The organism is Achromobacter sp. D10 (genome assembly GCF_035282245.1).
Classification (GTDB): Bacteria; Pseudomonadota; Gammaproteobacteria; order Burkholderiales; family Burkholderiaceae_B; genus Achromobacter; species Achromobacter insolitus.
Genome location: NZ_JAYJLE010000002.1, coordinates 228,663 through 285,401, shown reverse-complemented (window position 1 = coordinate 285,401; position 56,739 = coordinate 228,663). Strand labels below are relative to the sequence as shown.

Here is a 56,739-nt window from a genome sequence, read left to right as displayed (position 1 = left end):
TCCCGCGCGATTTCCTCTTTGAGCTGGGCGGAAGGCACAATGGCTGGGGACATGCCCTGGTCAGCCAGATAGCGCTGCATGTTTGGTTGTTCTACAGCCGTCCTGGCATCGGCCAGCAGCCGGTCGACGGCGGCCTGCGGCGTGCCGGCAGGCGCCAGCAGCGCGAACCACCCGGTGAATTCAAAACCCGGCACGCCGTCTTCCGCCGTCGTCGGCACATCGGGCAGCAGCGCCGAGCGTTCCTTGCCCGTGACCGAAAGCGCCCTCAGGCGCCCGCCCTTGAGCAAAGGGACGATGGCGTTGATGTTGCCCACGGCGACTTCAATGACGCCCGCCATCAAGTCCGTGTAGGCGGGGCCTTCTCCCTTGTATGGGACGTGCATGAGCTCGATCCCGGCCGCATCGCTAAAGGCCTCGCCCGCCATATGCGTCTGGCTGCCCACCCCCGCCGACGAAAAACTCAATTTTCCTGGCCGGGCCCGGGCGTACTCGATCAACTCCCGTGTGTTCTTGACAGGAAGATTGGCATTGACCGTGACGACCATGGGTCCGTTCGCCACCTTGCCGATGGGACTGAAATCCGCCAGTGAGTACGGCAGCTTGCTATAGATGAACTGGTTCACCGTAAACATGCTGCCCGACGCGAGCAACAGCGTATAGCCGTCGGCCGGCGAGCTGGCGACCGCCTGCGCGCCTACGCTGCCGCCGGCGCCTGCGCGGTTCTCGACGATCACGCTCTGCTTCAGGCCCTTGCCCAGTTCGGCCGCGAGCGCCCGGCCCAGCAGATCGGTGGCGCCGCCCGCGGAAAATGGCACGATCATCCGTATGACCTTGTCGGCAGGCCAGTCGGCTCGCGCCGGCATGGCCAGGAACGGCGATAGCGCCAGGCCACAGCCCAGCGCCTTGACGACGCGGCGGCGCGCATCATTGGGTCGAATTTCATCTTTCATGGCTTTGTCTCCTTCAGTTCGCGGGACGGCGGCGCCTGCCGGGTTTCGGCCGGCAGACGAATCGCCAGGCAGCAACTGTCCCTCGGGCCGATGGGCTCGATTTTTTGGGGCGTTGCGGTGTTTTTCTGCGGACTACTGGGCTGCTGAACTACGGCACTGCTGCACTGCGGACTACTGGCTGGCGCCGGCCTGTTCCGTCGTATCGCGCTGGCCGGCGCAGACTGATTTCAATGCGTCAAGCAACAACTGCGAAAGGTGGGCCCGTGGATTCTCCTTTGGAGCCAGGATGCCCAAGCGGCGAGTAACGGTCGGCGAACCGAACGGAATAACGCGGATACCGGCAGGAAACTCGTTGCGGCCACGCCTGGCTGGCACGACCGATGCGCCCAGGCCATTGGCCACCATGGCGATCACGCCTTCCAGGTTGTCGATCTCCATGGTCGAGCGCACGGTAATACGCCTGCGCACCATCTCTTCCTGCACCAGATGTCCTACACGCGCCGAGCGGTTGAAACGGACATAAGGCGTTTGTTCCAGGATCTCCTGGTCACTGTTGCCCTTCACCGAACGATGCGCGATGACGACCAGTTCTTCCTCCACGAACGGGAGGAAATCCAGGCCCGACCGCGGCGCGTCGGGTTCCGTCACGATCGCCACGTCCAGCTGACGGTGGTAGATGGCGCGCTCCAGGTCATGCGTGAGCCCCGTGGTGACATGGACTTCCAGGCCATGCCCCTGCTTTTGCAGGTGGCGCAGCGCAAGCGGCAGCACCCCCGAGACACAGGTGTGGACGCTGCCAAGCTTGAGCAGGCCCGATGAGGTTCCTTTCTTCAGGGCGGCGCTCATGCTCTCCCAGTGCGAGATCAGGTCGCGCGCCCGGTGCACCAACGCCAGCCCGGTATCCGTGAGGATCGGCGGACGCCGGCTGCGGTCGAAGATCGTGATGCCCAGCTCGTCCTCGAGCGCGCGCACCTGCATGCTCACCGCCGACAGCGACAGGCCGATGGTATTGCCGGCCTCGGCAAAGCTGCCATGGTCTGCAATCGCTATCAGCGTGTAGAGCGTACGGATGTCCATGCAAGACGATTCCCGGTGTAGAACAGCATTGAGTAAAGTAGGAGTATGCCGCGCTAGATGCCAAGCAGCCGCCGTGCGTTGCCTCCCATGACTTTGTTGAGATTATCTTCCCGGATCGGCAAAGTCTCGAACCATTCTTTGTACCCCTGCACCGGGCAGAACGGGAACGAGCTGGCGTAGAGCATCCGGTCCGCAAGAAAGCCGTCGGCCGCCTTCACGTATTCCTCCCAGCCGGGCATGCGGGAAAAGTACATATCGGGCGACAGCCACAGGTTGGGACGGCGGAATGCCAGGTGCAGGATTTCATTGACCCAGGGCCAACCGCCGTGCGCGACTACGACATTCAACGCGGGAAAATCCGCCAGCACCCGGTCGGTCCGGATCGGATCCGAATAGCTCAGGTCCGGGCCCGCCGTGCCGCCGACCATCATGATCACCGGAACCCCGACGTCCTCGCAATGGCCGTAGATCGGATAAAGGCGCCGGTCATCGGCATACATCGGCACCGGATAGGATCCAGGCTCGATGTTGATAAGTTTGAAGCCCTCCTTCACCGCCTGGCTGATGGTCTCGCATGCGCGCCGCCTGTCGGTAGGGTCTATGGAAGCCGCGCCGATGAACCGGTCAGGGTGCTCGGCCACGACGCCTCGCACGTCCTCATTGGACACGCTGCCCAGCACGCCGGCCAAGCGCCCCACCACCACGCCACGATCTATTTTTGCGGCGTCCATCTCCTTGAGCAGCAGTGTCATGGACTGCTGCTGCGCCGCGGCCGACGGTTCAAAGCCCACCGTCCTGGTGAAACCGTCGCGGCGCTCTCCCGCCGAATACATCAGCGTGCCCAGAAAGCCGCCCACTGGCGGCCGAAGCCGAAAGTCGATGATCATCGAAGTATCTCTGTCAGATGCGTGGTTGCGGGAAGCGGCGTGCTCGGCACCGCTACATCACTTCGTCCTTGCGGTCATCCGTCTCGCCATAGCGGTGCAATGCAGGCGGCTTCAACCCGGCATAGAGCTTCTCGATACCGGCATTGATGGTTTCCGCGTGCTGGGCGAACAGCGAATTCCCTTCAAGGTCGCTCTCGACGATGAAAGGCCCGAAGTTCTCGACCTCGAACAGCCACATCGCCTGCGCGATGCCCAGTTCGTCCAGCCAGTGCACTTCGCGCACCCGCTTGATCCCCCGGCCCAGCAAGGCGCCCGTGCCGTAGCCCACGGTCGTCAGGTAAATAGCGCCGCCCGGCGCCAGCACACGCTTGTAGTCGTCGGCGGGCATGCCACCCTTGCCGATCAGGATGCGGCAATCGGTTTCCTCCAGCCAGCGGGGAATCCACTTGGAAAACCGGAATGACGCAGTCGCGGTGACTGCTCCAACGTTGTAGCCACCGCGGCCGTCCGGCGCCGCGGCAGGCGAGCAATGAAAGTTGACGTTGCTGAGAGAGCGCAGGTCCACCGGCAGCGGCAGTCCCTCGTCCAGCACCTTCTTGTACACGCCTTCCCGGGCCGTGTAGACCACGCCATTCAGGTACACGGCGGAACCGAGTTCGAGCTTGGCGATGTCCTCCCGCCTGGCGGGCAGGTCCAGGTGAAAGACCTTGATGTCGTCGTCGTTGTTTACCATTCGACCGTCTCCCTGCGCATATAGGGCGTGAACCACTGGGGATCGGTGCGGTACTCGATATCCCCGTTGGCATGAATCCGCGCGGTGGCGCGGCGCGAAGACAGGCAGAAGGTATGCAGGCTGATGGGCATGCCGCCCGTGTGGGTGTAGCCGCACTCGATGTGGCAGTCGACCACCATGCCGGAGCCCACGAAACCCATCGCGCCCATGCCAATGGAATTTCCCAGCTGCATCAGCTCCAGTTCCAGTTCCGCCACCCTCGGATCGGGGTTGCGGTCGCCCACCGTCCGCAGACAGGCGGCCTGCTTTCCCAGCTGCATGCAGGTGTCCTTCGATCCGCCCAGCCCGATGCCGACGATGGCCGGCTGGCAAGCCAGCCCGCGCTTGCCGAATGCGATAAGCGTATCCAGCACGAAGCGCTTGATGCCGTCGATGCCGTCGCCGGGGAACAACATGCGGTAGTCGGTGCCGAACAGCCCGCCCTTGTGCACAGTGGTGATTTCTATCCAGTCGCGGTCGGGCTCGAAGGACCATTCGATCTCGGGCGCATTGATGCCGACATTGTTGTTGTGGTCGGTGCGCCAAAGCGGATGCACGCGGTTGGGCCGCAAGGGAATGCTGACCGTGCCCTCCGCCGTAGCGTGGCGCAATGCGCGCTCGACCGCGACGAAGCCCGCGTCGACCGAGGCGTTGTTGCCTACTTTGACGTAATAGCGTGGCAAGCCTGTGTCGGCGCACATGGGCCGCCGGTCCTGGTCGGCGGCCTCCCAGTTGTCGACCATTGCGTGGATAACGAAACGCGGCAGCTTGCCAGTCTCTTTCTTTTGCAGCTCCTGGATGCCTTGCTTGTAGTCGGCGGGAATCTCGATCGCCGCGCGGCGCATGATTTCCAGCGCCGCCTCTTCAACTTTCTGGACGGGAATGCTCATGGTTGGATGTGCCTCAGCTCTGGGGGATGCCCGCCTCGCCTTGGATAAGCGATTCGCCGGGTCTTACGATGTCAAAGGAAACCGGAACCATCTCCAGCGCTATCTCGCCGTCCTGCGCGCTCACGCGTGTATAGCTGCTGGTGTGCAGGTCGCCGGCCTCGGGAAAATCTTCGCGGTAATGCGCGCCGCGGCTGTTCTCCCTTGCAAGCGCTGCAAGCGTGATGACTTTCGAGATATCCACCAGGCTTTCCAGGTTGAGCCAGTCGTGCCAGGTGAGGTTGTAGCGGCGGTCGCCGTCGGCCACGCCGATGTCGCGCAAGGCGGCGTGGTGGCCGGCGATGGCTGACAACCCATGCTCCATTGCGTCGCGGCGGCGCAGCACGCCGACGTCGTCCCACATGGTCTGCGAGAGCGCATCGCGCAATTCGTGAATGCGGCCGGTGCGCCGGGAGAACGGGAACTCGGCGCGCTCGACGCCGCGCTCGATGATGCGCGTGTCGGGATCGCGCCATTGGCCGGACTTGGCCACATAGGCGGCCATCGAATCGCCTGCAATGCCGCCGAACACCGTGGAGTTGGCCACGCCGTTTCCGCCCAGGCGATTGGCGCCGTGCACGCCGCCGCAATCCTCGCCGGCCGCGTAGAGCCCCGGCGAGGCTGTCGAGCCGTCCACGTTGAACTCGACGCCGCCCATGAGGTAGTGGGCCGTCGGCACAACCTCTACCTTGCCGCCCGCCAGGTCGAAGCCGCAATCCTTGCACCGGTTGACCATGCCGGGGAATGTCTTGGCGACCTTGTCCGCACCCAGATGACTCATCTGGATATAGACGCCGCCCATCGGCCCGGTGCGCCCCGCCCGCATTTCCGCGTAAATGCCGCGGCTGACCACGTCACGGGTGGCCCGTTCGCCGCGCTTGTCGTAATTTGCCATGAAGCGCTCGCCGTCGCCATTCAACAGATACCCGCCAGCGCCCCGCAGCCCTTCCTCCAGCACCGTTCCGGTCATCCGGGTGTCGGGCCCGCCAAGCAGGCCGGTCGGATGGAACTGCACCATTTCCATGTCCCGCAGCTTCAAGCCATAGCGCAGCGCCATTGCCAGCCCATCGCAGGTCTTGTCGCCGGAGGGCGTGTGGTAGCGATACATCGTCGGGCCCGCGCCGGTCGCCAGAAGCACGGCCTTGGCCTGGATGAAGCGGTACGTGCCCGCCCGCATGTCGATGAACAGCACACCGGCGATGCCGGAGCCATCGGCAGCGGGAATCAGCTCGATGGCGCGATGCTCTTCCAGCTCGTCTATGTCCAGCGCCCGTACCTGCTCCATGAGACGGTTGATGATCTCGATGCCGGTCAGGTCCGCCTTGTGTACGGTCCGGTCGAAACTCTGGCCGGCGAATGCCTTGGAATGCAGCGTGCCATCGGGATTGCGGTCGAAGAAGCAGCCGATCTCGTTTTCCAGCTCGCGCACCCGTTCGACCGCGCCTTCGACCAGCCGCCACGCCAGATCCTGCCGCGGCAGCCATTTCCCGCCCTCGATGGTGTCCATGAAATGGCGCTCGACGGAATCGCCCGCCGCCAGCGCGACGTTGTAGCCTCCCTGGACCATGCGGGTACAGCCGCATTTGCCAAGCAGCCCTTTCACCGTCACGGTCACCCGCAAGGACGGGTTTGCCTTCTTGGCATGCAGCGCCGCAAACAGGCCCGCGCCGCCCGTGCCCAACACCAGAATGTCCGTCTTGTAATTGTCGATCCGCATCTCAGATCACTCCAGCAACGAAAACCAGGCCGGTCACCATCGACACCGCAAAGCCCCAGCCTATCCAGGCGACGCGCGCATCCCGCGGCGATCGCCAGGGCAGCAGCTCAAGCGCCAACAGGCGCAGGCCGAAGAACATGTGCAGGGTCAGCAACAGCACCAGCCCCCATTCGCCGAACTTCATTGCAGGCATCTCGGCAAGTTTCAGGAAGCCGTCCAGCCGCGCTTCATCCAATGCCATTGCCAACACATAAAAGTGGGCCGGCAGGAACAGGGCCAGCGCCAGGCCGGAAATGCGATGCCCCAGAAACGCCCAGTACGCCTGATGGTTGCGCGCGGATTTCATTGCATCAGCCCTCCCACAGCCGCCACGGCGCGCACGCCCAGGACAAGCAGTCCCGCCCCAAAGGCCAATCCGATGACGGATGCCGCACGCCGCCCAATTCGCAACCATTCGATCAGGATGTTGCGCACCCCGATGGGCACGTGGACTGATACGCTCAACACGAACAAGCCATAAAAGGCGATCCAGAACCAGTTCCCCTGGGTGCGCGACAAGATCTCGCCCGCGGTCAGACCGCCACGGACCGCATAAATGACCAAGCCCACATGCACCAGGACGAATGGCGCCATCACCATCGCCGTCAGGCGCTGGAGCGCGAAAAGCCAAGCTTCCATGTCAGCCCCCCTTGAGCAGGCTCAGGATGGCGCTGCGCTTGAGCCCCGCAATGCTGCCGGTGGGGCTGAGGCTGACCGGACAGTGCTTCATGCAACTGCCCTGGGTGTGGCAGGAATTGCAGCCGCTGCCGGAGGTTGCCTTGTGCAGCACCTCCTTGGGATGGGCATGCCGTTCGTCATTGAAGAGCGTCCACGCGCGGTTCAGGGCGGCCGGCCCCAGGTAATCCTTGTCCCAGGACACAACGTCACAGGCCGCGTAGCACACGCCGCAATTGATGCATTCGATGGCGGCGTCGGCCTGCTTGCGCTTTTTGCTCTGTGGCGATACCAGCGCCGGCGGATCATTGCGGGTAGCCGTGCCGACAAAGGTGTTGCCGGCGCGCGCCCACTTCTGGAAGAACTCGCTCATGTCGACAAGGAGATCCTTGATCCGCGGCATATTGCGCATCGGCTCGATCACGATCACACCGCCTTCCTCGACGCGGCTCACGTGAGTCCGACAGGTCCAGCGGGGCTTGCCGTTGACCGTCATCGCACAGGACCCGCATACGCCGACCCGGCAGGCGTAGCGGTACGAGAGACTGGGTTCCTGAGTCCGTTGCACTTCGGTCACCACGTCCAGTACCGTCTGGTTTTCACGCCAGGGGACTGAGTAGGTCGAATAACTTCCATCTTCGGTTCCCCGAGAGATGCGGACCGTGAGCTGTCTCTGATTCGTGGAGTTCTTCGTATCCATTTTCCGCCCTCGGACGACAGGTTGCGTCCATGAGAAGAATTCTGGATCTTGCGTACATTTGAATCAATATAGATTAGGTTGATATTTTTTGAAGTTAATTTCGGCCCGCCCATAGGGGGATGTTGACGATTTCGCGCCTTCCGCAGCGCCGCATGTTCAACGATTGACGATCACTGGCCGCCTCCGGACACCAGACGAGGCGGGAACCGGGCGCGCCCACACCCCGCGCGGACCTGAAAAGCGTCTTTTTAAAAATTAGGTATACTTCCGCCTCTCTTGCCGCAAGCCTGTTCCGGATCTCTCCGATCACGAATGGCGCCAGGCAGGAAATGCGGGAGTAGCTCAGTTGGTAGAGCGCAACCTTGCCAAGGTTGAGGTCGCGAGTTCGAGACTCGTCTCCCGCTCCAGATTTTGATTCAGGCTTTCTTCATCGGAAAACCTGAACTTCTTGAAAAAAGGGCCCGCGGGCCCTTTTTTCTTTCTGCGCACAGATGCCCGTCGCGACGGCGTGGCTCAAGGCTCGCAATGCAATTTGGCACGCTCATAGTTGAGCGCCTTGTTGCGTTCAGGCAGCGCATAAGAGGCGGAGCACTGCTGATTTCCCCAACGGATCCGCAACGTTCCCTGGTCCTCTTCAACCAGTGCCAGTGCCATGCCACTGGGGTCGGAAATCGCCAGCTGCTTGCCACCGGCATTTTCCACGGAAGCACCGAACGGAATCTTGCCGCCTTGATGGTCATACAGCTCGAACTGCACACGCCGGCCGGTCGTGCCGGTATAGCGGGCCAGCGTAATGGCGCCACGACGCGGCACAAGCTGCTGAGTCGCGTTGTCGATCTCGATGTCCGCGCCCAGTTCTCGCGTATCCAGGCTGATCCAGTTGACCCGATACGGCTGGGCGCTAGGAACGACCGCGTACCCGTTGTAGCCAGTGGCGACGCCGCTATAGCTGCTGATCTTGGCGCCTTGCACGCCAGGCACCTCGACCAGCGCAAAGGTCTCGCCCACGGTCTGCCCCATATTGACGCCCCCCGAATGCGCAACGACCGAACCCGCGACGTTCAGGCTCTGAGCGTTGTAGCCTTGGCCTTGGCTGTGGCCCGCGCTGATGTCCGCCACGGATGTACGCGTACTGATGGTGGCCGACGCCGACCGGTCTCCGCCACTGCGCGCTCCGCCCTGGATGGAATAGAAAGTGTTGGCCTCTTCGGTCAGATAGCCGTTGATACCGGCCTGAACGCTGCCTCCGCTCTTTTGCGAACTGGTGGTGACAAACGCGCGCGGCGCCCGCGAACGCCCGCCCAACGGGAATGAGATCGACAGGCTGACCATGGTATCGCCCGCAGCGCTTCGGCCACCAATATCCCTGCTGCGGCTCACGTTAAGGCTGTAGCTGACGTCCCCCCAGTTGTTGCTGTAGCCGGCCGAGATGCTTTGCAGTCCGCCGCGGTTCCAATAGCGCTGGTCACTGCCGCTTACGTACAGGCTGCCCCATTGCGCCTGCTCGCCCAGGCTCTGGTTGATGGTCAGGTCGGTCCGGGTCTTGGAGTAAGGCGTCCGGGAAAGCAGGCCGGCGCTTCGATCTTCGACGTGATTGGCAAGCGTGCGGTAGCCCTCGGTCGAATAACGATGGGCTGCCAGCGTGAATGTCGTTGCCGTGCCGGTAAAGGTCTTCGCGTACAGCGCGCGCAGGCTGTTACCCGACTTATCCTGGCCTTGGCCGTGGCCTTTGCTTGTGGAGTGCGTCCAGTCCAACGACATTGCGCCTATCGGGGTATTGGTTCCCACGCCAACAGCCAGCGCCCGGTATCCGTCGGTAGCCTGCAGCCCCACTATCCCCGTCAAATTGCTGCCGAGGCCATACGCAATGTTGCCGGTGATCAACTGAGGCGTTGCAACGCCCGCGCTGTTGCTGCGATAGCGGCCCACAGAGAAGCTGTATTTCAGCTGCCCTTCGCGCACCATGATGGGCAGGCTGGAAAAGGCCTGCTGGCTTACCCTGCGCCGCCCGTCGGACTCAATCACGGTTATCTCAAGATCGCCGTTGGATCCGCTAGGGTAGATATCGCTGATTTCGAACGGGCCCGGCGGCACGTTTGTGGAGTAAAGCAGATAGCCGTTCTGCCGGATTTCCACGGTGGCGTTGGTCTGCGCAACGCCACGGACGATCGGCGCATAGCCGCGTTCGCTGTCGGCGCGCATGCCATCATCGGACTCCAGTTTCAGACCGCGGTAGCGCACGCTGTCAAACAACTGCGCATCGCTGAAAACATCCCCTGCGCTGAACTGCCCTTTGAGCGCGGTCACGTCGTGCTGCAGGTAGCTGCGATTGCTCTGGAAAGTGCTAGGGCGCCCCGTCCCGTGGCTGAAGTTGGATTCGTTGCGAAAGCGCCAGCCTCCCAGGTTGATTCCGTTGCGCAGGCCCAGGTTGTTGTTGTAGCGCACGCCGCTGACGCCGCCATTGCGGTTCGCGCTCACCTGATAATTGATGAAGGCGGCGGGAACCCCGTTGTCCCATAAGTCGGGATCCACGTAGCCGCGTATGCCTCGTTGCATGGCGACCTGCGGCACGCTGACCAGCAAACGCATGCGGCCGGCATCAAAGCGTACCGTCGCCATATCGATCAGCCCGGCAAGGTCCATGCAGGACTGTTCCGCCTTGGGGTCGATCTTTCCTTGGGCTCGCAGCTTTTCCATGTCGATACCCAGTTGCGTCAGTACGTCAAGGGTAAGGCAGGGCTCGACGCGGCCATTGGCCGGATTGCGATTGAAGCTGATTTCACGCCGCCCAACCAGCACCTCGTTGCTATAAAGATCGACCCGATAATTGCCGGGAGGCACATTGGTGCCCGCCAACAGCAGTTGCAGGTCCACTGATGAGGGTGCGTCCTGAAAGAAGGCAGTATTGAAGGCAAGCAGTTGCGGATCCGCGACTTCTTGCTCCGAAGTCGCCGCATGCGCGCAGGCGCTCTGGATGGCCAGGGTCAGCGCCGCGAGCTTCAAGGTCGCGGGAAAGATGAGACGCGCACGCGCGCGCCTGCCCTGGGAGGACCAGACATCGAACATACAAGAAATCCCATTTAATCCATGAGGTACCGCAAGCACCTCGAAGACGCACACCGAAGCGGTACAAACGCCGGCAGCGTCAGGGCGTGGCAGTGGTCTCGATAACCTTGGCGGTGCGACCTTGATTCGGAGCAAGGCGAACGCGATACTCGTTCTGTGCGCCGTAGTCGTTAATACTGATGAAGGTCAGGCTCGCAGGTGCGCTAGCCGATACCTTGGCAAGATTGAAGGTTCGGGATTGCCCCGGTGCAATCGTTGCCAGCTCGGCGGCCACCGCCGAATGATTTCCAGCGTCGACCTTGAGGTCCGCCATGGACACGTGGTAGACGCTGGGATTGCGGACCGACAACACGGTCGAGCCGCTGTTCTGCGTCAACTGCCACACCAGTTCTTCAGGCGCCGTCAAGGCGCTGCCGGGCAACCCTGCCGGGCGGAAGAAGATCTTTATCCGCTGGCGCACAGCCAGTTGCAACGTGTTTGCCTGCTCGCTGGCCTTGGGAATTTCCTGGACGTTGAGCCACACCATGGATTCGCGGTCGGCAGGCATGCCGACGCCTTCGTACAGAATGCGCAGCAGCTGCTGCTCTTTGGCCATGACCCTGGCCAGCGGCGGCGTGACCGCGAACGGAACGCGTTGGCCCTGCCCTTCATCCGTGTCTATCCAGGACTGCACCAGCACATCCTGACCGCTGTTGCGCACCGTAAGGTTGGCCTCTTTGTGCGCGCCATCGAAGATCACGCGAGTGGCGCTCAATGAGATTCCACCCATGGCAGGCGCAGCCGCAAGCACGCCCAGCAAGCCCAGACATGCGGAAAGTCGTTGGAACAACATAAGCAAATCTCATCCCTATTCGATTGAAGCGGACGGCGAGGCTCGGCAGAGCCTCGCCGCTGACGACCCAAGGGGTGAGACTTACTGGTACTGCAGGATGAACGGGAGAGTGGCGTCGCCGCGGCCGGCCGTGGCAGAGCCTGCGGCGCCAGTCGTGACGTAGGCAGCGGAGAATCGCAGAGTGGCGTCGCCGCCGGCAGCGCCGCCGCGCATGTCGCTCTGGATCAGGGAGGTGGTCTTGGTGCTGAGATCGATCTTTGCGCCATTGCCGTCGATCAGCGCAATGCCGACGTTCTTGGCTGCATCGCTGCCCGGATCCAGGGCCAGCACGCCCTTGCCCGTCACGATGCCGGAACCACCGCCCGCGGCGGGGTCGAAGACCATGGTCACCTTGGTGCCTTGGTTGCAGTTGACGTTGAGGTTGAACTGCTTGCCCGTCACACGGCCGGACGCGGGCGATTCGGCAGTGCCCATGTCCTTGATGGAGACGCTGCCCATATCCACCGCGATCACGCGGTCGGAGTCGGTGCCGTCGACCGAGCAAGCATCATTGTTGATGACGCCGCTGAAGGTGATCTTGCCTTCACCGCCCTTCACAGGAGCCGGAGGATCGGCAGCGAAGGCCCCAGCGGAAAACACGAGCGCCGACAGGGCAACGGCAGCGACGGAGAGTTTATTCATAATGGATTCCTAGTTGATCAGTGAATGTCGTAGCAATCGGGCTACGAAATTCATTAAAGCAACGCGGCGCACCATCACGAATCAGACAATCCTTAGAAATCAAGCATTTCACTCAACTGAAGTAGCGATTTTCCATACAGTACGTCATCAGTTCCTGGTCACTATTGAGCTCAAGCTTGCGCATGGCGGACATCTTTTGGGTGCTGATGGTTTTGGGGCTGCGATTCAGGCTGCGCGCGATTTCTCCCACGGTCTTGCCCGTCACGAATAGCCGCAGAATCTCCCGCTCTTTGAAGGACAGGCTGGCGAAGCGGTGGTCCTCGTCAAGTGCCGACTCGCCGCCCGACTGCGCGTCCCACTGCGAGCCCCGGTATTGGCGGCGCAGAAAGATCGCGCCCAGCGCGCGCTCGATCTCCGTGTGCATGTGCCGCTTCTGAATCACCCCCACAACTCCCATGTCCAGCAGACGCGCATGGACCGTAGGCGTGGAAATCATCGTCAATACCAGCACCTGGATCTGCGGGAAGTTCCGGATCAGATAGTCGATCAGTTTCAGCCCATCCCCGTAGGATGAGTCGTCCGGCATGTTGTAGTCGGTAATGACCACGTGGACGGGCTGCTCCTGCAAAAGCTTGACCAGTGCGCTGGAGCTCATTGCTTCGCCTATGACACGAAAGCGCGCGTCTCCCTTGATCAGTTCTCGCAGACCGAACAGCACGATCGGATGGTCGTCCGCGATGATGACGTTTAGTGTTTCCATAGAACCTCCGCGAATGGAGTTTTGCATGCCACCGGCCTCTTGTGGGCGGCATGCATGATGTTTTTCTAGCCCAGCGCCTTGGTCAGCTTATCAATGTCGCTCAATAGTTGCCCCACTTCCTGGTGCAGCGATTCACTGAAGCCTTCGGTGGCGAGTTGGATCTCCGCCTGCGAACAGCGCCCTGACAGGGTCGCTGCCCTCACGGCCGCAAGCGCGCCCGAGATCCTGTGCAGGAACTGTCCAGCCTTCGCAAGATCCCCCTGATCCCAGGCGTCCCGGATGGCCAGGATATCCGCCTCCATGGTCTGGACGAATATGCCACGCATCGCGGGCGGCAGGCTGATCGGCGATTCCCCATCCTTGCCATCCCCATCCTCGCCATCCTCGGCCGCTACCGCCTCGGGGTGAGAATCCCGCACCGCGTCATGCGCGGAGCCCAATCCCAATTTAACCAACTCGGCGCGCAGGATCTTCAGCGTCAGGGGTTTGACGAGCCAGGCGTTCATCCCGACTTCCAGGCAGCGCGCGCCTTCCTCACGCATGGCGTTGGCGGTTACCCCGATTATGGGCAAGTCCGCGTCCTGCTCGCGCAACGCGCGGGCCAGCTCATAGCCATTCATGAACGGCATATTGACGTCGGTCAGCACCAGGTCGAACTCACCCGGTTGCCACAGCCGCAAGGCTTGCTGGCCATTGTCGGCAACGACGACGCGACAGCCCAGGGCTTCGAGCTGTTCCCGTACGATGCCCTGATTGATCGGGTTGTCTTCCGCGACCAACACATTCAAATGCAGGTCGGCGCTGAGGGTAGCGGGACGTTCATCCGCCCTGCCTTCATCCCCCCGGCTCAACTGCCGCACGGCACGGGCGATTTCCCGCACATCGAACATGCTCGCGTCCAGGTCGCCTTTGGCCTCCCCCGCGGCGGCTGCGGCGTGGCAGCAAATCCGCCGCCCGGGCCAGGACGGCGCCCGGTCGTCGGGTAGCACGTCAACCAGCACGGCCCCGGGCGACATGGCGCTGGACACCGCCGGCAGCGGACGAGGGTTCAGCCCCAGGCGCGCCAGCCAGTCGCAATAATGCTGGGCTAGCTCCTCCACAGGGGCTCGTACGAACACTGCCGGCCGGTCCGCGCCGGGCGTCGCCGGGACGGACAAGCCGCGGCCCGCGACAGGCAACGAAAGCCGCATGACGAAGCTGCTGCCCAGGCCGGGGTCGCTCACGACCTTCAGTTGCCCTCCCATCATTTCACAGAGCCATTTGCAGATCGGCAGTCCTAAGCCTGCTCCGCCTTCGTTCGACACCTCGCGAACCTGGTAGAACAACTCGAACAATCGGGCTTGCTGCGCTTCGGACAGCCCAACGCCGGTGTCGGCGACCTGCCATTCCAGGGTTACCTGGTCGTCGGAGCTATCCAGCACGCGGGTGCGCAGGACGACCCGTCCTCGATCCGTGAACTTGATGGCATTGCTCAGCAGATTATTGAGGACCTGCCGGATCCGCATGGGATCGCCGAACACGCGATCGGGCAACGCCGGATCGGCACAACCGTAGAGCAGCAGGCCCTTGCGCTCGGCAAACGCAGCGTAAGTGCGCAGGGTGTCCTCGATCATCTCCAGCGGACAAAACTCCACCGGCTCGAGCGCCATCTGCCCGGATTCGATCTTCGACACGTCCAGCACGTCGCTGATCAATTGAAACAAGGTCGCCGATGAGCGCTGGATAGTGTCCAGATAGTCTTGCTGACGGGCGGTCAGCGGAGTCAATTGCAGCAATTCCAGGGTACCCAGCACGCCGTACAGAGGCGTGCGGATTTCGTGGCTCATGGTTGCCAGGAACAGCGTCTTCGCCTCATTGGCGGTCGCCGCCTCGCGCCTCGCCTCTTCCAGCTCGCGCGCGTCTTCAATATGCCGGGTGACATCATTGAAGGCGTAAAGCCGCACCTCTTCCCCTTGGTAGCGCGTGGACACAAAACCGACCTGCAGATGACGCCCCGCGACCTCCAGGTGGTGTTCGTTGGCCCCTGCGGTGTCTGGCAGATGGTCCAGGGACGCGAGAGAACCCACCGTTCCCCGCCAGGACTTGGCGCGCTGGTTTTCCAGCACCACGTGGTGATCCGGCAGGCGCACCACGCAAAGGCCGGTAGGGGCGGTGTCGATCACCGCGCGGCTGAAGGCTTCGCTTTCGGCGATTCTCGCGCGGGCCTGGTCCGCGGGCTGGATGACTCGCCGACGGTACCAACGGTTTACCGCCCAGCCAAGGCCGATCACGCAAAGAAAACCTGCACCAAGAGTGATCAAGGAGCCCAGTGCGTAACGGGAGAAGCTTTTGTAGCCCAGGGTGTACACCGCCACCCACGGCGCCCCTTGGTGATTGACCAGCTTGAACACCAGCCCGTCGGTGTTCAGGTTGAATCCCTCTTGCAAGGCAGGATCAGGACTGGAGACTCCCTTGAGGATTTGCCCCGACGGCGTGACAAGGGTGAGCTTGTCATACACCACCCAATCCATGGTGCGCTGGAAGTCGTTGGCCTGGACCAGGTCGAGCATGACCGCGGCTGTCGCCTGGGTGCCGGCGCTTTTGATCCTGCGGTATTCCGCCGGCAGGTCTATGGTGGTGTACGCGAGCAGGCGAGCGCCCGTGCCTGTGTTGCCAGCAGGACCGTAGGATCGCCACTCCACTTCTGTATCGTTGGCCTGCGGCGAGCGCGCGCGTATCGTGTCGAGCACCTTTGAAAGCGCATCTTGATCACGTTCCGTGGCGCTGCGCTCTCCCCGCGCGGGGACAACCAGATCGAACTCACCCCGCCGATTGAACAGGAACGCGCGCGGCGACTGGTAATGCGACGTAGACCAGAACGCGCTGTAGTAACTGCTCAGTTGGGCTCCCAAGCCCTGAATCAGGGCGAGATCCTTGGGGTCCCTGGCCTGCACGTTGACGCGGGCATTGAACGGCATGGAAAACACGTTTTCCTGGCCGCGGAAGATGGCCTCTTCCGCAGCAGGCTCGAACACCTGCATCTGGGGAATATCGCCGCCCAGCAGATCGCCCTGCAAACTGCGCTGGCGCAAGGAGACCAGAAACAGTTCCTGTTCCTGGATATTCTCCATGAGACGGGTGAAATGAAAACGCACCGAGTCGTGGTTTTCGTCGACCAGCCGCTGGAGCAACCAGTAGGTGGAGCCGACGAGCAAAAGCACCACTCCGCCCAGAATCATCACGCCCTTGCTCAGCCGCAACGAACTGCGGGCAAGCTTCTCCAGAACGGCATAAGAATGCTTCATGATGAATCGCATGACCCCACATTGCTTTTATCGCTTGGAGTCTACACGCGAATCACGACACATCACTTGACCAAAATCCGCTCAATGCACGAATTGCGAACCGTCGACCTTCAATAGATGGAGAAACTGGTCGGCGGGCACCGCATGAGAGATCAGGAAGCCTTGGGCATGGCTGCATCCAATCTTGCGCAGCAGGGCCAGTTCAGCGGCGTTTTCCACGCCTTCGGCGACCACGCTCAGGCTAAGGCGCTTGGCCAGCTCCACGATGCTGGACAGGGTTGCCCGCAAATTGTCGTCTTCGTGGCAGCCTTGGACCAGCGCGCGGTCTATCTTCAGCTCGGTGAACGGTATGGAAAGCAGGTTGACGTAAGAGCTATAGCCCTTTCCGAAATCGTCTTGCGACAGGCCGAATCCTTTCATGCGCAAGCGGCAAGCGCCCGCGTAATAGTTGCTGACCTGCTCGGGCATGGAGCACTCCATCAGCTCGAAACTGATCTTTCCGGGGACGCCCTTGTGACGCAAGACGAACTCCCACAGACGATCTGCCAGATCATGGTCGTTCAGCAAGTGCGTGGGCAAATTGATCGATACCGGCACGTCAAAGCCCCGCGCCCGCCAATGGGCCTGGACCTCCAGGCTTTGTTCCAGGACCAGCCACAGCAGGCGTTCTTCCAAGCCGCTGGCCTTGACGGAAGGGATGAACGCCCCGGGCAGCATCACCCCCTGAGTGGGGTGCCTCCAGCGCGCCAGCGCTTCCGCCGAAACGATACGGCCGGTGCTGAGGGACTTCTTGGGTTGGAACCAGGCCTGCAATGCGCGGCTTTCCAGGGCGTCGATCAGGGTCAGGCGATCGTATTCAACTTTCTTGGGAGCCGCGGGGCGCGCGGAGCGACGCTGGTCGCGCACGTGTTCTACCACGCCCCGCAATGCCTGGGACGATACCGGCTTGGATAGCAGGCCGACGACTTCGATGCCCAGATGCTTGGCAACCAGTGACGCACCGGTCAACATGCGGCGAGAGGCCGAGCTCATGATGGCCAGGCCAGGCTTTCCCGGAAGCGTGGCCAGTTTCTGGATGAACTGGACCCCGTCCATTCCCGGCATCATGAGGTCGGTCAGCACCAGGCCATACTCGCGTTGCCGCAGGCGCTGCAAGGCCTCGCCGCCGTCGCGCGCCATGTCCACATGCACTTCGCCCAGCTCGGTCAACAAGCGCTGGAGATACATGCCCTGGAACGGGTGATCCTCGATAATCAGGATTTCACGGGGTTTCATACATACTTCCTTGGTATGCGACCAGGCAATGGAATAGCGCCTGTAGGGTGAAGGGCTTGATTAAGCAATGATTCATGCCGGCGGCCATGCATAGCTGGTCCTCGCCGCGCATGGCATTGGCGGTAGCGCCGATGATCGGCACCGTGCTGCCCTCGCGGCGCAGCGCCTTCGCCAGTTCATACCCATTGAGCCCAGGCATATTGACGTCGCTCAGAACAATGTCGAAGTCGCCCTCGTGCCAGCAACGCAAGGCCTCTTCGCCGTCGGTCGCCAGCACCACGGAGCATCCGAGCTGCTGAAGCTGGTCGCGCAGAATCAGCTGATTGATAACGTTGTCCTCGGCGACCAGGACATTCAGGCCCAGGTTCGCATCCGCCACGCCGCCCGCGCCAGCCCGGTCCGCCCGAGTGCGCCCAGCGGCTTCTTCGTGGGCGTCCCAAAGCCCCTGGGCCTGGCAGACGGCTTGATGGATGGCGGCCAGATGGCTGACGTTGACATACCAGGATTCGCCGTCCTGACGGGGATCGCTGCATCCATCCGCACTGGCGATGACGCGTCGCCCGGCCCATCCGGGCGCCAGTTCGGCGGCAAGCTTGCCGGGATGCGCTTCCAGCAACAACGCGGACGACGGCGCGGCTCCCGCCAGGCCAACCTGGGCTCGCGCTCCCCAACGGCGCAGCCAGCCCGCCAAGGATTCGGCCAGCTCGTGCAGGGGAGAAATCACATGGATTCGCTCCGGCAGGATGTGGCAGCACGGCGACTCCGGGTCCATCGGCAAGGCCGGCTCCTCCAGGGGCAGCAACAAGGAGAAGCTCGTGCCCAGGCCCAGATCACTGACCATGCGCATCTGGCCGTTCATCAGTTGACTGAGCCGCTGGCAAATCGCCAGGCCCAGGCCGGAACCCGCCACCACGTTGGTACTGCCTTCCGTTTGATAGAAGGGCTCGAAGATGTAGGGTTGATCTTCTTCTGCGATGCCCCGTCCATTGTCCGTCACCTGCCAAAGCAGGCAGGAGCGCTCATCCTGCCGGTCCAGCAGTTGCACACGCAACACGACACGCCCGTAGTCCGTGAACTTGACGGCATTGCTCACCAGATTGTTCAGTATCTGCCGAATGCGCGCGTGATCGCCTTGCAGCCGCAAGGGCAGTTGCGGATCCAGGCAAGCATAGAGTTCCAGACCTTTGGCCAAGGCAGCCGCACTGTAGCCCTGGATTACTTCCTGGACAATCTCCGTCGGGGAGAACTCACTGACTTCCAGCTCCAGCTGGCCGGCCTCGATCTTCGATACGTCCAGTACGTCGCAGATCAACTGCAGCAAGGTCGCCGAGGACCCCTCCAGGGCCCGCAGATACTCGCGCTGCTGAGCGTCAAGGGAGGTGCGCGCAAGCAGCTCCAAGGTGCCCTGCACGCCATACAGAGGGGTGCGGATTTCGTGACTCATGGTAGCCAGGAACAAGGTCTTGGCGGCATTGGCCGCATCGGCAGACTGACGCGCCGACTCCAATGCCGCTTCGGCTTGCTTGCTCGCGCTGATGTCGCTGAACACGCAAAGCAGGACGTCCTCGCTCTTGTAGCGGGTGACCACGCTACTCAAACGCAGATGGCGCCCCTCAGACGTCACGAAACTGACGTCATGGGGCACATTCGGTGCCATGAATGCCGATCGGATCCAGCCGCGGCAAAGGGCTTCCCGTTCGTCGCCAGTGCCCAGCCACTGCTGGGCCAATTGGTTTTCCAGCACCATCTGCGCATCGCTGCGGCGCACGACACACAGGGCCACTGGCGCCATCTGGATCAGGTCGCGACTGAATGATTCGCTCTCGATCAACGCCTGAATGCGGTGGATGGTAGGTTTGATAAGCCGGTTGTCGAAGCGGCGCATCAGCAAAAGAATCATCGCGATACTGATCACGCAGAACAGCAGCGCGCCCAGCAATTGCTTCCACAGGCCCAGCAAGACATCCGCCAGGCCGATGGAGTACACCAGCTGCCAATCGGACGACATCAGGCTTTTGCGAATGACCAGGTGGTCGGGAAATAGGCCATCGCCGACGAAGCCGAAGAAGTCGGCGCGTTGATGTTGAAACAGCGACCAGCCATGACGCTCGTGAGGCATGTTGCTGAATACCAGCATGCCATCCGCATTGAGCATCATGAATTCGCCCGCGCTCTGGTCGCTAAGCGTTTCTGACACAGCCCGGCTGTTCATTTCGAGGGCCAGCCAGCCGGAATTAGGATCGTTCCGATCCAGCCGCTTGAAGATGTAGAGGTATGGGTCCTGCCTGTTGCGATTGGTCAGCCACAATTCTTGCAATGGCGCTCCGTGATCGTCCCGGAGCGCATGCAGGCGCAGAAGGATATGGCTGGGCAGGACAGGCGTTTCTTCGGAGGCGTTGAACAGGCGGGTGACACTTGAGCGCTGATCGCTTCCCACATACAGCAGGTTCACTTGCTGCGCGGCGAGATAGTTGCTCATGCGCCGCGTCAACCAGATGCTCCATTGGTTTTCCGGTGGCTCGCCCACGAGAAAGTGCACTTCTTCCACCGAAGAGGCGTACGCCAGCGACCCCGACGGATTGACGTGGCGGACGGCCGACAGGCTCAGGCTTTCCAGCAACGCCTCGCGTATGGTGAAGAAAGTGTGCGCTTCGGCAATCGCGCTGCTCATGTATCCCCGACGCTGGGAGATATCGTTGTTGAACGTGAACAGCAGGAAATTGTAGGCGCCGCTGAGGATGCCGATCGACAACACGGCGGCAAAGATCCGAAGCAAGCGCCGAACGGCTTCAGGACTGGAAAGCAACGGACTGATCTGCTGCAGGTAGTTCTTTAATCTCATAATCTGAATCTACGACTCAGGTCAGAGATTTGACATCAGACAATCCTTAACCGGATCCGACGATCAGCGGCGCTTCGCAGCCATACTACTTCGTCTCCCCTCGGAGGTCCGAGCACTGGTTCGTCACAAGAGAAATAGGAATCGTCCTAAACGTTTCGAGCCCGGTTCCCGCTATTGTCTTGCGCTCGCGGCCAACCGTGATGCTGTCCGGATGAGCCACGCAACGGCTGGAGCAGGCCCGCATACGGAAAGCGCCCGGCACAACAGCCTATGTCATGGAGAGCGCGGACCGAGATGGAGTCGAAGGTGGCGAAAAACTATAAGAACATTGATGTCTACGATGCGGCCAAGGCACGCATCCGTCTGGCATTCCAGCACTTCGAACGTGTCTGCGTGGCATTCTCTGGAGGCAAGGACAGTTCCGTCACCCTGCACTTGGCGCTGGAAGTGGCGCATGAGCTCAACAGGTTGCCGGTGGACGTGCTGTTCATCGACCTTGAAGGGCAGTATCACGCCACCATCACGCACGTCAGGGAAATGTTCGACCGCCCGGACGTCCGTCCCTGGTGGGTGTGCTTGCCCATCAATCTGCGCAATGCCTCCAGCCTGCGCGAGCCCTACTGGTGCGCCTGGGAACCTGGCAGGGAGGCAGACTGGATCCGCCCTATGCCAGACCACCCCGCGGTCATTCGGGACTTGAAGTATTTCCCTTTCTTCCGCAGCCGGATGGAATTCGAGGACTTCGTTCCTGCGTTCAATGCCTGGCTGGCCCGGGACGTTCCCACCGCCTTCCTGGTGGGCATCCGCTCGGATGAATCGCTCAATCGTTACCTGGCGGTCAAGGCCAGGAACACGCCGAAGAAAGGCGCCTGGCGGCCTGACGCCGCCGCCGCCGCGATCCCCTGGAGCTCGGATCCGAACGGCGATGGCCGCGCAGTGTCGTTTTTTCCGATCTACGACTGGCGCTTTGAAGATCTGTGGCGCTACGTTGCCGACCGACGCTGCAGCTACAACCGGCTGTACGACCACATGTACCGTGTAGGCATACCGTTTTCCCAAATGCGCATTTGCCAACCTTTCGGAGACGACCAGCGCAAAGGACTGGACCTGTTCCACAAGATCGAACCAGAGACCTGGGAGCGCGTTGTCCAGCGGGTATCCGGAGCGAACTACGCGGCGCGATACTGCAGGCAGAGGTTTCTTGGCTACCGCGGCGGGCTGGGGCTACCGCCGACGTTCGCCTCCTGGCGCGCGTATAGCGGATTCCTGCTCAGCACCCTGCCGCCGCCCTTGAAGGCGGTGTATAGCCGGCGCATACGGAAGTTCATCGGCTGGTGGGCCAAGAATGGCTATCCCCTGCATGTCTGGCCGGACGCGGGCACACCGGCGCTGGAGAACAAGAAGAAACAGCCGTCCTGGAGGCGGGTCGCGATGGCGCTGCTGAAGCAGGACATGGCCCGCTCGCTGTCATTCAGCACATCGAAGACCGATTTGAAAACGCTGGCCCTGCCCGAAGGATAGCCATCTGATGCAAGCCATTGAACCCCAACACACCATGTTGCAGCCTCGCAAGACCGATACCTTTGCGCTGGGAGAGTTGAATGCCTGACGATATCGTCAACCAGGCAGACCTTCTGTTTCAGCGCCTGGAGAGCCTGCCGCTGCGGCAGAAGGTTGATGCGATCAACAGGATTCGACAGAAGCTGCACTCGCGCAGTCCTTTCTCCGAAGAGCCGGTCGATTGCGTGCAATGGTTGCCAGCCGAAGAAGTCGAGGGCAACGACTACAACCCGAATAGCGTCGCGCCACCCGAACTCCGGTTGCTCAAGCATTCGATCGAGATGGACGGATTCACCCAGCCCATCGTCGCCCACGCCGAGTCGACCCGGCACCTGGTCGTTGACGGGTTCCACCGCCATTACATCGGCAAGACTTCGGAGCCCATCCGCCTGCGCATTCACGGCTACCTGCCCATCGTCCATATCCGGTCTTCGCGCGGGGATCTGCCCGATCGCATCGCATCGACCATCCGGCACAATCGCGCCCGTGGCGTCCATGGGGTGCAACCGATGACAGACGTTGTCGTCGCGTTGCGTAATGCTGGCTGGAATGACGAGTGCATTGCCCGGAACCTGGGCATGGACCCGGAAGAAGTCCTGCGATTCAAGCAGGTTGCAGGGCTGCCCGAACTATTCAGCAGCCATGAATACTCCCGTTCCTGGGACTGACGGTATCGCTGCCAGCCCAGAGGGCTCCCGTAATCGCCAGGTCGCCGAACAAGCCGCGGCAGACTGCGGCTTGTTCGGCTTCCGTGGTGCCCCAGCGCCGGATCAGAAGCGCATGGCCAGCTTGAGCACACCAGACTGCTGGCGGTTGCCGCCGCCGAACTGTGCGTCGTAGGCAATGCCGGCCGTCGTGTTGCGCGTGATGGCCATTTCGGCGCCCAGCCCGAGCACTGCGGCGTTGCGCGCGATCGGCACGCCCGTCACGGAGAACGTGCTGCCGCCATCGAACGCCAATTGCTGCTTGGGCGTCACATCACCCATGGCGTGGCGCCAGCCCAGCGACGCGGTCAGGCGGCCGGGTGCATGCTCCGAACCGAACTCCCATGCGCCGCGCAGTCCCAGCGTGGTGCTGGTCACGTCATCGGAGCTGCTCGAACCACGCAGGGCCGCCGTGCCGCCAGATTCCTCGAACCCACGCGTGCGCAGCTGATTCCACGCCAAGCCTGCAAAGGGTTCGATGGTGTAGGCATCTGCCAGCGGCAGGTTGTAGCCCAGCTCGGTGAACACTTGCGTGGACGAGGCGTGATAGGAGGACTCGAGCCGCTGGTTCAGGCTGCCAGCCACGACATCGCGCTTCGCATCGATATCGTGCCAGGTATAGGCTGCGCCGGCCATAAAGCGGATATTGCCGGGGCCTGCTTGGAAGTTCCGCCCGCCGAACAGAGTTGCCGTGTAGCTGTCGACATTGGTGCGCGACGATACGTCGTCGATGGAGTTGTGGCTGCCGATGTAGCCAACCGCGCCGCCCAGGCGCCATCCGCCGCCCACCGCGCCATCGCCGCCGACGAAGAGCCCGCCGGCCGATTGGCTCAGACTCGACGCGTTGCCGTCACTGCCGAACTTGCTCCAGTTGCCGAACGCTTGCGCCCAAACCGGCGATGCGCCGCTTTGCGGCAAGGCCGCGGACGACGACGAGCCCAGCTGCGCCGTGGGACGTCCGGCGAGCGCCGGCGCGTCGAGGTTGCCGCGCAGGTGAGACAGCGGCAACGTGCGCACGGTATCTCCTTGGCTCAACAGTACGCTGGCGGTGCTTGCATATGCTTCGCCCGAAAGCATCCTCAATGCCGAGCGCGCTTCGTTCGGCGTCATTGAGAGCACAGCCGTCGCCACCTGGCTGGCGCCCGTGTCCTTGCCGGCGGCAATGCCGCTGTCGACCAGGTTAGAGCCGCTACCGGCCGAGGGAGACTCATTGCCGCCTGCAGATGCGTTGCCGGTCGAGGTCGAGCCATTGCCGGTCGAGGTCGAGCCATTGCCCGCCGAGGCCGAGCCATTGCCGGTCGAGGCCGAGCCGTTGCCCGTCGAGGTCGAGCCGTTGCCCGTCGAGGTCGAGCCATTGCCCGCCGAGGTCGAGCCGTTGCCCGTCGAGGTCGAGCCGTTGCCCGTCGAGGTCGAGCCGTTGCCAGACGCGGGCGGCTCTTCCTTGTCCAGCGCACCGCCCACGTTGCTCTCGTTGCCCGAGCCTCCAATGCTGCCGATCGGCACGTCATTGCGCGTCAGCGTCATGTACGCATTTTTCGGGTCATAGCTGAGCGTGGGTGTCAGGAAGGCATACGCGCTCGAAGCGCCGGTGAACTGGCCCTGTATGCCGCCATCCGCCGTCAAGATGTTGTAGGTCGTACGCGGCGCGTAATTGCCATCGGGGCCCACATGCGCCACGGTGCCGTCGAGGTAGGCTACGCCCGTGACGTGAATGCGATCGCTGGTGCTACTGGTGGGATCGGCATGCACGCGGTAGATGGTGTTCTGGCCGAAGGTCAGGTTGCCGTTGACGGTAAGCGTGCCCATGGGCGAGCCGTCATTGCCGGGAGAAATGACCGCGGTGGGATAGAGATTGGTGGAGCCAACCTGACCCACGCCGGCCAACACGACTTCGCGGCCGATATCCATGGGGCCGTTCAGCTTGCCGTCGATTTCCAGCGCGCCGTCGGCGATCAGGATGGGACCGGTGAGACCGCTGCTATCGGCGGTCAGGATCACCGAGCCCGGGCCGGTCTTGACGAAGCCCTGTGTGCCTTGCAGCGGGTTGTCGATGGTGTCGACGAACTGACCGGACGCATAGGTGCCGTCGCCAACCACGATCGCCGGGGGGTTGCCGCCGCTGCCGACCAAAGTGATCGGAGCGCCTTGCAGGCGATACCGATCGGTAGCGAACTGAATGCCCGACACGCGCACCGGACCGGCGCTGCCGTCCACGCTCACGGTGCCAGCGGCGCCCGTGAAAATGGCATAGCCACCGTCGGGCAGCGCTCCCGTGGCGTTGCTCGGGCTGTTCCAGTTCGCGCTGCTGGCGCTCCAGGTGCCGTTGCCGCCGCCCGATTGCGCCGCGGATGCCGCGCCATTGCCGTTCCACAGGTTGGTCGTGCTCGGGCCCAGGATCAAGTTGATCTGCTTGTCGCCCGTAAGTGTCTGGATGGTTGCGGCGGGGGCCGAGTCGCCTGAGACCGAACCCAGCGTCAGGCCGTTCCCGCTCAGGCTGCCGCCGTACGACAGGATCCGGTAGTAACCGGCATTGACGCCCAGGGTGTTGACCGACACGTTCAGCGTGGTGTTGTTGATGGCCGCGTTGCCGCGCACGGTGATGTTGTCGCCCGTGCCGGGTTGCGTGATGGGCAGCCCGGCATAGCCGGTCTCGAAATCAAACACGGCGTTGTTCATCGACAGATTGCCGTTGACGACCAGGTTGCCGTTGGAGACTCCGGTCGGCGTGCCGACTTCGTATCCGGGAGCCACGCGCGCACCCGTCACGTTGAGATCGCCATTGATCGAGCCGAAGCCCGCGATGGTGCCGTTCGAGTTTCCATTGACGTTCCCGCCCAGAGTCACCCCTGCTCCACCGCCGTTGCCGCCGATCACCAGCGTGCCGCCGCTGACATCGACCCCACCGGGGAAATTGACCGAACCGTCGAACACTTGCGTATTGCCCGCCCCAACGGTCAGGTCCGCAGCCGTGACGCCACCGCAGTAGGACGCGCTCAACGCGAGCGTCGCCGTCAGCCATTTCTTTGTGTCGTTTATCAACGTAAATCCTCCATATGTCGATTAATACCCGAGACATCCAGACATTACTGGATCGCTATAAAAGTATTATTAAGTAACCGCCCCATCCGAATGGGCGGATGAGTTTTCTCGAAAAAAGGACGCAATTTATACCCCTTTTTTTGCAATACCAATAATTAATGAATAGATACCATCTTTATTATTGAAATAACAAAGTTGGATACCATCCAAATATCTACATATTCGGTTTGGATACCATCCATATTGGTTTTATAGTGAAAACGATTACTATCTGAATACACTAGGAAGCCAATTCGGATACCATCCAAGTTGTTGAAATACATGCCTATTTCACGACAAAATGGAAACAAATAGACATAAATGCCGCCATCTTGCCGGACCTCAATGCAAGCCCGACCGGGAGTTTTTGAGGGAATGTTTATTACTGATTCGGACCTGCTCAGGATTTCCGCTTTCCCGCCGCTTTTTCCAGCCGCTGTTTCCAGCGATTAATGCCCGTTCCAACCCCGCGTGATTCTTCGAATTTTTTCCGTGTTTACCGAAGCGGGATTTACCGTTCCAGCCAATATCCAGGCGCCAGTTTGACCAGGCATACAATTCCCCGATCAACCGAAACCTTGACGCGCCGGAATTCACCCCCACTCTTACTCCCACACCGACGGTGGAAGTCCGGGCTTCGACCGTCACGGCGCCGTGGCCACGCGCGGACTCCCCCGTCCACCATGGCGCCGCTACCACACGCAAACCGCTTGGCAGTGCTGCATTCGCGCACATGGGGTAACCTTCTGCCTGAACAAATCTGAGGTGTTGGAAATAACAATGGGTTTTGAAAAACTTGCCGACCTGCGCGAGCAGCTGCGGGCACAGGCTCAAAAGGCGGTGCCGGTCCAACCGAAGGCGGCAGGCCGGACAAAAAAGCGGGAGCCTGTTCAACAGAAGGCCGCGGCCCGGCCGCAACAGAAGCGGGAGCCTGTCGACCCGGCTGTCGAAGCCATCTGGCGCCTGCAAAAGCACTTCCCGCAGGCCTTCCCCAAGAATCCGGCGCCGAAACTGCCGCTCAAACAGGGCATCCTGGCCGACGCCGCCCAGCATCTCGAAAAGCTGGGCATGACCCAGGAGCAGTTGAAGCAAGCCATCGCAACGTGGTGCAAGGGCACGCGCTACTGGAGCAGCATGGTCGCGGACGCAACACGCGTCGACCTGCAGGGCCAACCGGCGGGCACCGTGACGGCTGAACAAGCCGCCTATGCGCGACGCCAGGCTTCACGCCGGCCGGCGGGCAAAGCCCGTCCCGCGAAGAAGGCTGCCGCGCCTGAGGCTGCGTCGGCTGACGCGCCGGTTGCCGAGTCCGCTCCCGAATCCACGGCCCCCGCGCCGACGTCGAGCGATACCCCCTGAGAACGCGGTGAAGCCTGCCGTGCGGCGATTTTTTCGTCTCGCCGCGCGGCCAGGCTACACAAGCCAAAATTTCTGTGTATAATCGCTGTCTTTGGTGGACACGGCCTTCTGAAAACCAAATCAGAAATCACACCAAAAATGCAGTGCCTCCGCGGGAGTAGCTCAGTTGGTAGAGCGCAACCTTGCCAAGGTTGAGGTCGCGAGTTCGAGACTCGTCTCCCGCTCCAAATACAAAAAGGAAGCAACGGCCAACACCGCGCTTCCTTTTTTCTTGCAAGTGCTGGCGCAATGGCAGAGTGGTTATGCAGCGGATTGCAAATCCGTGTACGTCGGTTCGATTCCGGCTTGCGCCTCCAGCGATTTCTCAAAAAACCCGCAGACATGGCTCTGCGGGTTTTTTGTTTTCCGGCCCGCCAACAGTGACTGCTGAAATTCAACCGACGCGAGATGAGAGCGCGACGCCTCAAGCGAGGCGCATCTGTTCCTCAGCATCTGGTTACGCATCACTACGCGCCGGCAATCAAATGATTGCTATGGTGACGCCGTTTGCCACTCAAGACGATTCCATGCGCACTATTCCGAACTCTCGAGCCCGCTCCTCTTCCGCGCTGCTGACGCTGTCCGCGGCGGCATTGCTCACCCTGGCGCCGCTCGCGGCGCAGGCGGATTCGGACAAGCATCGCCACCGCCACGGCCGCGAGTACAAGGAGCAATATTGGGACGGCGCCTGTAAGGTCGAGCGCAAATGGAAGCGCAACGGCGACTACCAGGAAAAGCGCAAGTGCCGCGACGATTACCGCTATGGCTACGCGCCCCAGCCGGTGGTCGTGCCTGCGATGCCGGCGCCCGCCATCGTGATCAACCCGCCCCCCATCATCATCCGGCCCTGAACATGGATCAGTCGGTGAAGGACGCGCTAGCCCGCTGGCCCAACGTGCCGGCGGTGTACGGCTGGCTGTCCCTGGATGCGCGCGGCCGCTGGCGCCTGCACCCGCAAGGCCAGTCGGCTGCAGGCGGTCCGGGCGAGTCCATCACCAACGTACAGATCCTGGAATTCATCAACCGCAACTATGAACATGACGACGCGGGCCGCTGGTTTTTCCAGAACGGCCCCCAACGCGTGTTCCTGCGGCTGGACGCCGCGCCTTATGTGCTGCGCTTGAGCGACGATAGCCGCGGCCTGCTTACGCACACGAATGCGGCGGTGGATTCGGTCGACGCCTGGCGGCTGGACGACGCAGGCCAACTGTATGCCATGACACCCTTGGGCGCCGGCATCGTGCTGGATCGCGACCTGCCGCCGCTGCTGGAAAAAATGGCCACGGCTGAAGGCGCGCCACTACTGGATGCGCTGGCGGATGTCGCCCCCGGCCAAGTGATCCAGGCCACCCTGCCCGGTATCTATCCCACCGCGCCGCTGGCGCTGATCGCGCAAAAGGATGTGGCGCGGGAACTGGGCTTCGATCCAGCCCCGCACGCCTGAAGCGCGCTCAGAACATACCGTTGGGATTGGCGGACTGCTCGGGAATGGGCTGCACCGCGTCCCAGTGCTCCACGATCTTTCCCTGCTCCAGGCGGAAGATATCGATGATGGCGCTGCCGCGATCGCCAGGCTGGCGCACCGCATGCACATGCAGGATCACGTAATCGCCGTCGGTAAAGACGCGCTTGATCTCGCTGCGTGACTGCGGAAACTTCTCGCGCAGAAAGCCGATGAATTTACGGAAACCCTCGGGCCCATCCGCCGCGTTCGGATTGTGTTGCACGTAGCGGTCGCCCACGTACTTCAGGGCCGCCTCGGCGTCCTTCTGGTTCAGGCCCTGCTCGTAAAAGGCCAGCACGGCCGCTTTGTTGGCGGCCTCCTGCTCGGCGGACGCATGGGCGGCGGGGGACAAGGCCAGGGCCAGCATGGCCACGGCTGCGGCGCGCTTGAAATACGGCTTGAACATGGAAACTCCGAAAATGAAAAACGGCCGGGCCATTCTATGGTCCGGCCGTCTCATCGGCCACGTCCGTGGCGGTAGACAGTCTAGTGCGCGCAGCGATCAGCCGCGGCCGCTCTTGACCAGCGCGAACTTGCCGTCGCCCAGCAGCGCCAGCACGGCGGCCGCCACCGTCAGGAAGATCGGATATTCCCAGCCGCCGCCCGCGTTGCCGAAGCCCCAGCCATTGGGGAAATGCACCGTCGAAGCCACGAACAGCTGCACCACGGCGATGGCGGCCACCCAACGCGGCAGGACGCCCAGAATCAGCAACAAGCCGGCGCCGACCTCAAAGAAAGTCACAGGGTATGCCAGCCACCCGGCGAAGCCGATCTTGGCGAAGAACTGTGCCGTGCCGGGCAGCGTGAACACCAGCAGTTTGGTCAGGCCATGGGCCAGGAACATGATGCCGAGCGCCACACGCAGCAGCAGCGCGGCATAGGGCGCGGTACGGGTATCAACCATTGCACTCTCCTAGAGCGGTAGGGAATCGCCCAGGATGGGAAGATTCTTGATGAGCGCTATTCTTGCGATTCCAAAAACAAAGATAAACATGCAGAATTGCAAATTATTGTTCCCCGATAGGAAACAATCTTGGATACGCACACCGCCATGCAAACCTTTGCCAAGGTCGTGGAATTGGGCTCGTTCGCGGCTGCGGCCGACAAGATGGGCCAGGCGCGGTCCGTGGTCACCCGCCAGATCGCCTACCTGGAGCAAAAATACGGTGTGCGCCTGCTGAACCGCACCACGCGCAAGCTGAGCATGACCGACGCAGGGCGCGCCTTCTATGAGCGCGTGCGGCCTATCCTGGCGGAGGTGGCCGATCTGGAACTGTCGCTGCAGGCCGAAGGGCAGCGCCCCAGTGGCCGCTTGCGGGTAAGCGCGCCGGTATCGTTTGGCATCCTGCACCTGGGCCCGGCCATTGCCGAGTACCTGCAACGCTATCCCGACGTAATCATCGACCTGGACTTGAACGATCGCGTGGTGGACCTGGTGGAAGACGGCTATGACGTGGCTGTGCGTATCGGTCCGCTGCTGGATTCCTCCTTGGTCGCGCGGCCACTGGCGCCGCAGCAGCTGCTGGTCTGTGCCGCCCCCGAATACCTGCAGCGCCACGGCACGCCGCAAACGCCGGATGAGCTGAAGCAGCACCGCTGCCTGCATTACGCCTATGCGAGCACAGGCAACGAATGGCATTTCGAGAAGGATGGCGTGACCCATCTGGTGAGAGTGAATGCCGCGCTGCGCGCCAACAACGGCGACGTGCTGCGTACGGCAGCCCTGGCCGGCCACGGCATCATCCTGCAGCCCGACTTCCTGGTGGGCGACGACATCCGCGCCGGGCGCCTGGTGGCCTTGCTGACCGACTACGCCCATACCCCAATCTCCATGTACGCCGTCTATCCGCACCGGCGCTTCCTGTCGCCCAAGGTACGATCCTTCGTGGAGCATCTGGAAGGCCGCTTCGGCGCCCCCTCTCCGGTCGTCCCGGGCCGGCGCGCCAGCCCCCGCCGCAGCCGTTAGAATCGTACCCATGACCGCAAAATCGCCCCTCGAATATTTCCCCGCGCCGCGCCGTTCGCATTTCTGCAGCCAATGCGGCTCGCCCATCAGCCGCCGCGTTCCCGAAGGCGACAACCGCGAACGCGACATCTGCGATCATTGCGGTGCAATCCATTACCAAAACCCAAGGCTGGTGGTCGGCACCGTGCCGGTCTGGGAGAACCGCGTCCTGCTGTGTCGGCGCGCGATCGAACCGCGCTACAACACCTGGACACTGCCCGCCGGCTTCATGGAATTGGGCGAAAGCACCGCTCAGGGCGCCGCGCGCGAGACCCTGGAAGAATCCGGCGCCCGCATCAAGCTGGGCGAGCTCTACACCGTCATCGACCTGCCCCAGATCGACCAGGTGCACGTGTTCTACCTGGCCAACGCGCTGTCGGCCGAGCTCGACCCGGGCCCGGAAAGCCTGGAAGCCCGCTATTTCGACGAAGCGGAAATCCCCTGGGACGACCTGGCGTTCCGCACCGTGGCGACGACGCTGCGTCATTACTTTGACGATCGCAAGCAGGGCCTCTACCCTCCCCATCACTACACCCTAGAATCGCACCGTTGAAACTGCCCTGGCTCGCCGTCGACACCCCTTTTCCGCCGGCGGAATTTGCGCTTGCGGATCCCGACGGCCTGCTCGCGGCGGGCGCGGACCTGTCTACCCCCAGGCTGATCGAGGCCTACTCCAACGGCATTTTCCCGTGGTATTCCGAGGGCGAGCCCATTCTTTGGTGGAGCCCCGATCCTCGCATGGTGCTGGCCGTGAAGGATTTTGCGCCCTCGCATTCGCTGCGCAAGCTGTTGCGGCAGATCGCAGGCCAGGAACAGGCCCCGGCGCCGCGCGTGCAGGTTCGAGTGGACACCGCCTTTGCCGAGGTCATGGCGCAATGCGCCGCGCCGCGTGAGGGTCAGCCAGGCACCTGGATAACCGCGGCCATGCAGCAGGCCTATCGCGCCTGGCACGAAGCGGGTTATGTCCACAGCATCGAAACCTGGATCGACGGCGAACTCGCGGGCGGCCTCTACGGCATCAGCCTGGGTCGCATGTTCTTTGGCGAATCCATGTTCGCCCGCGCGCCCAACGCCTCGAAGATCGCACTGGCCTATCTGGTGCGCTATCTGGCCGCGCAAGGCGTGGAACGCATCGACTGCCAGCAGCAGACGCGCCATCTGGCAAGCCTGGGCGCGCTTCCCATTCCGCGCGCGTCGTTCCTGCAGCATGTGCGCGCGGCGACGGCGCTGCCGCCCATCGCGTGGGCACGCGGCACCCTGGACAGCGCCGGTCGCTTGCATCCCGACACAGTATCGGCCGCAGGGTTCGGCGTTAATATGTAGCCATCCTGCTGCGGCCCTGCCGCCATACTGCGGGACCTCCGATGAGCCAGCTCAAAGAACTTCCCTTCTCCACCCTGCAGTTCTACGCCACCGCTCCCTACCCTTGCAGTTATCTGCCGGGTCGCCAGGCACGGTCGCAGGTCGCCGCGCCTGGCCACCTGATCAACGCCGGCACGTATTCGCAACTGGTGGAGCAAGGCTTCCGCCGAAGCGGACTATTCACTTACCGTCCCCATTGCGACAACTGCCACGCCTGTATCCCGGTACGCGTGGATACGGCGGGTTTTGCGCCCAATCGCAGCCAGCGCCGCGCCTGGCGCGATCACCAAGGGCTGCAATCATTCGTGGCCGAGCTGGCCTGGTCACCCGAGCACTACCGGCTCTATACGCGCTACCAACAAGGCCGCCATCCGGGCGGAGGCATGGACGAGGACAGCCGCACTCAATATGCGCAATTCCTGCTCACCAGCCGCGTCAACACCCGGCTGGTGGAGTTCCGCAATGAGACAGGCGCGCTGGTCATGGTGTCCATCATCGACGTGCTGGACGACGGTCTGTCTTCCGTCTACACCTTCTACGATCCCGACATCGCGGGCAGCCTTGGCACCTACAGCATCCTGTGGCAAATAGAACAATGCCGCACGTTGAACCTGCCCTGGTTGTACCTGGGCTACTGGATCGCCGACAGCCGCAAGATGTCCTACAAATCCAGCTTCCACCCAGCCCAATTCCTGGTGGATGGCGTGTGGGGCGACCAGCCCGCGCCGCCACCCGGCTGATCCCCCCGTTCTTCGGGGCGCCTAGCACGGCGCAAGGCCGGCAAAATTCGCTCTACAATTCCGCCCCATGTCTATCCTCTTCCACGCCTATCCCCTGGCCCGCCCGGCGCTGTTCGCCATGGACGCGGAAACCGCCCACGAAGTCACTTTGTCGGGCCTGCAGCGCGCCTATGAATGCGGCGCCACGCGCAAGCTCATGCACGCGCAGCCGAAAGCGCCCAGCACGCTGATGGGCTTGCAACTGGCCAACCCCATCGGGTTGGCCGCGGGCCTGGACAAGAACGGCGCCTATATCGACGCCTTGGGCAACCTGGGATTCGGCTTTATCGAGGTAGGCACGGTGACCCCGCGCGCGCAACCCGGCAATCCCAAGCCGCGCATGTTCCGGCTGCCGCGCGCCAACGCGCTGATCAATCGGCTGGGCTTCAACAACCAGGGGCTGGACGCCTTTCTCGCCAACGTGCAGCGCAGCACCTGGCGCAAGCAAGGCGGAGTGCTGGGGCTGAACATCGGCAAGAACGCGGACACGCCGATCGAGCGTGCCGCGGACGACTACCTCATTGGGCTGGAAGGCGTGTATCCGCATGCCGACTACGTGACGGTGAACATTTCCTCGCCCAACACCAAGAACCTGCGCGCGCTGCAAGGCGGGGACGAATTGTCCGCGCTGCTGGCGCAACTGGCCAATAAGCGCCGCGAGCTGGAAGACAAACACCAACGTCGCGTCCCCATGGCGGTGAAGATAGCGCCCGACCTCACCCACGAGCAGATCGATTCCATCGCGGAAACACTGCCGCGCCACGGTATCGACGGCGTCATCGCCACCAACACCACGCTCTCGCGCGATGCCGTCAGCGGCCAGCCCCATGCGGAGGAAGCCGGCGGCCTGTCCGGCGCGCCAGTGCATGAACTGTCTCTGGCGGTAATTCGCCGGCTGAAGGAACGGCTGGGCGGCAGTCTGGCGATCATCGGCGTGGGCGGGGTCATGTCGGGCCGCCAGGCGCGCGAAAAAATGGACGCGGGCGCCGATGCGGTGCAGCTCTACACCGGCCTGATCTATCGCGGCCCGGCCCTGGTGGGCGAGTGCGTGCGCGCCGTGGCGCGCTGACCGGCAACCACGCCGGACTCTACGGAAAAGCAGGCAAAAAAAAGGGGCCACCCGGCGGGTGGCCCTAATTCCAGCTCTGCTCTGTCACTCAACAGTACTACATAACTGCGGTTTGCGCAGCATCGCGCGCCAAAAACTTAGGCGCTGCGACGGCTACGGCTGGCAACCTTGGTCGCGGCGTCGGCGGCATCCGAGGCAGCCTTGAAGGTCGCGTTGGCGGCGGCATTCAGGTTCGACTCAGCGACTTCAGCGGCCTGCTTGGCAGCCTTGGTCATCGAATCGTAGGCGCTGGTCGCGGTGGCCAGCGAGGACTTGATCAGGGCAACGGCGCTTTCGGAGCCGGTGGGGGCGTTCTTGGAGAACTGGTCGACGGCTTCGCTCAGTTGCTGCTGGCTTTCGGCGATCTGTTCTTCGGTCAGCTTGACCAGGCTGCTCTGCACGCCGGCGACGATGTCGTACACGTGCTTGGTGTAAGCCATGGCCTTTTCGGCGCCCGGCTGCAGCAGACCCGAGGCGAAAGCGGCGGCTTCCTGCGGATCCTTGACTTCCGTGGCTTGCTGCGACTTCTGGGCGACTTCGTCCAGGGTGGCCTTGACGACCTTCAGGTTCAGTTCGACCAGCTTTTCGAAGCCGGCGAAAACAGCCGACTGGGCGGCCACGATGGTGTTGATGCTGGCCTTTTGACGGTCCAGGACTTGTTGCGGGATAGCGCTCATAGAATGCTCCTTCAGGGTAGCCGGAGGCTGTCCGGCAAATAAGGAATGGTTGTCTGCGACGAACTAAAGAAACGTGCGCGGAAACTGGTACTACAAGCTACCGCCGGCCCGTTTGATGCACTGCACAATTGACATTCTAGACTGGGAAAAATACTTGTCAAGGAGTTTTTGTGCGACGCAACAAAGAATTGCACTTTGACGGTGCACGCCTTATCGGGATTTGATCCAGCACAAAGGTTTCCCACGATTCGGGAAATACCCGAAGTGACGTCGTATCAATTGTTTTCTAAACTGCTTTCACGCTGATGACAGACAAATAAACCCATAAATCAGCGCGCAACAACGAAATCGCAGCAAGCAAAACCCTGCAATTGGAGACTCCATGACCCTCATCCCCCGCACGCTTTCGGCCTTGCTCGCGGCCAGCGCCATGCTCGCAGCCGGCGCCGCCCAGGCGGAATATCCGGACCGCCCCATCAACATGGTGGTGCCGTTCGCCGCTGGCGGCCCGACGGACAACGTCGCGCGTTCGCTCGCGGAAGCCATGCGGCCGACTCTGGGCCAAACGGTCGTGGTCGAGAACAAAGGCGGCGCCGGCGGCACCATCGGCACCACCCAGGTGGCACGCGCCCAGCCCGACGGTTACTCCGTCCTGCTGATGCATGCCGGCTTCTCGACGGCGCCCTCGTTGTACAAGAATCCGGGGTACGACCCCCACAAGAGCTTCGAACCCATCGGCCTGGTGGTCGACGTGCCGATGACCATCATCGCGCGCTCGGACTTCCCGCCCAACAACATCAAGGAACTGGCCGAGTACGTCAAGCAGAACAAGGACAAGGTGTCCCTGGCCAATGCCGGCATCGGCGCTGCCAGCCATCTGTGCGGCACCATGCTGGTCGAAGCCCTGGGCGTGCAACTGCTGACCATTCCGTACAAGGGCACGGCGCCGGCCATGAACGACCTGCTGGGCAAGCAGGTGGACCTGCTCTGCGACCAGACCACCAACACCACCCAGCAGATCGACAGCGGCAAAGTGAAGGCGTACGCCGTCACCAGCCTGAAGCGCGTGCCCACGCTGCCCAACCTGCCGACCATGGACGAATCCGGCTACAAGGGTTTTGAAGTGGGTATCTGGCATGGCATGTGGGTGCCGAAGGGCACGCCCAAGCCCGTCGTCGACAAGCTCGTCAAGAGCCTGCAGGCTGGCCTGGCCGATCCGAAGTTCCAGGAGCGCATGAAGCAGCTGGGCGCCACGGTCCTGACCGCCGAAGCCAACCCGCAGGCCCTGGAAGCCAAGGTCAAGCAGCAAGTCCCGCAATGGGCCGAGCTCTTCAAGAAAGCTGGCGTCGAACAGCAGTAATCCACAGGCAGCGCTTTGCGCGCCGCTGATAAAAGAAAAGCCCCGTCAGGGGCTTTTCTTTTTGCTAGGGGCGCAGCGCTTCGGCGGCCATGCCCAGCCCGCTGAAACTAGTGGACACCGAGGGCTCGTAACCCAATGCTTCGGAAATGCTGGCGGCCGTGTCGACCAGGGCTTTGATCCAATCGTCCTGCAGACGCTCGGCGGGGGCCGAGATGGACAGGCCGGCGACCAGCTTGCCGGTATCGTCGAAAATACCCGCGGCGATGCAGCGCACGCCGAGTTCGAGTTCTTCGTTGTCGCGCGCATAGCCGTGGCGCCGCACCAGCGCCAGTTCGCGCTCCAGGCGGTCCAGGTCGGTCAGGCTGTTGCGCGTGTGGCCGGCCAGGCCTGTGCGCAGCGCGTATGCACGGACCTGGCGCGCATCCGCGGTCGACAGGAACAGCTTGCCGGTCGAGGTGAGGTGCAGCGGCGCGCGGCCGCCGATGGCGCGGACCACCTGCATGCCGGAGCGTTCGCTCCAGGCGCGGTCGATGTAGACGATTTCGTCGCCCTGCTGGACCGACAGGTTGATGGTCTGCCCGGTTAATTTGTGCAGCGAGCGCATGGCGGAGATGGCCGCTTCGCGCACGTTCAGCCGCCCCTTGACCAAGGACCCCAGCTCCAGCAGGCGCATGCCCAACTGATACAGGCCATTGTCGACGCGTTCTACGTAGCGCCCCACCACCAGGTCGTTCAGGATGCGATGCGCCGTGGACGCGTGCAGCCCGGTGGTCGCGGACAGCTCTTTCAGCGTTACCGGGTCGGGTTGCGCGGCCAGGGCATCGAGCAGGCGCATGGCACGCTCGATCACCTGAATGGCGATGGGATGGGCGGACGCGCCTTCGGTCTCGGCGTCCAGGGCATTGCGGGTAGTGGGGAGACGGGACATGGAAAGAGGGCTAGGACAGCCGCGCCGCCTGTAGGACCCCGCCTTCGGGAACCGGACTTGCGGCATCGCAGCAAACAGTTCTTTCCCGTATTGTGAAATTTACTGGCGCGTTTGGCAACCGGTTTTTGTATCAAAAAAAAGGGCCGCACATGAAGGGCGGCCCTGTCGTCATGCTGCCGGCGGCGGCGCAAGCTTGCCGCCCAGGCGCAGCACTTCAGCCCTTAAAAACTCCAGCGCCTCGGCTGCGGCGGCCGGTTCGCCCTTCACGCCCAGGTCGATATGGGGCGTGCCGCCCGCCTCGCCCACGCTGGGCAGGCTGAATGCCCGGACGCCCGGCCAACGGGTTTCCACGGTTTGCATGGCGGGCGTAATGCGCGATTCGGGCATGCTGAACACCAGAAAGGAATGTTCCGCATGCGCCCGCACATGCTGCAGCGCACGATAACGTGTGTCCAGCGTCCATTCCAGCATGGGCCACGCCATGACGGGAAAGCCCGGCACGAAGGTGTGGTCCTTGATGAAGAAGCCGGGAATTCGGTTGTAGGGGTTCGGCACGATCTCGCAGCCTTCCGGAAACACGCCCATCTGCAGGCGTTGCTGGTTTTCCGGTGCGCTCATGTCGGCCGTGCCCTGCCCCTTGGCGGCCATCTCGGCCGTCCGCAGGGCGATGGCCTGCTCGGCCTCGGGATGCAGCGCCAGCGGCAGGCCCAGCGCGGCCGCGGCGGCCTGGCGTGTATGGTCGTCGGGCGTGCCGCCAATGCCGCCACAGGAAAACACCACGTCGCCGGTGGCAAAGCTGCGCTTATAGGTGGCAATGAGCGTGTCGCGGTCGTCGGGCACGATCTCGGCCCAGCCCAGCTGCATGCCGCGCGCGGCCAGCAGTTCGACGACCTTGGAAAAATGCTTGTCCTGACGGCGGCCCGAGAGGATTTCGTCCCCCACGATGATGAGGCCGATACGGCGGGCGGCGGGTTCTGCGGCCATGTCCGATTCCAGTAGTTGAGAGGGATGACGCCGGTCAGACGTCGATGACGCGGTCCTCGCGCAAACGCTTGAGCGCTTCCAGACCATAGTGGGCATAGACCAGGGCGGAGAATACCGGCAGGATGACCCACGCCGGCGGCAACAGGTTCAACAGCGAACAGATCAGGCCTATGGTCCAGAAGCCGCCGTTGTTGCGTTCCAGGATCAGCTTGCGCTCGGCGGGGCTGGCATGTTCAACGATGGCGTCCACCCGCATCATGCGCGAGAACGCGAAGGCCCACCAGAAAATGGACAGCGCAATGGCCATCGGCGGCACCAGCCAGAGCGGCAGCGTCAGCAGCCAACCCGCGGCAAAGGCCAGGGATACCCAGATCGCGTTCCACACGCTGACCGCGGTCGCATGCCTGCCTTGGCGCGCGACGCTCACGTATTCACGCTTGCTGACGTGGCGCAGCACAAGCGGCATTACGAAGACGGCCGCAATCGCCAGGCCCAGGATGCCCGAGACTGGCAACAGAATGGCCACCGCGATCACGGGGATCATGTAGACCTTGAGCGAGAACAGCCCCATCGCCAACATCCAGTCCTCTGCCCGGTTGACGAAGTCCCAGCGCGCCGCCTCCGCCGCCAGCCATTCGTTAAGCGGTGTCCAGAACAGGTACAGCAACAACAGCGCCCCCACCAGCGCGATCAGGAACGGCAGCAATACCGCGAACAGCATGGAGGGGTGGCACTGGGACACCAGCGCGCGCTTGAACGCCTGGCCCACGCTGACGGCGCCGGCGCCGGCTGCGGAAAATCGGCCGTTGTCAGGCGTGGCGGAATCAGTGCGCAAAGCAGTCATGGACGAAGAATAAGGGGATAGACATCCCGGGTATGATAGTCAAACACGCCTTGATCTGCCCACATGTCTCTACTTGTACCCGATACCGACCTGGCTGCTCTGCGCGCGCGGCTCGGCACATCGCCCGACACCTGGCTGGTCGCCTGCTTCTGCGCGGCCTGGTGCGATACCTGCGAGCAATACAAGCCCAAACTGCAAGCGCTGGCCGACGCCATGCCGCGGCACGTCTTCGCCTGGATAGACATCGAGGACCACGCCGAACTGCTGGGCGACGAAGATGTGGAAAACTTCCCTACCCTGCTGGTGCAGATCGGCTCGCGAGTGGTGTTCTACGGACCGATGCTGCCGCATATCGGCCACCTGGAACGACTGCTTGAGAGCCTGAATGAAAACAGCCCCGCGATCGCCACGGCGTTGCCGGACCTGCCGCGCATGCTGGCTGCCTGAAAGCCCCCCAACCAAAAAAAAACCCGCAACGCCCCTAGGGCTTGCGGGTTTTTTCAAGCAAAAGCTTCTCAGGGCTTGCGGCTGCCGCCCAGCAGGACGGCAATCTGGCGCTTCGGCCCGGTGGAGCCGCCATTGTTCCTGGGCGCGGGCTCTTCGGCGGGAGCCGACGAGACCGAGGGCTCATAGGGCTTGAGGAAGAAATCGTCCACGGGCTGGCGCGGCGCGCCAGACGAGTAGCCAGAGCGGCGCTCGGACGTACGGCCACGGTCGCTGCCGCGGCTGTCACGGCCTTCGCGCGAGGACGAACCTCGGCGCTCATCGCTGCGGCGGTGGCTGCGCGCGACCAGGTCGGCCGGCACGTCGAGGGTACCGCGCGGCACTTCGCGCTTGATGAGCTTTTCGATATCGAGCAGAAAGCGTTCTTCATCGGGCGTGAACAAGGCAATGGCCTCGCCCGAGGCGCCCGCGCGGCCCGTGCGCCCAATGCGGTGCACGTAGTCTTCGGCGTTGTACGGCAGATCGTAGTTGATGACGCAAGGCACGCCGGCCACGTCCAGGCCGCGCGCGGCCACGTCGGTCGCCACCAGCACTTCCAGTTCACCAGCCTTGAAGGCTTCCAGCGCCTTCATGCGGTCGGCCTGCGTTTTGTCGCCATGGATCGATTCGGCGCGCACGCCGTCGCGCTCCAGGTCGCGGGCGAGCCGCGCTGTGCCGATCTTGGTGTTGGAAAACACGATGACCTGGTTCAGGCCACGCGACTTCACCAGATGCACGACCGCCGCGCGCTTGGCGTCGCTGGGCATCTTGTAGGCGATCTGGGTAATCGTGTTGGCGGTGGCGTTGCGCGCCGCGACTTCGATCTCGACAGGGTGGTTCAGGTACGAACGCCCGAGCTTGCGGATTTCGTTGCTGAAGGTGGCGGAGAACAACAGCCCCTGGCGCTGCGCTGGCAGCAGACGGATGATGCGTTCCAGGTCGGGCAGGAAGCCCATGTCCAGCATGCGGTCGGCTTCGTCCAGCACCAGAATGCCGACCTGGCTCAGGTTCACGTTCTTTTGCTCGACGTGATCGAGCAGGCGGCCAGGCGTGGCCACCAGCACTTCACAACCGCGGCGCAGGGCTTCCTTCTGCGGACCGATATCCACACCGCCGAAAACCACCGCGGAACGCAGCGGCGTCTGCTTGCTGTAGCGCTTGACGCTTTCGTAGACCTGGTCAGCCAGTTCGCGCGTGGGCGTGAGGATCAGCGCGCGCACCGGATGGCGCGCGGGCGATGCGCTGGTATTGGCCAGCGGCATGAGGCGGTGCAGGATCGGCAGCGTGAAGGCAGCCGTCTTGCCGGTGCCCGTCTGGGCCGCGCCCATGACATCGCGCCCTTCCACCACGACAGGGATGGCCTGGGCCTGGATGGGCGTGGGCGTGGTGTAGCCGGTTTCGGCGATGGACTGCAGAAGCAGGGGGTGCAGCCCGAAGTCGGCGAACGTCGGCGCGGGTGCGGCAGCGGCGGGTGCTACGGATTGAGTGGATTCAGTCATCAGGGTTAGGCAGATACCGGGACCAGTGAAAAAGAACAAAACGAGAGTGCTACGCGCACTGCACTACATATGCATCGGGACAGCCTGAACACGCGCAATCTTCCTCCTGCCTTGCAGGCCAGGCGGCGCATTCTGGATTCGATACTCATGAGGGCAGTACCAGGCCCGGATTGCTGTGGATAACATGATTTTAGCGCAGCCGCATTACCACACGGTCAAGACGCCGTTCGAAAGGCATTGCAAACGCCTGCAGACGCCCCCCAAAGAGCGCCCGCCGGGCATACCCAGCACGTCCACCAGATGGACGCTTTATGGCAATACCCTCAGCCGGCCAGCCAGCGCAGGCCCCAGAGCGCCAACATGCCGACAATGATGACCAGGACCGCGCTGCGGGTGCGCAGGAATACCAGGATGGCGACCACGCCGGCGACCAGCTTGTAGTCGAACACGGGCCCCAAGCCGGCCTTCCAGGGCAGCAGGTCCGGCACGATGATGGCGGTCAGCGCTGCCGCGGGCGCGTAGCGCAATGCGCGTCGCACCCCCTCCGGCAGGGGAATGTAGTCGCCGAACAGCATAAAGCCGGCGCGGGTCAGCACACTGCACAGGGCCAGCAGCAGGATGGCGGAATAGACGTAGATTTCGGAAGGCCAGAAAGTCATGCGCGGGCCTTGAAATAGCGTTCGGCCCAGATGCCGGCGACCACGCCTGCCACCACGGCGGCCGCCAGGCCCAGGCGTAGCGGCAGGACCTGCCCGGTCCAGGCGACCACGCCTGCGGCCAGCATCGAAATCAGCATGGGCTTGGAATTGGCCAGCGGCACCGTGATGGCCAGCAGCGCCAGCACCGCGGCAAAGTCCAGCGACCAGCCCGTGGGCACCATGGTGCCCAGGTAAATACCCACGATGGAGGACGTCTGCCAGACGAACCAGCCCGGCGCGATGGCGCCCAGGAAGAACCAGAGCTGCTCGCGCGTGCCCCGCACCGCCGCATCCCCATAGCGCGGCATGAACAGCACGAAGCCCATGTCGGTCGTGAAATAGCCCAGCCCCAGCCGCTTGGGCCAGGACAAATGGCGGAAATAGGGTTGCAGGGCCGCGCCGAAAATCAGGAAACGCAGGTTCACCACGCAGCCGGCGGCGAAAATCAGCCAGAGCGGCGCGCCGGTGGCGATGAGCGGCAGGGATGTCAGTTGCGCGGAACCGGCGTACAGCAGCAGGGTCATGGCCAGCGCCATCGACTCCGTCAGCCCCGATTTGACCATCGCCACCCCGGTGACCAGCCCCCACGTGGCCGTGGCGATCAGGGCGGGCACGATGGCGTGGACACCAGCGCGAAACGCAGTGAGGCGTTCCTGGCGGACCACGGCGGGGTCTTCGGTTTCAGGAAGCGCGGATTCAGAGGACAACGGCTGGCCCCTGGCGATTCGGACAGGACGACATGGAAACTCTAAGGAAAAGGAACGCACGACAATCCGTTCGCCCGCCGGGATCACTGTGCGCGGGTCCGGGGACGCCGCGCCGGGGCGCGAATAGGCGCGTATTGTAACCTCGCCGCTTGATACAATACGGGCCTCGAGATTCTTGGGCTCTTGGGAGTAGACCATGTCGATGGCAGACCGCGACGGCTTCATCTGGTATGACGGCAAGCTCGTTCCGTGGCGAGACGCGACCACGCACGTCCTGACGCACTCCCTGCACTACGGCCTGTCGGTGTTCGAAGGTGTACGCGCCTACCGTTCCGAGATCGGTACCGCCATTTTCCGCCTGGAAGACCACACCAACCGCCTGTTCAATTCGGCGCATATCTACCAGATTCCCATGCCCTTCGATCGCGACACGATCAATGAGGCGCAGCGGACGGTCGTGCGCGAGAACCAGCTGGAAGCCGGTTACCTGCGCCCCCTGGTGTTCTACGGCCCCGAGAAAATGGGGGTCTCTCCCAAGGGCGCGCGGGTGCACGTGGCCATTGCCGCCTGGCCCTGGGGCGCGTACCTGGGCGAAGAAGCACTATCCGAAGGCATCCGCGTCAAGGTGTCGTCCTTCGCGCGCCAGCACGTGAACGTCACGATGCCGCGCGCCAAGGTGGCCACCACCTACGCCAACTCCATCCTTGCCAATACCGAAGCCCTGCAAGACGGCTACGACGAGGCCTTGCTGCTGGACACCGAAGGCTTTGTGGCCGAGGGCTCCGGCGAGAACCTATTTATCGTCAAGGACGGCGTGCTCTGCGAGCCGGAAATCGCCTCTGCCCTGACCGGCATTACCCGCTCGACCATCCATGCGCTGGCCGCCGACCTGGGCCTGCGCGTGCTCACCAAGCGCCTGACGCGCGATGACGTCTACATTGCGGACGAAGCGTTCTTCACCGGTACCGCCGCCGAAGTGACGCCCATCCGGGAAGTTGACAACCGCCAGATCGGCTCCGGCCGGCGCGGCCCGATCACGGAGAAGCTGCAGAAAGCGTTTTTTGACGTGGTGAATGGCCGCAACCCGAAGTACCATCACTGGCTGAGTAAAGTCTGATCCGCGCGGCCCGGTCCAAGACCAGGCCGCAACATTGCCCCAACCTGCCGTTTACCGGTTTTTTTTCAGGAATATCCATGACCGCTGCTGCCCCGGCCGCCGTCCCCCACACCCACGAAGTCATCGAGGTCGGCGCCGACGACCTGCCCGTGTTCTGTCCGGGCCCCAAGGCGCCGCTCTGGAGCATGCACCCGCGCGTGTTCCTGGACGTGGCTCGCACCGGCTCCGCCAGCTGCGCCTACTGCGGCGCCGAATACCGCCTGAAGCCCGGCACCGTGCTGCTCGGCCACGGGCACTGAGTTACCCGCTCCACAACGTCCACCCGTTTCCGCAACCATGTTCGCCACGCCCGAAGAAGCAGAGCACGCGTTCTACGAAGCCCTCGAGCAGGCGGACGTCGTTCGCCTGATGCAAGTCTGGGCGGACGACGAGGAAGTCGTCTGCATCCACCCGGGAGGCCTGCGTATCGTCGGCCACTCGGCGGTGCACGACTCCTGGCAGCAGGTACTGGCCAACGGCCCCCTGCACGTGCGCCCTTTGCGCCCGCTGGTCATGCTGAGCATGATGTGCGCCGTGCACGTGCTGGTGGAACAGGTGGCGGTGCAGACGCGGGAAGGCACGCAATTCGCCAATTGCTACGCCACCAATATCTACCACAAGGGTCCCACCGGCTGGCGCATGGTCATGCACCATGCTTCGCCGGCGCCCACGGAAGCCGGGGTGCTCGACTTGCACGACGTACCCGACATGCTGCACTGAATCGGGTGGATTTTTAGTTGGCCGCTGCTCGTCTTGATACAACGCCCTGCCCCGTTCCCTCCTGGTTGCCCGGAGGCGACAGCCAGACGGTGTACGCCGCCTTGTTCGCGCAGTATCACCGGATCGCGTTCGTGCGCGATCGGGTCGACACGCCCGACACCGATTTCGTCGACTTCGATTGGACCGGTCCGGGCCTGTTCCCGCACAAGTCCGCCGACGGTGCGCCCGTCAGCGGCCAGCGCCCGGTCGCCAATGGCAAGACCGCGGCGGCCCGGTGGATGACGGATGCGGACTGGAAGTCCCTGCCGCATACGCCCGACACGCCCGCCCTGATCCTGTTCCACGGCCTGGAAGGCGGCAGTAACAGCCGCTATGCGCAATCCATTGCGCATCATTTCCGTGCGCGCGGCTGGATCGTGGTGATCGCGCATTTCCGAGGCTGCTCGGGCGTGCCCAACCGTCTGGCCCGCGCCTACTACTCCGGCGACTCGGCCGAGGTCGGCTTCCTGCTGGAAACCGTGCGCCAGCGCATCCCGCATGCGCGCTGGCATGCCGTGGGCGTTTCGCTGGGTGGCAACGCCCTGCTCAAATACCTGGGCGAGCACCAGGAAGACACCGGCTGGCTGACCGCCTGCGCGGGTGTCTCCGTGCCGCTGGATCTGGTGGCTTGCGGCAAGACGCTGTCCACCGGCGTATTCAATCGGCGGGTCTATACCGCCCATTTCCTGAAGACGCTCAAGCACAAAGTGCTGGAGAAGGCGCACCGCTACCCCGGCGCGGTCGACGTCATGCGTATTGCGCATGCGCATGACCTGCGCGAGTTCGATGACACCTACACGGCGCCCATGCATGGTTTTCGCAATGCGCTGGATTACTGGACGCGCGCCTCCAGCAAGCCGTGGCTGCCGAAGATCTCCGTGCCGACGCTGGTGCTCAATGCCCGCAACGATCCGTTCGTGCCGGCCGCCTCGCTGCCCACGCCCGAGGAATGCTCGTCCTCCATCCTGCTGCACCAGCCCACGGATGGCGGCCATGCCGGTTTTCCGACAGGCAGCTTCCCGGCGCACCTGAACTGGCTGCCACAGCGGCTGGGCCGCTTCTTCGAGACTGGCCTGTAAGACGCTGGCAGGGCGCGCGCGCCCTGCCAGGCCCGGCGTTCAACCCGACTTGAAGCGCTCCAGCAACTGGCGCTCTTCGGCCAGCTTGTCTTTGACTTCCTTGATCTGCACGTCGATCTGCGATTGTTCGTAGAAGTCGGTAGACATGCTGCGCGCCTGTTGCAATTGCGATTCGGCGGCGGCGTATGCGCCTGTCATGACGTAGTAGCGCGCCTGATCGCGGCGCGCGGCCACGGGCTTGCCATTGCGGTCCTCGCTCTGGGCCAGCATCTGGTAGAGGCTGGGCTCATCGCTGCCCCACTGCTTGATCTTGGCCCGCAGGTATTCCTGCGCGTCCGCGTGGCGGCCGACGCTTTGCAATGCCTGGGCGTAGGCGATGCCAAGGGCCCGATGTCCCGGCCAGCGCTTGGTGCCGGCCTGGGCCAGCTCCAGTGCGCGGGGGTAGTCTTTGCGGGCCAGGGCAATGTCCACGCTGAGCTTGGCCAATTGAGCCGAGCTGCGGCCGTCGGCCGACGCCAGGTTCCAGTTGCGCTCGGCCTCCGCCAGGTTGTTGCGCTGGTATGCCTGCAGCGCCAGGCCGTAATAGGCGGCGGACCGGCGCACGCCGGACAGCGCCTGGGCCTCGTCCTGCAATTGCTGGCTCGCGGTGCGCAGGCTGACCGCATCGCGGCCTTGCACCACGCGCATCTTGGCGCGCACGTACCAGAAGTCGTCGCTGTCCACGTGGCGCGCCACGGGTGACTGGTTGCGCACCCGGTTCTGCACATCCGACATACGTTCGATGGACAGAGGGTGGGTGCTGGCCCATGAGCCACCTCCCGCCCCTTCGTTCAGGCGCGACGCATTCATCAGGCGTCCGAACATCTGCGCCATGCCTTCGGCGTCATAGCCCGCCTTGGTCAGCATCTGCAGCCCGGCCCGGTCGGCCTCGCGTTCCGCATCGCGCGAAAAACCCAGTTGGCGGTTGATGGCTGCTGCCTGGCCAAAGGCCGCCACGCCCATTGCCAGATTGCCGCCCCCGCCGGCCAGTGCCGCAAGCAGGGCGCCGGCAAGGCTGGCCAACATGACCATGCCGTTCTGGTTTTGCTGGGTCATGCCGCGGGCGATGTGGCGCTGCACGACGTGGCCGATTTCGTGGGCCAGCACCGCGGCCAGTTCGGATTCGCTGCCGGAAGACACGATCAGGCCGGTGTTGACGCCGATGAAACCGCCAGGCATGGCGAAAGCGTTGATTTCGGGGTCGCGCACGCCGAACATCTCGACCTCGGGAACACCGCCGGGCGCGTACGCCGCCAGCTTGCGCCCCATGGTGGTGAGGTACTGGCTGAGTTCGGAATCGTCCACGTAGGTCGGGTCGCGCCGCCCCTGGGCCATGATGGCCTCGCCCAGGCTGCGCTCCAGCATGGGGGACAGCTCGGTAGCGGACGCCGCACCCATCGAGGGCAGCCCTATCGGCTGCGCCCAGGCGGCAATCGGGAGGGCGGGCATGGCCAAGGCCACGGACAGGCCGACGATTGCACCCCGTTTCGCAATCGAGCAAATGGATGGCATTTTCCTGCGGTTCATAAGCCTATGATAGCGATGAGCTTAAAATGTTTCATCGATACCCCCAACGAGGTCTCAATGCGTCCTGTCCGTAAAGCTGTTTTCCCTGTCGCTGGCATGGGTACGCGGTTCCTGCCCGCCACCAAGGCAATGCCCAAGGAAATGCTGCCCGTGGTCGACAAGCCGCTGATCCAATACGCCGTGGAAGAAGCCGTGGCTGCCGGAATCACCGACCTTATTTTCGTGACCGGGCGCAATAAGCGCGCCATCGAAGACCACTTCGACTCCGCCCCGGAACTGGAATCCGATCTGGAAAGCAAAGGCAAACATGAGCTGTTGGCCATGGTGCGGGGCATTCTACCCGCGCATGTGAATTGCCTCTACATCCGCCAATCCGCCCCGCTGGGGCTGGGCCACGCGGTGCTGTCCGCCGCGCCCGCGGTGGGCGACGAGCCCTTCGCCGTGCTGCTCGCCGACGACCTGATCGACTCCGACCAGCCCGCGCTGAAGCAACTGGTGGACGTAGCCGTGGCGCAGAACGCCAGCGTGCTGGGCGTGCAGGACGTGCCCCGCGCGGATACGCGCAAGTACGGCATCGTGGCTACCCGCCAGGGCGATGCCCGCGCCGACGGCCGCACCGAGCGCGTCACCCATATCGTGGAAAAGCCGGATCCCGAAGCCGCGCCGTCGACGCTCGCCGTCGTGGGCCGCTACGTGCTGGAAGCCGCTATCTTCGACCACTTGCGCTCCACCAAAATGGGCGCCGGCAACGAAATCCAGCTGACGGACGGCATCGCGTCGATGATGCGCGAGCGCGCCGTATATGCGCACCGCTATGAAGGCGTGCGCTACGACTGCGGCAGCAAGGCTGGCATGTTCCAGGCTACCGTGGCGCTGGGCAAGAAGTACCACGGCCTGCTGCCCGAGTAACGGCAGGCAGGCTGCATCCTCAGGCGGACACCGCCCGGGCCTTGGCCCTGGCCCGCGCCTGCGCGTCGCGGTCCGCCTTGCGCAGGCGTCCCTTTGCCGACAGGCGCATCAACGTCCCCAGGGCTACCATCAGGCCGATCACCTCGACCAGCGCTGCCGGTATCCACATGGTCAGGCCGCCGATGGTCTGGTCGGTCTGGGCCGACATCGCGATGGCCCGCCCGCACAGTTCAAAGAGCGGATAGATATCGCTTTCGGTGAAGGCGATGATCGCGCCGGCCACCATCTGCGGCAGCATGGTCAGCACGGGGGAGATGACCCGACCGCCCGGCGTCATGGCCGCGGGCGGCGCGGGCCTGCGGTCCAGGATCAGGTTCCAGTACATGAAGCCGCTGATCACCACCGACCAGTTCATCAGGCGGTAGAGCCGCCAGTCCAGCATGGAATAGAACTGCACCGACGGGATCAGCCAGACGATCACCAGGAAGACGAACAGGGCCGGGACGAAGATCTTGTGGGTGAGCACCGTCACCGTGGCGCGGCCGGCGCCGGTACGCAGGAAGTCGCGCAGCCGGACGCGCCAGCGCATGGGCAGCCCCGCCCGCATGACCTGGCCCGGGAAGGCCGCCATGACCAGCAGCGGCCCCAGGTGATGCAGCACCAGATGCTGGATGCGGTGAATGAAGAACATGCGCTCGGCGTAGTAGTCGAGCCGGGTATGCATGGACAGGTACAGCAGCACCATGCCCGTCCAGAACAGGATGCGGCGGGCGGCGGTCACATGATGGACCCGCTGGCCACGCACGAACAGCACGATGGCCACCAGGAAGGAGGCCACCAGCGTGGGAGAGAACTCCCAGGGTATGAGCCATTCGAGACTATCCATGCAAACCTTCCGGAAAACGTCGGGGCTGGACGGGGACGGGCGCCATGCGCCGCACCTGCCGATTGTAGTTGACCCCGGGCCGCCCCGCCGCCGGACTCAGAAACGGTGCGAAATGCCCGTGCCCACGCGCGTGGTGTGGGAATGGGCGGGGTCGAACTGGTCGTCCAGCGTGTAATTCGACGCATAGCCGGCAAAGGCATACAGCGTCGTGCGGGGAGACAGGGTGTACGTATAGCCCAGAGTCATCACCTGCGCATTGCGCGCCGTCATGCCGTTGTCCCAATGCCAGTCCGGATGTGCCAGCGACCATTGCACCAGGACGGCGCCCGGCCCCACAGGCACACTGGCGCCCACCAGCCAGGCGTTGACCGTGCCGCCACGGACGAACGCGGCGGGTCCCAGGCCCAGCCCCAAGCCGTCCGGGTCGCCACCATCCAGCCCGACATCGCCATTGCGCTGGCGCGACCACGCCAGGGACAGCTTCAGCACGTCGAAATCGTAAGAGGCGCCTAGCTGCACCGCCTGCGGCCGCCCATTGCTTCCCGGCGGGGCATCGGCCAGGCGCAACTGGTCCCACGTGGCTACCGCCAGCAAGGGCCCGTCCTCATATTTCAGGCCCAGGCTGAGCGCGCGGTTGTTGCTGGCGGTGCCGAAATGGTCCTGGCCGTCGGCGTCGAAGGAATAGCCGATCCCGGCCTGGAAGCCGCGCCAGGCCGGCGTGTAGTAATTGACCAGGTTGCTGAACTGATAGTTGTCGGACGCCTTGAACGTGGCGCCCATGCCCATTTCCTTCCAGGACGCGATTTCCAGCGAATTGCCGTAGACCTGCCCTATCGTATGTTGACGGCCTAACCGCAATTCGCCATAACTGTCGTGCCCCAGGCCCACCCAGGCAGCGTAGTTGAAGTAGCGGTCATCGTCGGCCCGCTTGCCGGACGAGGGATCGAAGCCGCTTTCCAACTGGAACCGGGCGTTCCATCCGCCGCCCATGTCTTCCTCCCCCGTCATGCCCCAGAGCGAGTCGGTCAGCCCGCCATTGAGCAACCCACTATGGCTGCCCTGTCCGGACACGTTTGTGACGGCCACCCCCGCATCCACCACGCCGTACAGGGACACCCCCTGCACGGCGTCCGCGCCGCGCGCGGTCAGGGGAGAAATCAGGCCGGCCGCCAACAGTACGGCAAAAGTAGCGATTCTCATGCGTTTCTCCTGAAGGCGCGGCAAGCTATTGCCAGCCGTAGCGGCGGACCCAGATGCCCTTCAACAACTGCGTCAGCGTGCAATAGGCCAACAGGATGCCAGCCAGCCAAGGGAAGTAGCTCCACGGCAGCGCCTGCAGCTGGAGGTATTCGGCCAGCGGCGAGAAAGGCAGCAGCAACCCCAGGGCAACGACCATCAGCGTCATGCCCATCAACGGCCAGGCGGCGCGGCTTTGCAGGAACGGGATCTTGCGTGTACGGATCATATGGACGATGAGCGTCTGCGACAACAGCCCCTCGACGAACCAGCCGGACTGGAACAGCGTCTGGTGCTCCGCGGTATTGGCCTGGAATACGTACCACATGAGCGCATAGGTGGCGATGTCGAACAGGGAACTGATCGGGCCGAAGAACACCATGAAGCGGCCAAGGCCATCAGGATCCCATTGCTGCGGCTTTTTCAGCAATTCTTCGTCGACATTGTCGAACGGAATCGCCGTCTGGGAAATGTCGTACATCAAGTTCTGCACCAGCAGATGGATGGGCAGCATCGGCAGGAAAGGCAGGAAAGCGCTCGCCACCAGCACCGAAAAGACGTTGCCGAAGTTCGAGCTGGCCGTCATCTTCAGGTACTTGAGCATATTGCAGAAGGTCTTGCGGCCTTCGATGACGCCATCCTCCAGCACCATCAGGCTTTTTTCCAGCAGGATGATGTCGGCCGCCTCCTTGGAGATATCGACGGCCGAATCCACGGATATGCCCACGTCGGCCGCCCGCAGCGCCGGCGCATCATTGATGCCGTCGCCCATGAAGCCCACGGTATTGCCCTGGGCCCTGAGGCTGCGCACGATGCGCTCCTTGTGTGCCGGCGTGAGGCGCGCGAACACGTTGGCCTCGCGCACGGCCGCGGCCAGTTGCGCCTCGTCCATCGCCTCGATATCAGAACCCAGGTAGACCTTGCGCACCTCGAACCCCACCTCGCGGCAGACCTTCTGGGTCACCAGTTCCACGTCGCCGGTCAGCACTTTCACATCGATGCCGGAATCCCTGAGCGCCTTGAGCGCGGGCGCGGTGGATTCCTTGGGCGGGTCCAGGAATGCGATGTACCCCACTAGCACCAGATCGGATTCGTCCGCGACGCCGTAGGTTTGCTGCGTGGGCGGCAACTCCCTCACGCCCACGGCGATGACGCGCAGGCCGTCACGGTTGAGGTCTGCCGTCACCTTGCGGATGTCCGCCCGGCGGGCATCGGTCAGCAGGTGTTCCTCGCTGCCCACGCGCAGCCGGGTGCAGACGGCCAACACCTCTTCCAGCGCCCCCTTGCAGATCAGTTCGTGGTGCTCGCGGCCGTTCTCGGTCTCGTTCACCACCACCGACATGCGCCGCCGGGAAAAGTCGAAGGGAATCTCGTCGACCTTGCGGTACTTCGCCGCCAGATCGAGTTTGCGTTCGACCTCGGCATGCTGCAGCACCGCCACGTCCAGCAGGTTCTTCAAGCCGGTCTGGTAGTAGCTGTTGAGATAGGCGTAGGCCAGCACGTCGTCGCTGCTGGTGCCGTATACGTCGGTGTGCCGCTCCAGCACGATGCGGTCCTGGGTCAGCGTGCCGGTCTTGTCCGTGCACAGCACGTTCATGGCACCCAGGTTCTGGATCGCGTCCAGCCGCTTGACGACCACCTTGCGGCGCGACATGCGCACAGCGCCCTTGGCCAGAGTGGCCGTGACGATCATGGGCAGCATTTCGGGCGTCAGGCCCACGGCGATGGCGAGCGCAAACAACAACGCTTCCATCCAGTCGCCCTTGGTGAACCCATTGATCAGCATGACGATGGGCGCCATCACCAGCATGAACCGGATAAGCACCCAGCTCACGCGGTTGATGCCTTGCTGGAACTGGGTCGGCGCGCGGCTCGTCTGCGTGACGCGCCCGGCCAATTGACCGAAGTAGCTGCGAGTGCCGGTCGCCACCACCAGGGCGCTGCCGGAACCGCTGACGACATTGGTGCCCATGAACGCCATGTTCTCCAACTCGAGGGCATTGGCAGTCTCGAGACGCTGCGTCGCATATTTCTCGACGGGCAGCGACTCGCCCGTCAGCGCGGCTTGCGCGATGAACAGGTCCTTGGCCGCAAGGATGCGGCAATCGGCGGGAATCATGTCGCCCGCCGACAGCAAAACCACGTCGCCCGGCACCAACTGCGCCAACGGCACCTCGACCTGCCGCGAACCGCTGACGTGCAGCGCCACGCCGAAATAGCGGCGGGCATCGCCTTCGGCCTGGGTGGCCGGGTCGCTGCGCAGGACGGTAGCGGTGTTTTGCACCATGGCCTTGAGCGCTTCGGCGGCGCGGCTGGAACGCTGTTCCTGCGCGAATCGCAATACGGTGGAAATGAGCACCATGGCCCCGATGATGAAAACCGCCATCCAGGATTGATCGTCCGGGACCGCCATGTGCACGTCGGTCAGCCAGGACAGCGCCGCCAGCGCGGTCAGCAGCAGGTTGAACGGGTTGCGATAGGACAGCCAGAGGTGGGCATGCCAGGAGAGCGGCTTTTCATGGTCGACTTCATTGGCGCCGTAGCGTTCGCGGGCGGTCTGCGCCTGGGCCTCCGACAGCCCGCCACGGCTGCTGCCGAACAACGAGAACAAAGCGCCAAAATCCATGCGCGCCAGGTCCAGCATCTGGCGGTTGGCATGGCGAGCCGTGTCGGAGGAGGCGGCGGCAGCCGCGCCCCGCTCGGGCATGGGTGAGCGGCGGAAGTGTCTAGCGGTATGGCGCAGGCCCGCCGCCGACGTAAAGAAGGACTTGAGAAACTTGAACATCGGAGTGCTCCGGTTATACGTGTAGTTGTCGGAGACACGGACCACCCTGCCCTGCTGCCGCCCACGCGCGGGCAGCAGCAGGCCGCGGCTTTCGCTCAGAAAGCCGTCAAACCGCCGCTTACGGGCGTGCGCAGGCACCGGGGCAATGTTGCCGGTATCCGGATCGCATGGAAATGCGCCGGGTGCGGAAAACGGAAGGGAGCTAGCGAAGGAACCGATACCGGCGGCGAGGGCGCACAAGACGTGGGCCAGGCCGGGGATTCCAGGCTGCGGACTCCGTACGGGCCAGGATGACTATCCCGCCTGTCGGTTCGCAGCGAATAGACAGGTCAGGCAGGCATGCCGGCGCCGCGCACTGGGCGCAATCGAGGCTCGGGGTCTAAGGCACTGGGCATGATCTCTCCTGGGGAAGAAAGGGCGGCTTCAGGCCAGCGCGGCCTGCGCGGCTTGGGCGCCGAAATGCACGTGACGCACGGCGGGATTGGCGCTCAGGCGGCGCGCCTGCGACATCAGTTCGCCCCGCAGCTCCGGGGGGCAATTGACGGTGATGCAGGCGGACGCCATGCCAGGGTCCCGGCCCTGGTCGATCTGTACTTGCGAGACGTCCAGGCCGGCGGCGCTGAAGTCCAGGCAGATCTGCTTGCGCAAGGCGCCCAGCTCGTCGCGCGGACAGATGACCGTCAAGCGCGATGTGCCGCGGCGGCGGCTCAGGGCGGCAGAACGGTCCACGCCGGCGCGGCGCAGGAACAAGTCGAAGAAACGCATAACGACCTCCATTGCAAGAATGGGGAGCGTGATCGCGAATACGCGCGCACCTCCGCTGCGTTCAGCGGACAGGCACGAAAAACGTGCACGAACGCGGACGCTGCGACTGGCGGCGGTTCTGGCGGTTTATGTTGGGGAGGTTCCCGGCAAGCCGCTGGCTTGCGCGATTGCCCGGGCGTGAGCCTGGAGCTTGGGATACAACCGCAACCTGTTCAACAGGCTGCGGCAGACGGAGTTCTGCGTGGACCTGTTAAACAGCGACGTCGATGCAAGATCGACAACTTTCGCCGGAATCGGTATTCACGAAGACTGCTCCTGGGATGGATAACAGGCAGGATTTTACGCGGGTTTCCACTTATGGACAAGGTTTTTGCCACGAAATCTGGCTTGATCGTGGCAAAACCGGCTGGGGCCGAAGCCCCCAGCGCAACGTGCCGCTCAAACGTAGAAATGCCAGCCCAGATAGGCGGCGAACACGGCATACAGGCCGCCCACCGCCGACAAGGCCGGCACGCTCATGACCGAACGGCGGAAGCGCAGCCACAGCAGACCGATCGAGAGCATGGTGAACAGGCCCGCCGCGAGCAGAGGGCCGTCCAGCAACCACGGCGTCATGAAGATGCCCAGCGCGCTGGGGATAGTTGCCTGGATCATCATGGCGCCCGAAATGTTGGCCAGCGCCAGCCGCTCCTTGCCCTGGCGGACCCAGATCAGTGCATTCATGATTTCCGGCAACTCGGTCGCAACTGGCGCCAGCAACAACGCCGCCACGTGGGGCGACGCGCCCATGGCCACGCCCAGCACTTCAATCTGATTCACGAACACGTGCGAAGCTCCGGCGATCACGACCAAGGCCATGACGGTCTGCGCCACCGACCAGAACATCGTCGGGTTTTCGTCGCGGGGGCGCAGCTTGAGCGGCTCGAGATCCTCGCTGTCCAGGCTCTCTTCGTCGTTGCTGAGCTCGCGCTTGACGTAGAGACCGTAAGTGGCCAGGAACAAGATGCCCAGCCAAGGCTTCCAGGCGAAAGCCAGCAGGCCCAGGCCGACCTTGAAAATGAAGATGCCCATGAACCAGGCCTGGTCGCGGGCCAGCCGGCGCTGGTCCGCGTTGATACAGGCCGCCTGCGTGGCCCGGCCCCGGCGCGAGCGCCAAAGGGTCAGGCCGACCACCGCATAAGCCAGCGTGGCCAGCACCAGCGGGCCGCCCATGGCGGCGCCAACGCCTATGTCTTTTTGCTCTGGGGTGTCGCCGAAGACCACGGCCATGAAGGTCACGGCACTTTCCGGCAAGGCGGTGCCGAAGGCGGCGAGCACAGTACCGGTCGCAGTGGCGCCAAGCTGGAAGCGATGACCGACCCATTCAACGCCGTTCACGAAGAACTCACAGGCGAAGTAGATCACTGCCGCAGACAGGAAAAACAGGAACAGGGTGAGAAACATATAGGCGAGCCGGACGAGCAGAAACCAATTGGCGCGACGTCGCGGCTCGCCCGGCCAAGGGTGAACGCAACGCGGCCAAAGGTCTCGCCTGGCTGCTCCATGCGGCGGGCGTGCCGCAGCGCATGGATACCGCTAGCGCCATGGAGTTCTAGCGGCTGCTCCGCAGCGCTGAACCACCAAGTCTGTTGACGCTAGCTCCTTTGAGGGGACAAAGGATGGCTACTCCCCAATGACAGAGCCGCGATTGTAGCAGCTTGCCCGAAGCGGTCCAGCGGATTCGGCGTGGCCTGCGCGGGGTGTCGTATCCGAGGGATGGCAGGTAAAGTAAACGGCATCATCACCTTGCCGGGGTTCGCGCCCCACTCCGCCATGAGCCTGCCTCCCGAAGACATCGCCCCTTACGCCGCGCGGCGCCAACGCCTGATGGAGCAGATGCGCGCCGATGGAGGCGGCATTGCGATCCTGGCGACCGCACCGGAAGCCACTCGCAACCGAGACGCCGAATACCCCTATCGGCATGACAGCGATTTTTTCTACCTGACCGGGTTCACCGAACCCGGCGCCTGGCTGGTGCTGATCGCGGGAGCGACCGACCGCTCGGTGCTCTTCTGCCGCCCACGCCACATCGAGCATGAAATCTGGGAGGGCAAGCGTTTCGGCCCCGAGGCGGCGGCGGCGCATTTCGGCTTTGACGACGCCCATCCGCTCGATGCGCTGGACGAGCTGATGCCCGCGCTGCTGCAGGACCACGCCACCCTGTACGCGCCCTTGGCCAGCGACAAGCGCAACGACGGCCGCCTGCACCGCTGGCTGGCCGCGGCGCGCGAGGCCAGCCGTGGCGGCCATGCTCCCCCCTCCCGCCAACAGGACATCCGGCCCCTGCTGGCCGAAATGCGGTTGATCAAGGACGCCAGCGAAATTGCCGCAATGCGGCGGGCGGCCAAGATTTCCGCGGGCGCCCACGTGCGCGCCATGCGCGTCGCCCGCCCCGGCATGCGCGAATACGAGATCGAGGCCGAACTGCTGTACGAATTCCGCCGCCATGGCGCGCAGTCGGTGGCCTACAACAGCATCGTCGCAGCGGGCGCGAACGCCTGCGTGCTGCACTACCCGGCCGGCGAGGCCGTGCTGCGCGACGGTGACCTGGTCCTGATCGACGCGGGCTGCGAAGTCGACAGCTATGCCAGCGACATCACCCGGACCTTTCCCGTGAACGGCCGCTACAGCGGCCCGCAGCGCGCGCTGTACGACCTGACGGTGGCGGCCCAGGACGCCGCCGCCCAGGCCACCGCGCCCGGCCGCAGTTTCAACGACGGCCATCAGGCCGCCCTGCGCGTGCTGGCGCAAGGCATGCTGGACCTGAAGCTCTTGAAAGGTTCGTTGGACGGCGTGCTGGAATCCGGCGACTACAGCCGTTTCTACATGCACCGCACGGGCCACTGGCTGGGCCTGGACGTGCACGACGTGGGCGACTACCGCCAGCCCGGCGCGGCCCATGGCGCCGAACGCCCCTGGCGCAGGCTGGAAGCCGGGATGATGCTGACGATCGAACCGGGCATCTATGTGCGGCCCGCCGATGATGTACCCGAGGCGTACTGGAACATCGGCATCCGTACCGAAGACGACGCGCTGGTCACGGACGAGGGCTGCGAGCTCATCACCCGGGGAGTCCCCGTGCAGGCTGGGGAAATCGAAGCGCTGATGCGCGAATAGGATCGCGGCGCGGCTGGCGCGCGCTAGAACACGTAGCCGTCCAGCCAGCCCATGGCGATCCAGGTGTAGACCACCACCATGGCGATGGCAAACATGGAGACAATGGCGCCGACCAGGCAGGCCAGGATGGCGACCAGCACCGGTCCCCAGCCGGTCCGCGTGGGTCGGCCCAGGCCGGCGTTGTAGAGGCGGTCGAATTTCTCGTCCGGCATCAGCGAAAACACCGCGCTTTCGATGAAGCCGTCGATCATGGGAATGAACAGCAGGAAGAATGCCGGGTT

The 56,739-nt window shown here is 63.4% G+C and carries 51 protein-coding genes, 3 tRNA genes and 1 riboswitch (2 of these 55 running past the window's edge); of the genes, 21 read left to right on the top strand and 33 right to left on the bottom strand.

The genetic code is table 11. The annotated features are described in order from the left end of the window. From VCS63_RS08130 to VCS63_RS08090, 9 genes are all read right to left on the bottom strand, one after another. Window positions 1-950, bottom strand: partial view of a Bug family tripartite tricarboxylate transporter substrate binding protein gene (locus VCS63_RS08130; protein WP_063642176.1) — the 5' portion only. 52 nt of this gene lie to the left of the window's left edge; 950 of the gene's 1,002 nt are visible here — the first part of the coding sequence; its start codon is at window positions 948-950; its stop codon lies beyond the left edge, outside the window. A 171-nt stretch (window positions 951-1,121) separates the two neighbouring features. After that, window positions 1,122-2,027, bottom strand: coding sequence for a LysR substrate-binding domain-containing protein (locus VCS63_RS08125; protein ID WP_112966578.1), 906 nt, complete (start codon window positions 2,025-2,027; stop codon window positions 1,122-1,124). A 53-nt stretch (window positions 2,028-2,080) separates the two neighbouring features. Next, complete coding sequence (locus tag VCS63_RS08120; RefSeq protein ID WP_112966579.1) at window positions 2,081-2,914, bottom strand: amidohydrolase family protein; 834 nt, start codon at window positions 2,912-2,914, stop codon at window positions 2,081-2,083. A gap of 52 nt (window positions 2,915-2,966) precedes the next feature. Further along, the gene (locus tag VCS63_RS08115) at window positions 2,967-3,647 is read right to left on the bottom strand and encodes a fumarate hydratase C-terminal domain-containing protein (RefSeq protein WP_063642178.1); all 681 of its coding nucleotides are present in this window, start codon (window positions 3,645-3,647) and stop codon (window positions 2,967-2,969) included. After that, window positions 3,641-4,576: a fumarate hydratase gene (locus VCS63_RS08110; protein ID WP_042796577.1), complete on the bottom strand. Its 936-nt coding sequence runs from the start codon at window positions 4,574-4,576 to the stop codon at window positions 3,641-3,643. The genes VCS63_RS08115 and VCS63_RS08110 overlap by 7 nt, the downstream gene beginning before the upstream one ends. 13 nt (window positions 4,577-4,589) lie before the next feature. Next, complete coding sequence (locus tag VCS63_RS08105) at window positions 4,590-6,329, bottom strand: L-aspartate oxidase (protein WP_042796576.1); 1,740 nt, start codon at window positions 6,327-6,329, stop codon at window positions 4,590-4,592. Window position 6,330: 1 nt separating this feature from the next. Then, window positions 6,331-6,675: a succinate dehydrogenase gene (locus VCS63_RS08100; protein ID WP_063642180.1), complete on the bottom strand. Its 345-nt coding sequence runs from the start codon at window positions 6,673-6,675 to the stop codon at window positions 6,331-6,333. After that, the gene (locus VCS63_RS08095; protein WP_323879253.1) at window positions 6,672-7,007 is read right to left on the bottom strand and encodes a succinate dehydrogenase; all 336 of its coding nucleotides are present in this window, start codon (window positions 7,005-7,007) and stop codon (window positions 6,672-6,674) included. The genes VCS63_RS08100 and VCS63_RS08095 overlap by 4 nt, the downstream gene beginning before the upstream one ends. A 1-nt stretch (window position 7,008) precedes the next feature. Then, window positions 7,009-7,743 carry a succinate dehydrogenase/fumarate reductase iron-sulfur subunit gene (locus VCS63_RS08090; RefSeq protein WP_323879252.1) on the bottom strand — a complete coding sequence of 245 codons (735 nt, stop codon included), beginning with the start codon at window positions 7,741-7,743 and terminating at the stop codon, window positions 7,009-7,011. Window positions 7,744-8,074: 331 nt separating this feature from the next. Here VCS63_RS08090 and VCS63_RS08085 point away from each other — a divergent pair. Then, window positions 8,075-8,150, top strand: a tRNA-Gly gene (locus VCS63_RS08085). A gap of 106 nt (window positions 8,151-8,256) precedes the next feature. On the opposite strand, the gene VCS63_RS08080 is transcribed toward VCS63_RS08085, so the two are convergent. From VCS63_RS08080 to VCS63_RS08050, 7 genes are all read right to left on the bottom strand, one after another. Next, window positions 8,257-10,809 carry a fimbria/pilus outer membrane usher protein gene (locus tag VCS63_RS08080; RefSeq protein WP_323879250.1) on the bottom strand — a complete coding sequence of 851 codons (2,553 nt, stop codon included), beginning with the start codon at window positions 10,807-10,809 and terminating at the stop codon, window positions 8,257-8,259. Between the two features lie 79 nt (window positions 10,810-10,888). Then, the gene (locus tag VCS63_RS08075) at window positions 10,889-11,641 is read right to left on the bottom strand and encodes a molecular chaperone (RefSeq protein ID WP_063960027.1); all 753 of its coding nucleotides are present in this window, start codon (window positions 11,639-11,641) and stop codon (window positions 10,889-10,891) included. Between the two features lie 81 nt (window positions 11,642-11,722). Continuing rightward, complete coding sequence (locus VCS63_RS08070) at window positions 11,723-12,322, bottom strand: fimbrial protein (RefSeq protein ID WP_063960026.1); 600 nt, start codon at window positions 12,320-12,322, stop codon at window positions 11,723-11,725. Between the two features lie 112 nt (window positions 12,323-12,434). After that, entirely contained in the window at window positions 12,435-13,082 is a 648-nt protein-coding gene (locus VCS63_RS08065) for a response regulator (RefSeq protein WP_063642183.1), read from the bottom strand. A gap of 65 nt (window positions 13,083-13,147) precedes the next feature. Beyond that, the gene (locus VCS63_RS08060; RefSeq protein WP_323879249.1) at window positions 13,148-16,378 is read right to left on the bottom strand and encodes a response regulator; all 3,231 of its coding nucleotides are present in this window, start codon (window positions 16,376-16,378) and stop codon (window positions 13,148-13,150) included. Between the two features lie 69 nt (window positions 16,379-16,447). Further along, window positions 16,448-17,641: an EAL domain-containing protein gene (locus VCS63_RS08055; protein WP_042796572.1), complete on the bottom strand. Its 1,194-nt coding sequence runs from the start codon at window positions 17,639-17,641 to the stop codon at window positions 16,448-16,450. Continuing rightward, window positions 17,628-20,483 (bottom strand): ATP-binding protein, encoded by a 2,856-nt coding sequence (locus tag VCS63_RS08050; RefSeq protein ID WP_323879246.1) that lies wholly within the window; start codon window positions 20,481-20,483, stop codon window positions 17,628-17,630. The genes VCS63_RS08055 and VCS63_RS08050 overlap by 14 nt, the downstream gene beginning before the upstream one ends. A 306-nt stretch (window positions 20,484-20,789) precedes the next feature. On the opposite strand from VCS63_RS08050, the gene VCS63_RS08045 reads away from it, so the two are divergent. Continuing rightward, window positions 20,790-22,004 carry a DUF3440 domain-containing protein gene (locus tag VCS63_RS08045; RefSeq protein WP_063642347.1) on the top strand — a complete coding sequence of 405 codons (1,215 nt, stop codon included), beginning with the start codon at window positions 20,790-20,792 and terminating at the stop codon, window positions 22,002-22,004. Between the two features lie 80 nt (window positions 22,005-22,084). Continuing rightward, a complete protein-coding gene (locus VCS63_RS08040; protein WP_042796570.1) occupies window positions 22,085-22,711 on the top strand; it encodes an IbrB-like domain-containing protein in 627 nt (208 codons plus the stop codon). Between the two features lie 102 nt (window positions 22,712-22,813). Here VCS63_RS08040 and VCS63_RS08035 read toward each other — a convergent pair whose 3' ends face one another. Then, window positions 22,814-25,786, bottom strand: a complete 2,973-nt coding sequence (locus VCS63_RS08035; protein ID WP_175200205.1) for an autotransporter outer membrane beta-barrel domain-containing protein — start codon at window positions 25,784-25,786, stop codon at window positions 22,814-22,816. An 819-nt stretch (window positions 25,787-26,605) separates the two neighbouring features. Between VCS63_RS08035 and VCS63_RS08030 the strand changes: the two genes are divergently transcribed. The 5 genes from VCS63_RS08030 to VCS63_RS08010 all read left to right on the top strand — a co-directional run bounded on the left by VCS63_RS08030 (window position 26,606) and on the right by VCS63_RS08010 (window position 28,667). Further along, window positions 26,606-27,184 (top strand): ProQ/FinO family protein, encoded by a 579-nt coding sequence (locus VCS63_RS08030; protein WP_042796568.1) that lies wholly within the window; start codon window positions 26,606-26,608, stop codon window positions 27,182-27,184. A gap of 151 nt (window positions 27,185-27,335) precedes the next feature. Beyond that, window positions 27,336-27,411: transfer RNA gene (locus VCS63_RS08025), tRNA-Gly, on the top strand. Window positions 27,412-27,466: 55 nt separating this feature from the next. Then, window positions 27,467-27,540, top strand: a tRNA-Cys gene (locus tag VCS63_RS08020). Between the two features lie 210 nt (window positions 27,541-27,750). Continuing rightward, on the top strand, window positions 27,751-28,074 hold the full coding sequence (locus tag VCS63_RS08015; RefSeq protein WP_232033762.1) for a hypothetical protein: 324 nt from the start codon (window positions 27,751-27,753) through the stop codon (window positions 28,072-28,074). Between the two features lie 2 nt (window positions 28,075-28,076). Further along, window positions 28,077-28,667, top strand: a complete 591-nt coding sequence (locus VCS63_RS08010; protein ID WP_175200206.1) for a DUF2946 family protein — start codon at window positions 28,077-28,079, stop codon at window positions 28,665-28,667. Window positions 28,668-28,674: 7 nt separating this feature from the next. On the opposite strand, the gene VCS63_RS08005 is transcribed toward VCS63_RS08010, so the two are convergent. Further along, window positions 28,675-29,094: a nuclear transport factor 2 family protein gene (locus tag VCS63_RS08005; protein WP_063642349.1), complete on the bottom strand. Its 420-nt coding sequence runs from the start codon at window positions 29,092-29,094 to the stop codon at window positions 28,675-28,677. 135 nt (window positions 29,095-29,229) lie between these two features. Continuing rightward, window positions 29,230-29,631: a DoxX family protein gene (locus tag VCS63_RS08000; protein ID WP_042796566.1), complete on the bottom strand. Its 402-nt coding sequence runs from the start codon at window positions 29,629-29,631 to the stop codon at window positions 29,230-29,232. Window positions 29,632-29,760: 129 nt separating this feature from the next. On the opposite strand from VCS63_RS08000, the gene VCS63_RS07995 reads away from it, so the two are divergent. From VCS63_RS07995 to VCS63_RS07975, 5 genes are all read left to right on the top strand, one after another. Then, on the top strand, window positions 29,761-30,693 hold the full coding sequence (locus tag VCS63_RS07995) for a LysR family transcriptional regulator (protein WP_042796565.1): 933 nt from the start codon (window positions 29,761-29,763) through the stop codon (window positions 30,691-30,693). 10 nt (window positions 30,694-30,703) lie between these two features. Next, window positions 30,704-31,285 carry an NUDIX hydrolase gene (locus VCS63_RS07990; RefSeq protein WP_175202132.1) on the top strand — a complete coding sequence of 194 codons (582 nt, stop codon included), beginning with the start codon at window positions 30,704-30,706 and terminating at the stop codon, window positions 31,283-31,285. Next, on the top strand, window positions 31,282-32,055 hold the full coding sequence (aat, locus tag VCS63_RS07985) for a leucyl/phenylalanyl-tRNA--protein transferase (protein WP_323879241.1): 774 nt from the start codon (window positions 31,282-31,284) through the stop codon (window positions 32,053-32,055). Before VCS63_RS07990 ends, aat begins: the two co-directional genes overlap by 4 nt. A 41-nt stretch (window positions 32,056-32,096) precedes the next feature. Then, the gene (locus VCS63_RS07980) at window positions 32,097-32,834 is read left to right on the top strand and encodes an arginyltransferase (RefSeq protein WP_323879240.1); all 738 of its coding nucleotides are present in this window, start codon (window positions 32,097-32,099) and stop codon (window positions 32,832-32,834) included. A 67-nt stretch (window positions 32,835-32,901) separates the two neighbouring features. Continuing rightward, window positions 32,902-33,942: a quinone-dependent dihydroorotate dehydrogenase gene (locus VCS63_RS07975; protein WP_175200208.1), complete on the top strand. Its 1,041-nt coding sequence runs from the start codon at window positions 32,902-32,904 to the stop codon at window positions 33,940-33,942. Between the two features lie 137 nt (window positions 33,943-34,079). On the opposite strand, the gene phaP is transcribed toward VCS63_RS07975, so the two are convergent. Beyond that, window positions 34,080-34,658 carry a TIGR01841 family phasin gene (gene phaP, locus VCS63_RS07970; protein WP_042796560.1) on the bottom strand — a complete coding sequence of 193 codons (579 nt, stop codon included), beginning with the start codon at window positions 34,656-34,658 and terminating at the stop codon, window positions 34,080-34,082. 382 nt (window positions 34,659-35,040) lie between these two features. Here phaP and VCS63_RS07965 point away from each other — a divergent pair, with 382 nt between their 5' ends. Then, on the top strand, window positions 35,041-36,018 hold the full coding sequence (locus tag VCS63_RS07965; RefSeq protein ID WP_323879237.1) for a tripartite tricarboxylate transporter substrate binding protein BugD: 978 nt from the start codon (window positions 35,041-35,043) through the stop codon (window positions 36,016-36,018). A gap of 64 nt (window positions 36,019-36,082) precedes the next feature. On the opposite strand, the gene VCS63_RS07960 is transcribed toward VCS63_RS07965, so the two are convergent. From VCS63_RS07960 to VCS63_RS07950, 3 genes are all read right to left on the bottom strand, one after another. After that, window positions 36,083-36,946 (bottom strand): IclR family transcriptional regulator, encoded by an 864-nt coding sequence (locus VCS63_RS07960; protein WP_042796558.1) that lies wholly within the window; start codon window positions 36,944-36,946, stop codon window positions 36,083-36,085. Between the two features lie 168 nt (window positions 36,947-37,114). Further along, window positions 37,115-37,930, bottom strand: a complete 816-nt coding sequence (locus tag VCS63_RS07955; protein WP_042796557.1) for a competence/damage-inducible protein A — start codon at window positions 37,928-37,930, stop codon at window positions 37,115-37,117. Window positions 37,931-37,964: 34 nt separating this feature from the next. Next, window positions 37,965-38,774: an EI24 domain-containing protein gene (locus VCS63_RS07950; protein ID WP_042796556.1), complete on the bottom strand. Its 810-nt coding sequence runs from the start codon at window positions 38,772-38,774 to the stop codon at window positions 37,965-37,967. A 63-nt stretch (window positions 38,775-38,837) separates the two neighbouring features. Between VCS63_RS07950 and VCS63_RS07945 the strand changes: the two genes are divergently transcribed. Then, window positions 38,838-39,221 carry a thioredoxin family protein gene (locus tag VCS63_RS07945; RefSeq protein WP_323879230.1) on the top strand — a complete coding sequence of 128 codons (384 nt, stop codon included), beginning with the start codon at window positions 38,838-38,840 and terminating at the stop codon, window positions 39,219-39,221. Between the two features lie 68 nt (window positions 39,222-39,289). Here the strand turns inward: VCS63_RS07945 and VCS63_RS07940 are convergent, their stop codons facing one another. From VCS63_RS07940 to VCS63_RS07930, 3 genes are all read right to left on the bottom strand, one after another. Beyond that, entirely contained in the window at window positions 39,290-40,756 is a 1,467-nt protein-coding gene (locus VCS63_RS07940) for a DEAD/DEAH box helicase (RefSeq protein ID WP_088607589.1), read from the bottom strand. Window positions 40,757-41,079: 323 nt separating this feature from the next. Continuing rightward, entirely contained in the window at window positions 41,080-41,415 is a 336-nt protein-coding gene (locus VCS63_RS07935; RefSeq protein WP_042796553.1) for an AzlD domain-containing protein, read from the bottom strand. After that, window positions 41,412-42,161 carry an AzlC family ABC transporter permease gene (locus VCS63_RS07930; protein WP_063642194.1) on the bottom strand — a complete coding sequence of 250 codons (750 nt, stop codon included), beginning with the start codon at window positions 42,159-42,161 and terminating at the stop codon, window positions 41,412-41,414. Before VCS63_RS07930 ends, VCS63_RS07935 begins: the two co-directional genes overlap by 4 nt. Before the next feature lie 196 nt (window positions 42,162-42,357). Between VCS63_RS07930 and VCS63_RS07925 the strand changes: the two genes are divergently transcribed. The 4 genes from VCS63_RS07925 to VCS63_RS07910 all read left to right on the top strand — a co-directional run bounded on the left by VCS63_RS07925 (window position 42,358) and on the right by VCS63_RS07910 (window position 45,155). After that, window positions 42,358-43,278: a branched-chain amino acid transaminase gene (locus VCS63_RS07925; protein WP_063642195.1), complete on the top strand. Its 921-nt coding sequence runs from the start codon at window positions 42,358-42,360 to the stop codon at window positions 43,276-43,278. Between the two features lie 77 nt (window positions 43,279-43,355). Then, on the top strand, window positions 43,356-43,577 hold the full coding sequence (locus VCS63_RS07920; protein WP_323879225.1) for a zinc-finger domain-containing protein: 222 nt from the start codon (window positions 43,356-43,358) through the stop codon (window positions 43,575-43,577). 37 nt (window positions 43,578-43,614) lie between these two features. Then, a complete protein-coding gene (locus VCS63_RS07915; RefSeq protein WP_042796551.1) occupies window positions 43,615-44,037 on the top strand; it encodes a YybH family protein in 423 nt (140 codons plus the stop codon). Window positions 44,038-44,054: 17 nt separating this feature from the next. After that, window positions 44,055-45,155: a YheT family hydrolase gene (locus VCS63_RS07910; protein WP_063642197.1), complete on the top strand. Its 1,101-nt coding sequence runs from the start codon at window positions 44,055-44,057 to the stop codon at window positions 45,153-45,155. Between the two features lie 39 nt (window positions 45,156-45,194). Here the strand turns inward: VCS63_RS07910 and VCS63_RS07905 are convergent, their stop codons facing one another. Next, a complete protein-coding gene (locus VCS63_RS07905; RefSeq protein WP_063642198.1) occupies window positions 45,195-46,721 on the bottom strand; it encodes a M48 family metalloprotease in 1,527 nt (508 codons plus the stop codon). A 57-nt stretch (window positions 46,722-46,778) separates the two neighbouring features. Between VCS63_RS07905 and galU the strand changes: the two genes are divergently transcribed. Then, window positions 46,779-47,630: a UTP--glucose-1-phosphate uridylyltransferase GalU gene (gene galU / locus VCS63_RS07900; RefSeq protein ID WP_063642351.1), complete on the top strand. Its 852-nt coding sequence runs from the start codon at window positions 46,779-46,781 to the stop codon at window positions 47,628-47,630. Between the two features lie 19 nt (window positions 47,631-47,649). On the opposite strand, the gene VCS63_RS07895 is transcribed toward galU, so the two are convergent. From VCS63_RS07895 to VCS63_RS07875, 5 genes are all read right to left on the bottom strand, one after another. After that, the gene (locus VCS63_RS07895) at window positions 47,650-48,516 is read right to left on the bottom strand and encodes a cytochrome c oxidase assembly protein (RefSeq protein ID WP_042796548.1); all 867 of its coding nucleotides are present in this window, start codon (window positions 48,514-48,516) and stop codon (window positions 47,650-47,652) included. Between the two features lie 96 nt (window positions 48,517-48,612). After that, on the bottom strand, window positions 48,613-49,716 hold the full coding sequence (locus VCS63_RS07890; protein WP_323879220.1) for a porin: 1,104 nt from the start codon (window positions 49,714-49,716) through the stop codon (window positions 48,613-48,615). A 25-nt stretch (window positions 49,717-49,741) separates the two neighbouring features. Then, window positions 49,742-52,537: a magnesium-translocating P-type ATPase gene (gene mgtA / locus VCS63_RS07885; protein ID WP_112966589.1), complete on the bottom strand. Its 2,796-nt coding sequence runs from the start codon at window positions 52,535-52,537 to the stop codon at window positions 49,742-49,744. Window positions 52,538-52,960: 423 nt separating this feature from the next. Continuing rightward, complete coding sequence (locus VCS63_RS07880) at window positions 52,961-53,302, bottom strand: hypothetical protein (RefSeq protein WP_042796545.1); 342 nt, start codon at window positions 53,300-53,302, stop codon at window positions 52,961-52,963. A gap of 438 nt (window positions 53,303-53,740) precedes the next feature. Then, window positions 53,741-54,745: a sodium:calcium antiporter gene (locus VCS63_RS07875; RefSeq protein WP_042796544.1), complete on the bottom strand. Its 1,005-nt coding sequence runs from the start codon at window positions 54,743-54,745 to the stop codon at window positions 53,741-53,743. Window positions 54,746-54,825: 80 nt separating this feature from the next. Next, window positions 54,826-54,992, bottom strand: a riboswitch (yybP-ykoY riboswitch). A 122-nt stretch (window positions 54,993-55,114) separates the two neighbouring features. On the opposite strand from VCS63_RS07875, the gene VCS63_RS07870 reads away from it, so the two are divergent. Further along, window positions 55,115-56,458, top strand: coding sequence for an aminopeptidase P N-terminal domain-containing protein (locus tag VCS63_RS07870; protein WP_042797572.1), 1,344 nt, complete (start codon window positions 55,115-55,117; stop codon window positions 56,456-56,458). Window positions 56,459-56,481: 23 nt separating this feature from the next. Here VCS63_RS07870 and VCS63_RS07865 read toward each other — a convergent pair whose 3' ends face one another. Then, window positions 56,482-56,739 carry the 3' portion of a hypothetical protein gene (locus VCS63_RS07865; RefSeq protein ID WP_063642202.1) on the bottom strand. The gene runs 207 nt beyond the window's last position, so the window shows 258 of its 465 coding nt (coding positions 208-465); its start codon lies beyond the right edge, outside the window; the stop codon is at window positions 56,482-56,484.

Excerpts from the sequence above, each read along its gene's own strand:
- VCS63_RS08125 (WP_112966578.1), bottom strand. The coding sequence starts at position 2,027 with ATGGACATCCGTACGCTCTACACGCTGATAGCGATTGCAGACCATGGC.
- VCS63_RS08120 (WP_112966579.1), bottom strand. The coding sequence starts at position 2,914 with ATGATCATCGACTTTCGGCTTCGGCCGCCAGTGGGCGGCTTTCTGGGC.
- VCS63_RS08115 (WP_063642178.1), bottom strand. The coding sequence starts at position 3,647 with ATGGTAAACAACGACGACGACATCAAGGTCTTTCACCTGGACCTGCCC.
- VCS63_RS08110 (WP_042796577.1), bottom strand. The coding sequence starts at position 4,576 with ATGAGCATTCCCGTCCAGAAAGTTGAAGAGGCGGCGCTGGAAATCATG.
- VCS63_RS08105 (WP_042796576.1), bottom strand. The coding sequence starts at position 6,329 with ATGCGGATCGACAATTACAAGACGGACATTCTGGTGTTGGGCACGGGC.
- VCS63_RS08100 (WP_063642180.1), bottom strand. The coding sequence starts at position 6,675 with ATGAAATCCGCGCGCAACCATCAGGCGTACTGGGCGTTTCTGGGGCAT.
- VCS63_RS08095 (WP_323879253.1), bottom strand. The coding sequence starts at position 7,007 with ATGGAAGCTTGGCTTTTCGCGCTCCAGCGCCTGACGGCGATGGTGATG.
- VCS63_RS08090 (WP_323879252.1), bottom strand. The coding sequence starts at position 7,743 with ATGGATACGAAGAACTCCACGAATCAGAGACAGCTCACGGTCCGCATC.
- VCS63_RS08080 (WP_323879250.1), bottom strand. The coding sequence starts at position 10,809 with ATGTTCGATGTCTGGTCCTCCCAGGGCAGGCGCGCGCGTGCGCGTCTC.
- VCS63_RS08075 (WP_063960027.1), bottom strand. The coding sequence starts at position 11,641 with ATGTTGTTCCAACGACTTTCCGCATGTCTGGGCTTGCTGGGCGTGCTT.
- VCS63_RS08070 (WP_063960026.1), bottom strand. The coding sequence starts at position 12,322 with ATGAATAAACTCTCCGTCGCTGCCGTTGCCCTGTCGGCGCTCGTGTTT.
- VCS63_RS08065 (WP_063642183.1), bottom strand. The coding sequence starts at position 13,082 with ATGGAAACACTAAACGTCATCATCGCGGACGACCATCCGATCGTGCTG.
- VCS63_RS08060 (WP_323879249.1), bottom strand. The coding sequence starts at position 16,378 with ATGCGATTCATCATGAAGCATTCTTATGCCGTTCTGGAGAAGCTTGCC.
- VCS63_RS08055 (WP_042796572.1), bottom strand. The coding sequence starts at position 17,641 with ATGAAACCCCGTGAAATCCTGATTATCGAGGATCACCCGTTCCAGGGC.
- VCS63_RS08050 (WP_323879246.1), bottom strand. The coding sequence starts at position 20,483 with ATGAGATTAAAGAACTACCTGCAGCAGATCAGTCCGTTGCTTTCCAGT.
- VCS63_RS08040 (WP_042796570.1), top strand. The coding sequence starts at position 22,085 with ATGCCTGACGATATCGTCAACCAGGCAGACCTTCTGTTTCAGCGCCTG.
- VCS63_RS08030 (WP_042796568.1), top strand. The coding sequence starts at position 26,606 with ATGGGTTTTGAAAAACTTGCCGACCTGCGCGAGCAGCTGCGGGCACAG.
- VCS63_RS08015 (WP_232033762.1), top strand. The coding sequence starts at position 27,751 with ATGCGCACTATTCCGAACTCTCGAGCCCGCTCCTCTTCCGCGCTGCTG.
- VCS63_RS08010 (WP_175200206.1), top strand. The coding sequence starts at position 28,077 with ATGGATCAGTCGGTGAAGGACGCGCTAGCCCGCTGGCCCAACGTGCCG.
- VCS63_RS08005 (WP_063642349.1), bottom strand. The coding sequence starts at position 29,094 with ATGCTGGCCCTGGCCTTGTCCCCCGCCGCCCATGCGTCCGCCGAGCAG.
- VCS63_RS08000 (WP_042796566.1), bottom strand. The coding sequence starts at position 29,631 with ATGGTTGATACCCGTACCGCGCCCTATGCCGCGCTGCTGCTGCGTGTG.
- VCS63_RS07990 (WP_175202132.1), top strand. The coding sequence starts at position 30,704 with ATGACCGCAAAATCGCCCCTCGAATATTTCCCCGCGCCGCGCCGTTCG.
- VCS63_RS07980 (WP_323879240.1), top strand. The coding sequence starts at position 32,097 with ATGAGCCAGCTCAAAGAACTTCCCTTCTCCACCCTGCAGTTCTACGCC.
- VCS63_RS07975 (WP_175200208.1), top strand. The coding sequence starts at position 32,902 with ATGTCTATCCTCTTCCACGCCTATCCCCTGGCCCGCCCGGCGCTGTTC.
- phaP (WP_042796560.1), bottom strand. The coding sequence starts at position 34,658 with ATGAGCGCTATCCCGCAACAAGTCCTGGACCGTCAAAAGGCCAGCATC.
- VCS63_RS07965 (WP_323879237.1), top strand. The coding sequence starts at position 35,041 with ATGACCCTCATCCCCCGCACGCTTTCGGCCTTGCTCGCGGCCAGCGCC.
- VCS63_RS07960 (WP_042796558.1), bottom strand. The coding sequence starts at position 36,946 with ATGTCCCGTCTCCCCACTACCCGCAATGCCCTGGACGCCGAGACCGAA.
- VCS63_RS07955 (WP_042796557.1), bottom strand. The coding sequence starts at position 37,930 with ATGGCCGCAGAACCCGCCGCCCGCCGTATCGGCCTCATCATCGTGGGG.
- VCS63_RS07950 (WP_042796556.1), bottom strand. The coding sequence starts at position 38,774 with ATGACTGCTTTGCGCACTGATTCCGCCACGCCTGACAACGGCCGATTT.
- VCS63_RS07945 (WP_323879230.1), top strand. The coding sequence starts at position 38,838 with ATGTCTCTACTTGTACCCGATACCGACCTGGCTGCTCTGCGCGCGCGG.
- VCS63_RS07940 (WP_088607589.1), bottom strand. The coding sequence starts at position 40,756 with ATGACTGAATCCACTCAATCCGTAGCACCCGCCGCTGCCGCACCCGCG.
- VCS63_RS07935 (WP_042796553.1), bottom strand. The coding sequence starts at position 41,415 with ATGACTTTCTGGCCTTCCGAAATCTACGTCTATTCCGCCATCCTGCTG.
- VCS63_RS07925 (WP_063642195.1), top strand. The coding sequence starts at position 42,358 with ATGTCGATGGCAGACCGCGACGGCTTCATCTGGTATGACGGCAAGCTC.
- VCS63_RS07920 (WP_323879225.1), top strand. The coding sequence starts at position 43,356 with ATGACCGCTGCTGCCCCGGCCGCCGTCCCCCACACCCACGAAGTCATC.
- VCS63_RS07915 (WP_042796551.1), top strand. The coding sequence starts at position 43,615 with ATGTTCGCCACGCCCGAAGAAGCAGAGCACGCGTTCTACGAAGCCCTC.
- VCS63_RS07905 (WP_063642198.1), bottom strand. The coding sequence starts at position 46,721 with ATGAACCGCAGGAAAATGCCATCCATTTGCTCGATTGCGAAACGGGGT.
- galU (WP_063642351.1), top strand. The coding sequence starts at position 46,779 with ATGCGTCCTGTCCGTAAAGCTGTTTTCCCTGTCGCTGGCATGGGTACG.
- VCS63_RS07895 (WP_042796548.1), bottom strand. The coding sequence starts at position 48,516 with ATGGATAGTCTCGAATGGCTCATACCCTGGGAGTTCTCTCCCACGCTG.
- VCS63_RS07890 (WP_323879220.1), bottom strand. The coding sequence starts at position 49,716 with ATGAGAATCGCTACTTTTGCCGTACTGTTGGCGGCCGGCCTGATTTCT.
- mgtA (WP_112966589.1), bottom strand. The coding sequence starts at position 52,537 with ATGTTCAAGTTTCTCAAGTCCTTCTTTACGTCGGCGGCGGGCCTGCGC.
- VCS63_RS07880 (WP_042796545.1), bottom strand. The coding sequence starts at position 53,302 with ATGCGTTTCTTCGACTTGTTCCTGCGCCGCGCCGGCGTGGACCGTTCT.
- VCS63_RS07875 (WP_042796544.1), bottom strand. The coding sequence starts at position 54,745 with ATGTTTCTCACCCTGTTCCTGTTTTTCCTGTCTGCGGCAGTGATCTAC.
- VCS63_RS07870 (WP_042797572.1), top strand. The coding sequence starts at position 55,115 with ATGAGCCTGCCTCCCGAAGACATCGCCCCTTACGCCGCGCGGCGCCAA.